The 57,671-nt window shown below is 58.6% G+C and carries 46 protein-coding genes; 25 read left to right on the top strand and 21 right to left on the bottom strand.

The window, feature by feature from the left end; all coding sequences use genetic code 11:
* The first annotated feature begins 170 nt into the window (after positions 1-170).
* Entirely contained in the window at positions 171-413 is a 243-nt protein-coding gene (locus tag EPD60_RS05835) for a hypothetical protein (protein WP_131447789.1), read from the top strand.
* Between the two features lie 455 nt (positions 414-868).
* On the opposite strand, the gene EPD60_RS05830 is transcribed toward EPD60_RS05835, so the two are convergent.
* Entirely contained in the window at positions 869-3,502 is a 2,634-nt protein-coding gene (locus EPD60_RS05830; protein WP_131447787.1) for a TonB-dependent receptor, read from the bottom strand.
* A gap of 170 nt (positions 3,503-3,672) precedes the next feature.
* The gene (locus tag EPD60_RS05825) at positions 3,673-4,497 is read right to left on the bottom strand and encodes a GLPGLI family protein (RefSeq protein WP_131447785.1); all 825 of its coding nucleotides are present in this window, start codon (positions 4,495-4,497) and stop codon (positions 3,673-3,675) included.
* 320 nt (positions 4,498-4,817) lie between these two features.
* Between EPD60_RS05825 and EPD60_RS05820 the strand changes: the two genes are divergently transcribed.
* Positions 4,818-5,303 carry a hypothetical protein gene (locus tag EPD60_RS05820; protein ID WP_131447783.1) on the top strand — a complete coding sequence of 162 codons (486 nt, stop codon included), beginning with the start codon at positions 4,818-4,820 and terminating at the stop codon, positions 5,301-5,303.
* A gap of 329 nt (positions 5,304-5,632) precedes the next feature.
* On the opposite strand, the gene EPD60_RS05815 is transcribed toward EPD60_RS05820, so the two are convergent.
* Positions 5,633-8,869 carry a T9SS type B sorting domain-containing protein gene (locus EPD60_RS05815; protein ID WP_131447781.1) on the bottom strand — a complete coding sequence of 1,079 codons (3,237 nt, stop codon included), beginning with the start codon at positions 8,867-8,869 and terminating at the stop codon, positions 5,633-5,635.
* A 177-nt stretch (positions 8,870-9,046) separates the two neighbouring features.
* Between EPD60_RS05815 and EPD60_RS05810 the strand changes: the two genes are divergently transcribed.
* Positions 9,047-9,538: a gluconokinase gene (locus EPD60_RS05810; RefSeq protein WP_131447779.1), complete on the top strand. Its 492-nt coding sequence runs from the start codon at positions 9,047-9,049 to the stop codon at positions 9,536-9,538.
* Between the two features lie 537 nt (positions 9,539-10,075).
* Here the strand turns inward: EPD60_RS05810 and EPD60_RS05805 are convergent.
* Positions 10,076-10,462, bottom strand: coding sequence for a response regulator (locus EPD60_RS05805; RefSeq protein WP_131447777.1), 387 nt, complete (start codon positions 10,460-10,462; stop codon positions 10,076-10,078).
* A gap of 15 nt (positions 10,463-10,477) precedes the next feature.
* Entirely contained in the window at positions 10,478-10,729 is a 252-nt protein-coding gene (locus tag EPD60_RS16855) for a hypothetical protein (protein WP_165871425.1), read from the bottom strand.
* Between EPD60_RS16855 and EPD60_RS05800 the strand changes: the two genes are divergently transcribed.
* Entirely contained in the window at positions 10,724-11,323 is a 600-nt protein-coding gene (locus tag EPD60_RS05800) for a phosphatase PAP2 family protein (protein WP_165871424.1), read from the top strand. The genes EPD60_RS16855 and EPD60_RS05800 overlap by 6 nt on opposite strands.
* A 285-nt stretch (positions 11,324-11,608) precedes the next feature.
* Here the strand turns inward: EPD60_RS05800 and EPD60_RS05795 are convergent, their stop codons facing one another.
* Complete coding sequence (locus tag EPD60_RS05795; protein ID WP_131447773.1) at positions 11,609-12,028, bottom strand: response regulator; 420 nt, start codon at positions 12,026-12,028, stop codon at positions 11,609-11,611.
* 227 nt (positions 12,029-12,255) lie between these two features.
* Positions 12,256-13,311 carry a LacI family DNA-binding transcriptional regulator gene (locus EPD60_RS05790; RefSeq protein ID WP_131447771.1) on the bottom strand — a complete coding sequence of 352 codons (1,056 nt, stop codon included), beginning with the start codon at positions 13,309-13,311 and terminating at the stop codon, positions 12,256-12,258.
* Positions 13,312-13,428: 117 nt separating this feature from the next.
* Here EPD60_RS05790 and EPD60_RS05785 point away from each other — a divergent pair, with 117 nt between their 5' ends.
* The 6 genes from EPD60_RS05785 to EPD60_RS05760 are packed head-to-tail and all read left to right on the top strand — an operon-like array spanning position 13,429 to position 22,719.
* On the top strand, positions 13,429-15,615 hold the full coding sequence (locus EPD60_RS05785) for a heparinase II/III domain-containing protein (RefSeq protein WP_131447769.1): 2,187 nt from the start codon (positions 13,429-13,431) through the stop codon (positions 15,613-15,615).
* A 25-nt stretch (positions 15,616-15,640) separates the two neighbouring features.
* On the top strand, positions 15,641-15,988 hold the full coding sequence (locus EPD60_RS05780; protein WP_131447767.1) for a cupin domain-containing protein: 348 nt from the start codon (positions 15,641-15,643) through the stop codon (positions 15,986-15,988).
* Between the two features lie 16 nt (positions 15,989-16,004).
* Positions 16,005-17,042, top strand: a complete 1,038-nt coding sequence (locus EPD60_RS05775) for a chondroitinase-B domain-containing protein (RefSeq protein WP_165871423.1) — start codon at positions 16,005-16,007, stop codon at positions 17,040-17,042.
* 9 nt (positions 17,043-17,051) lie between these two features.
* Positions 17,052-18,374 carry an MFS transporter gene (locus tag EPD60_RS05770; protein WP_131447763.1) on the top strand — a complete coding sequence of 441 codons (1,323 nt, stop codon included), beginning with the start codon at positions 17,052-17,054 and terminating at the stop codon, positions 18,372-18,374.
* 10 nt (positions 18,375-18,384) lie between these two features.
* Positions 18,385-21,804, top strand: coding sequence for an MBG domain-containing protein (locus EPD60_RS05765; RefSeq protein ID WP_131447761.1), 3,420 nt, complete (start codon positions 18,385-18,387; stop codon positions 21,802-21,804).
* Between the two features lie 9 nt (positions 21,805-21,813).
* Positions 21,814-22,719 (top strand): alpha/beta hydrolase, encoded by a 906-nt coding sequence (locus tag EPD60_RS05760; protein ID WP_131447759.1) that lies wholly within the window; start codon positions 21,814-21,816, stop codon positions 22,717-22,719.
* 243 nt (positions 22,720-22,962) lie between these two features.
* Here EPD60_RS05760 and EPD60_RS05755 read toward each other — a convergent pair whose 3' ends face one another.
* The 4 genes from EPD60_RS05755 to EPD60_RS05740 are packed head-to-tail and all read right to left on the bottom strand — an operon-like array spanning position 22,963 to position 27,959.
* A complete protein-coding gene (locus tag EPD60_RS05755) occupies positions 22,963-24,171 on the bottom strand; it encodes an alginate lyase family protein (RefSeq protein WP_131447757.1) in 1,209 nt (402 codons plus the stop codon).
* 17 nt (positions 24,172-24,188) lie between these two features.
* The gene (locus EPD60_RS05750) at positions 24,189-24,941 is read right to left on the bottom strand and encodes an SDR family NAD(P)-dependent oxidoreductase (RefSeq protein WP_131447755.1); all 753 of its coding nucleotides are present in this window, start codon (positions 24,939-24,941) and stop codon (positions 24,189-24,191) included.
* A gap of 18 nt (positions 24,942-24,959) precedes the next feature.
* The gene (locus tag EPD60_RS05745) at positions 24,960-27,230 is read right to left on the bottom strand and encodes a polysaccharide lyase 6 family protein (protein ID WP_131447753.1); all 2,271 of its coding nucleotides are present in this window, start codon (positions 27,228-27,230) and stop codon (positions 24,960-24,962) included.
* 15 nt (positions 27,231-27,245) lie between these two features.
* Positions 27,246-27,959, bottom strand: coding sequence for a FadR/GntR family transcriptional regulator (locus EPD60_RS05740; protein ID WP_131447751.1), 714 nt, complete (start codon positions 27,957-27,959; stop codon positions 27,246-27,248).
* 250 nt (positions 27,960-28,209) lie between these two features.
* Between EPD60_RS05740 and EPD60_RS05735 the strand changes: the two genes are divergently transcribed.
* The 6 genes from EPD60_RS05735 to EPD60_RS05710 all read left to right on the top strand — a co-directional run bounded on the left by EPD60_RS05735 (position 28,210) and on the right by EPD60_RS05710 (position 36,697).
* Positions 28,210-31,404: a SusC/RagA family TonB-linked outer membrane protein gene (locus EPD60_RS05735; RefSeq protein WP_131447749.1), complete on the top strand. Its 3,195-nt coding sequence runs from the start codon at positions 28,210-28,212 to the stop codon at positions 31,402-31,404.
* 18 nt (positions 31,405-31,422) lie between these two features.
* Positions 31,423-32,982: a RagB/SusD family nutrient uptake outer membrane protein gene (locus EPD60_RS05730; RefSeq protein ID WP_131447747.1), complete on the top strand. Its 1,560-nt coding sequence runs from the start codon at positions 31,423-31,425 to the stop codon at positions 32,980-32,982.
* Positions 32,983-33,044: 62 nt separating this feature from the next.
* A complete protein-coding gene (locus tag EPD60_RS05725; RefSeq protein WP_131447745.1) occupies positions 33,045-33,815 on the top strand; it encodes an SDR family NAD(P)-dependent oxidoreductase in 771 nt (256 codons plus the stop codon).
* A 32-nt stretch (positions 33,816-33,847) separates the two neighbouring features.
* Complete coding sequence (gene kduI, locus EPD60_RS05720; protein ID WP_131447743.1) at positions 33,848-34,678, top strand: 5-dehydro-4-deoxy-D-glucuronate isomerase; 831 nt, start codon at positions 33,848-33,850, stop codon at positions 34,676-34,678.
* Positions 34,679-34,694: 16 nt separating this feature from the next.
* The gene (locus EPD60_RS05715; RefSeq protein ID WP_243647766.1) at positions 34,695-35,903 is read left to right on the top strand and encodes a glycoside hydrolase family 88 protein; all 1,209 of its coding nucleotides are present in this window, start codon (positions 34,695-34,697) and stop codon (positions 35,901-35,903) included.
* 89 nt (positions 35,904-35,992) lie between these two features.
* Positions 35,993-36,697 carry an SDR family oxidoreductase gene (locus EPD60_RS05710; RefSeq protein ID WP_131447741.1) on the top strand — a complete coding sequence of 235 codons (705 nt, stop codon included), beginning with the start codon at positions 35,993-35,995 and terminating at the stop codon, positions 36,695-36,697.
* 198 nt (positions 36,698-36,895) lie between these two features.
* Here the strand turns inward: EPD60_RS05710 and EPD60_RS05705 are convergent, their stop codons facing one another.
* From EPD60_RS05705 to EPD60_RS05680, 6 genes are all read right to left on the bottom strand, one after another.
* The gene (locus tag EPD60_RS05705; RefSeq protein ID WP_131447739.1) at positions 36,896-37,108 is read right to left on the bottom strand and encodes a VF530 family protein; all 213 of its coding nucleotides are present in this window, start codon (positions 37,106-37,108) and stop codon (positions 36,896-36,898) included.
* A 3-nt stretch (positions 37,109-37,111) separates the two neighbouring features.
* Positions 37,112-38,443: a DEAD/DEAH box helicase gene (locus EPD60_RS05700; RefSeq protein WP_131447737.1), complete on the bottom strand. Its 1,332-nt coding sequence runs from the start codon at positions 38,441-38,443 to the stop codon at positions 37,112-37,114.
* A gap of 126 nt (positions 38,444-38,569) precedes the next feature.
* The gene (locus tag EPD60_RS05695; protein WP_131447735.1) at positions 38,570-39,508 is read right to left on the bottom strand and encodes an SRPBCC family protein; all 939 of its coding nucleotides are present in this window, start codon (positions 39,506-39,508) and stop codon (positions 38,570-38,572) included.
* A 295-nt stretch (positions 39,509-39,803) separates the two neighbouring features.
* The gene (locus tag EPD60_RS05690) at positions 39,804-41,027 is read right to left on the bottom strand and encodes a pyridoxal phosphate-dependent aminotransferase (RefSeq protein WP_131447733.1); all 1,224 of its coding nucleotides are present in this window, start codon (positions 41,025-41,027) and stop codon (positions 39,804-39,806) included.
* A 251-nt stretch (positions 41,028-41,278) separates the two neighbouring features.
* Positions 41,279-41,752, bottom strand: a complete 474-nt coding sequence (locus EPD60_RS05685; protein WP_131447731.1) for a DUF1573 domain-containing protein — start codon at positions 41,750-41,752, stop codon at positions 41,279-41,281.
* Between the two features lie 4 nt (positions 41,753-41,756).
* Positions 41,757-42,197 (bottom strand): DUF1573 domain-containing protein, encoded by a 441-nt coding sequence (locus tag EPD60_RS05680; protein ID WP_131447729.1) that lies wholly within the window; start codon positions 42,195-42,197, stop codon positions 41,757-41,759.
* Between the two features lie 109 nt (positions 42,198-42,306).
* Here EPD60_RS05680 and EPD60_RS05675 point away from each other — a divergent pair, with 109 nt between their 5' ends.
* The 3 genes from EPD60_RS05675 to EPD60_RS05665 all read left to right on the top strand — a co-directional run bounded on the left by EPD60_RS05675 (position 42,307) and on the right by EPD60_RS05665 (position 47,365).
* Positions 42,307-44,688, top strand: coding sequence for an alpha-ketoacid dehydrogenase subunit alpha/beta (locus EPD60_RS05675; protein ID WP_131447727.1), 2,382 nt, complete (start codon positions 42,307-42,309; stop codon positions 44,686-44,688).
* A 331-nt stretch (positions 44,689-45,019) separates the two neighbouring features.
* On the top strand, positions 45,020-45,652 hold the full coding sequence (locus EPD60_RS05670; protein ID WP_131447725.1) for a trimeric intracellular cation channel family protein: 633 nt from the start codon (positions 45,020-45,022) through the stop codon (positions 45,650-45,652).
* Positions 45,653-46,558: 906 nt separating this feature from the next.
* Positions 46,559-47,365, top strand: coding sequence for a PhzF family phenazine biosynthesis protein (locus EPD60_RS05665; protein ID WP_131447723.1), 807 nt, complete (start codon positions 46,559-46,561; stop codon positions 47,363-47,365).
* Between the two features lie 191 nt (positions 47,366-47,556).
* Here the strand turns inward: EPD60_RS05665 and EPD60_RS05660 are convergent, their stop codons facing one another.
* The 3 genes from EPD60_RS05660 to EPD60_RS05650 form a co-directional block, all read right to left on the bottom strand.
* Positions 47,557-47,955 (bottom strand): thiol-disulfide oxidoreductase DCC family protein, encoded by a 399-nt coding sequence (locus EPD60_RS05660; RefSeq protein ID WP_131447721.1) that lies wholly within the window; start codon positions 47,953-47,955, stop codon positions 47,557-47,559.
* 132 nt (positions 47,956-48,087) lie between these two features.
* Positions 48,088-48,810 (bottom strand): YebC/PmpR family DNA-binding transcriptional regulator, encoded by a 723-nt coding sequence (locus EPD60_RS05655; RefSeq protein ID WP_131447719.1) that lies wholly within the window; start codon positions 48,808-48,810, stop codon positions 48,088-48,090.
* A gap of 180 nt (positions 48,811-48,990) precedes the next feature.
* The gene (locus EPD60_RS05650) at positions 48,991-50,547 is read right to left on the bottom strand and encodes an amino acid permease (RefSeq protein WP_131447717.1); all 1,557 of its coding nucleotides are present in this window, start codon (positions 50,545-50,547) and stop codon (positions 48,991-48,993) included.
* Between the two features lie 156 nt (positions 50,548-50,703).
* Here EPD60_RS05650 and EPD60_RS05645 point away from each other — a divergent pair, with 156 nt between their 5' ends.
* From EPD60_RS05645 to EPD60_RS05620, 6 genes are all read left to right on the top strand, one after another.
* A complete protein-coding gene (locus EPD60_RS05645; protein WP_131447715.1) occupies positions 50,704-51,963 on the top strand; it encodes a dicarboxylate/amino acid:cation symporter in 1,260 nt (419 codons plus the stop codon).
* Positions 51,964-52,010: 47 nt separating this feature from the next.
* Positions 52,011-52,688 (top strand): DedA family protein, encoded by a 678-nt coding sequence (locus tag EPD60_RS05640; protein ID WP_131447713.1) that lies wholly within the window; start codon positions 52,011-52,013, stop codon positions 52,686-52,688.
* The gene (locus EPD60_RS05635) at positions 52,660-53,934 is read left to right on the top strand and encodes an MFS transporter (protein ID WP_131447711.1); all 1,275 of its coding nucleotides are present in this window, start codon (positions 52,660-52,662) and stop codon (positions 53,932-53,934) included. Before EPD60_RS05640 ends, EPD60_RS05635 begins: the two co-directional genes overlap by 29 nt.
* Before the next feature lie 154 nt (positions 53,935-54,088).
* On the top strand, positions 54,089-54,697 hold the full coding sequence (locus EPD60_RS05630; protein ID WP_131447709.1) for a DUF4254 domain-containing protein: 609 nt from the start codon (positions 54,089-54,091) through the stop codon (positions 54,695-54,697).
* A 1-nt stretch (position 54,698) separates the two neighbouring features.
* Complete coding sequence (locus EPD60_RS05625; protein WP_131447707.1) at positions 54,699-55,733, top strand: glycosyltransferase family 9 protein; 1,035 nt, start codon at positions 54,699-54,701, stop codon at positions 55,731-55,733.
* Positions 55,730-56,743, top strand: coding sequence for a glycosyltransferase family 9 protein (locus tag EPD60_RS05620; protein WP_131447705.1), 1,014 nt, complete (start codon positions 55,730-55,732; stop codon positions 56,741-56,743). The genes EPD60_RS05625 and EPD60_RS05620 overlap by 4 nt, the downstream gene beginning before the upstream one ends.
* Before the next feature lie 159 nt (positions 56,744-56,902).
* Here EPD60_RS05620 and EPD60_RS05615 read toward each other — a convergent pair whose 3' ends face one another.
* Positions 56,903-57,535 carry an MgtC/SapB family protein gene (locus EPD60_RS05615; protein WP_165871422.1) on the bottom strand — a complete coding sequence of 211 codons (633 nt, stop codon included), beginning with the start codon at positions 57,533-57,535 and terminating at the stop codon, positions 56,903-56,905.
* Positions 57,536-57,671: the final 136 nt, after the last annotated feature.

Genomic DNA, 57,671 nt, shown 5'->3' with positions numbered 1-57,671 from the left:
CCGGTTCGTTGTAGTCGCCCTGGATCAGTTTGGCGCGTATTGCTTGCAAGTGGGCTGCTTTGGCGACGTCGCGAACGTGTATGGAGATTTTGTTCAGGGATCACTCTTTTTCTTGTTGTCCAATAATAGATTTGTAAAGACGCCGTACAAAAAAGGTTTAAATCATTATCATGAAATATAGGGTAGAGAAATTAAACTCAAGCATATGCTCGATAAAGCTGGTTCCAGAAAGTGCTGCAGAGGAAAGGCTGCTCACGCAACCGGAAAAGGAAAGCACGTTTCTTCTGCACTACCAGCAGGCACTATCGAAATACGTTCACAAGGATGCTGCTTTCCTGGAAATCGTCAGCGCTGATCATTACCCCTCCCACGTTCTTGTTCGTTTTCAGCTCGCAAGTGGTATTGGAGCCTAGTGTTCGTGTCTCCACCCGCAGTTTGACCATGTTAAATAGGTTAAATCCGGGCAGCCACTAGGTCATGCAGGATAAGGTGCGAACCGCGTAACATCGGATTTGAATAGAAGCTCATTTTAGCCCAGCTAGCCGAATTAGATTACTCAGCAAGTCAGCTATTTGTCTCTTTCCCGGTACCTCACAGAGCCCTCCATTGGAGGGCTTTTTGTGCATTGGATTCATATCCGCCAGCCGGCGGATGGCCCTTCAAACCGGCTCCTCTGAATCGGTTCAAGCCGCGGATGAAAGTCCACGGCTTTTTCGTTCCGGTACCCAACGAGCCATCGATCGGGAAAAGCCGGGGGCAGTTGTTTTACGGTGGGTGGCCTGGCCGAAATAATAAGTGCGATCGTCGCCTGGCGGCGGTTGCGGCCGAAACTTCTTCCGGAAATGAAAGTACGGGCACCCGGCGCCGGTTAGAAAGTGAATGCGTATTTCAGCAGCACCTGGAAAGGGCGCGTTTCATAGCGCCGGAACAACGACAGGTATTCGAAGGAAGACGCCCAGGTATAGGATCGCGTATCCAGGATATTGGTGGTGCTCAGCTCCAGTTCCGACTTGTTTTTCAGGAAATACCGCAGCGATAAATCCGTGAAGTTTGCCGGCTGCCGCTCCGTCGCGGTGCCGCTGATGACATAATATTCGGAAGTGACGCGCAGGATCAGCTTGCGAACCGGCGCATAGTTGACGGAGGCGACGTGCCGGGTTTGGGTGGCCTCGAAAAAGTTCTTTTCCTGATCTAAGCGCGACCGGTTCCTGGATATCACCAGCCGGTAATTCAGCGACAACTTCTCGCTGAGGCCGGATGAAACGCCGGCGCTGAAGTTGAGGACGTTCGTCCGGGAACGGACCATACTGTTTTCGAAGAATTGGGGTGCTGAGCTGACACCATAATCCATCGCGATGTTGGTCGCGGTTTTCAGCTCCCAGATGTATTTGCCCACCGACACCGCGACGCTATTGTTGCTGGTGGTGTTGCGAACCGCTTCCGCCGATCGGTCCTGCAGCTGGCCGTTAAAGCGGGTCCGGTCGATGAGGCCGCTCGTGATCTGCGACCGGGTATGCGAAACCGACCACGAAAGCCCCTTCACCGGGTTGTTGTACGAGAGTCCGAGGGTTGCGGAAAGCAAATCCTGCTTGTCCACGAGGGCATTATTCCGCGTTGCATTGCGATACGTGTTGAAAATATATCCCCGGTAGGTAGAAAGGATGTCGGTGAAATTCTGGCTGTACGCTATCGAGCCGTCGAGTGTCATCTTTTTTAGGACCCTCATCGAACCCGAAAGGAAAGGATTGACGATGACCCGCTTGCGGCTGTCGCCGAAGGAGTGCAGCGAATCGCCGTAGGACAGGAAATTGATCCCCCAGGGTAGCTTCAGCTTTGCAGAAAAGACCTCGTCCTTATAGCTCCATTCGCTCTCCTGGTACAGGAAGAGGTTGGCTGAATTCAGGTCATTGGCGAAGCTGTCGGGCGCATATTTGGATTCGTCGGCGTACCGGAACCGGAGGTCGGAACCAACCGATGCCAGCTGGCCGGAAACCCCGACCTTGTATTGCTTCTGCACCCGTTTACCGAACCCGCGGACCGCGAAATAACTTTCGGCATATTTCAATTCGTAAATGCCCGTTTGTGAAAAGCCGTCGTACCCGGGTGCGGTATTGAAAATTGCGGGATAAAGCCCCGGCAACACTTCGAGGCGCTGCGCGTTGCGGTAGTACCCTGCTACGGAATACAGCTCCTGCGCCAGCTTACGATTGGCCCGGATAAGCCGGGAACTGAAGCGGAGGTCGAAGAAAGGGTTCGTCAGCGTCTGCCCGATGAAGCTCGCGCCGTTGTAGGTATCCGATACGTCTTTTGCGTTCCAGAGTTTTACCCGGACACTATGCGCGGCATATTGCTTTTTCTGGTTCTTCTCCAGTGCTAGGTCGGCTTCGAAGCGCTCCATATCGGTGCGCATTCCAACCCGTTCGTCGATACCAATCGTTGCGGTCGGCGTTTTATACACGGATGCCTGTTCCATTGTTTTCCGTATCCTGTCGTTCACATAGCTCGCATGCAGCCGCAGGGTTGCCTCTTTGCGCAGCGGGAACAGGTAATTGCCGGAAACTACCGACTGGCGGTTCAGCAGGTAACGGCTTTTGTTGATATCCGGGGTGCCCGGGTTGGGAATTGCAAGCAGGTCGCGCTTTGCAGTCCGGTTCCGGGTGAAGCCGGTATTCTCGTTGCCATTGAGCGATGCGAGGTCCTGGGAATTGTCGGCGCCGGTATTGTTGAACTTCGCCACATTCAGGAACTGGAGGTTCCGCCTGAGCCGGATGGCGACAACCTGGTCTTCGGAAAGCAGCGGCGTGGCACCCAGGCCGAGTTCCGCCCGCCCGATAAGCCGCATCCGGACATTGTTTTTCAGTTTGATGTTGATAGCCGCCCGGTTGGAAAGGGCAAAGCTGTCGAGCGCGCGTATGGGCTGGTGATTTTCCAGGATCTGAACCTTGTCGACATATTCCGACGGCAGGTTGCGGTTGGCAAGGCTATAGCGGTCATCGAGCAGGTCCACGCCCTCGATATAGTATTTGATAATCGGGCGCCCGTTGTACAAGATCTGGCCGTTGGGACGCACTTCAATGCCCGGAAAACGGGCAATAACATCGCCGATGGCTTTGTCGCCCAGCTGCCGGAACTGGCCGGCCTGGTATACGATCGTATCCCTGCCGGCTACCACCGGGCCTGTCTTTACGTTGAATTCCGGCAGCTCGATCGGTTTGGGCGCGAGCACGATCCGGAGGCTGCTCTGCGCGCTGCGCGCCAGATGCAGCAATTTCGGGCCGTATCCGATCAATGAAAAGGTCAGCTCCAGCGAATCCGAAGGGCGTGGCGGGTAACGGAGCTCGAATAGTCCGTCGTTGCCCGAAAACGCGTATGCGATGATGGCTTTGGATTTCGGGTCGGTGGCGGTTACCGACACGCCGCTGAGCGGGAGGCTTTCCGGGTCGGTGACGCTGCCCGCCAGGCGGACCTCTCCCTGTGAAAAGGCCTGGTCACCGGCCAGCATCAGAATAAGAACCGCTGGCGGCAGCCCATGGCTATGGTCCTGCTGCTTTTGCGGGCAGCGGGCTTCAATGGCGTGAAGCTGCCGTTCATGTACCTGTTGATTGCATTTTCATCGGGAATAGGGTCACCTGTAACTTTTTCTTTGCCACGCAGCCGGGATTCATGGGTCCTTTATTCGAGCTCCAGCGGCATGTATTTGCGTTTTGGCGGCGGCGGCGGATTGGTCTGGCCGTCTACGCTTTTGGTGTGGTACGTGATTCCCTGGCTGGCCGAAAAGCCGTCCGGGTCCTCGATCATAAAACGGGTGAGGCGCCGGTGCTCCTTCCGCGAAATGAACGAAAAGTTGGATTGGGTAATGAAGACCGGCGCCGGCTGCTTAAGTACCCGCAAAGCGCTGACCTGGTAATCAAACAGCTTCTCGGAGTCGCAGATGCGGAGAATAAGCCCGGGCAGGCCGAAAAACTTATGGGGACCGGCAGAAACAGGGATCTGCGGCGTGAACCAGGCTTCGTAGTTGCGGCCGCGAAAAGAAGTAGTGGCCCTGATACAGTGGTAGCCGAAGATATTCAGGGTGTCGGTAAGGATCTGCCACGCAACCTGTTTCAGTGTGTCGATATAGCGGTAGTTGTAAAAACCAAGCTTGTCGGCAACGGTGAAAACATTGGTGCGGGTGCTGCGCAACATCACCACCGTAGAACCGGAGACGGGCGCGTTTCGGAGGTCAATCTTGTAGGATCCGCTCTCGTCATTTTTCTGGCGGTTGAATTGTTCGGTCAGCATCGAGTCGATGATCATCCGGTTGGCGCTCAGGAATTTCGTGTACCGTTTCCCTACATCAAGCACGAAAACATCGTTCAGGTATGGCGTTTTTGTCGTGTCGGACCGGAAATAAAAATTATAGTGTACCCTCAGGAAGGCACTGTCGTATACCTGGGCACCGGCGCGTTGCGGAGATGCCGCGAGGAGGAGCAGGATGATCGAAAGCAGGAGTTTCATGCTGGTTGGTATTAAGTCACGGTTTCATGGATACGAAAATCAATTTACCGAAAAAGTAAAAAAGGTGGCGCACGGGCCGCCACCTTTTTAATTGCGTTACTGGGCGGGTTGAGCTGCCCTTTGAATTGTCCGTTCGCACATTGCCGAAGCGGTTACCATGACAGGGACAAGCATCGGAATCAGCGGCCTTTTTCTAACCAGTCAGATTCAACAAGCCTCAGATGTGCTGGAAGCTCAGGCTAAAAGCATAATACGGAATTAACGCTCTTGGCATCCCCTTTGGTCGACAGTCCGAAAAGTTCATGACCATAACAGATTCTATGAAGCGCGGTGCAATTGGTTTATCCTCGTTGGGTCTCATGCAGGAGCTTATCCATGCGGTTGAGAAAAAGTCGGGCCGCAAGCTGATGCCTGCGGTATCAGGTAATCACCATCATAAAGGCAAAGGAAAGATGAGCCACACACAGAACGTGGAGTTCGCCCTTGAGCTTTTGACGGCGGCTATTGCTTTTGGCCTGATCGATGCCAGTAATAAGAAAGACACGCTGCTCTGGGGAGGAATTATTGGTGGGGCGCTTGGACTGGGTACCCTTTGGTGGCACCGCCGTCAGGGAGATAGCGACCTGGGGGCATTGGAACCGTGGGAGCGGGAGGAGCGATCAAAACCGGTAACCGGAGGCAGCTTCTGGGGCGACGTTCTTTCCGTGGGTTTGTACACGGCCAGCGGTCTGCTGGCGGGCGCCTATACGGCCAAGGGTAGCCGCAAGCTGCTGAAAAAGTTCAGGAAGCAGTTTAAGAAGAAATAAGGAAATAAGGTCTGCAGCTGCCCTGCAATTGGAGTAGATCCGGTTGACCGTATCTCAGGAGCGGACGCGCTATCTATAGCCGTCCGGGCAATTGCATTTAGAGCGAAAAATTGACAGCCCTGAAAGCACGACAATGTGAGCCAGGATGTTTTTGCTGATGGCACTTTGGGGACAGAACGTACTGGCCGGTTCAACCTTATCCCGCCGCCTGTTAGGAAGAAAGCCCTGCAAGACATGCAGGGCTTTTGTTACAAAACATCTGGTTATCTAGGTACCGGAGCCGGGTCGTTTTAGTTTGCTCCCGGAACAGTTGTGTATGCTGAGCGCTCCTACCGGACCAGGACAAAGGTTCCTTTTTCGGATGCCGGCGCTTCGCCTTCGAGCCAGTAAGTGCAGGTCCAGATGAAGACAGTACTTTCCAGCGGCATGCCGCCGACGGTGCCATCCCAGCCGGTTGCGGGGTCCGTGGTTTGGAAGACGACCTCGCCCCACCGGTTGTAGATGCGGAACAAATAGGCTTTCGCCGTGCCGAACAACATCCCTTTTAAACGGTCATTCTTCCCATCGCGGTTGGGAGTAAATGCCGTGGGAACATATAGTCCTTTCAGGCATTCTTTCGGAGTAACCAGCACCGTGTCGCTGCCGGAACAATTGTTTGCGTCAATAACCCGGAGCCAGTACCGCCCGGGCGCCGAGATCTTCAGAGCCGGCTCGGCGGACCCGTTGCTCCAGCTATACCGGTTAAAAGCTCCAGCCGGTCGTAAATCGAGGCTGCCGTAGGAGCAGAGCGCGGTATCGGGTGGAAGAAAGTGTGCCGGCAGCGGGTGGATGACAGCGATAGTTGTACTGTCTTCGGCCCGGCACCCGTTTGCATCCGTTACCACTACAGCATAACGACCGACCGCCCCAACCGTAATGCCGGGTGAAGTGGCACCCGTATTCCAGGCATAGCTGTCAAAGACCCCGGGCGAAAGAACGCGAACCGTTCCGGAGCATAGCCCGCTGTTCTTGTCAAGCGCCGGTACCGGCAAGGGGTACGGTGGCAAAACGAGCACCGTATCGAAACTATTGCACCCTTGCAGCGTCGTGCCCTGCACCCGGTATTCGCCGGGCGTTCGTACAATGATGACGGGCGTGACGCCTCCATTGCTCCAGCTGTATCGTGCAAACCCGGGACCCGCATCGAGCAGGGCGCTGTCACCAGCGCAAAACCGCCGGTCAGCACCCAGCGCAATCGGCGGTGAGTGAAGCACGGTGATGCGGACGGTATCATAAGCGAAACATCCGGGAGTTTTTTCGGCCCGGACATAGTAGGCGGTGTCGCGTACAGGACGCACTACAACGGACTGCGTGGTGAGTGAGCTGATCAAATAGTTGTTGCTCCAGTTGTACGATATGAAACCGGGAGTGGCTGTAAGTTGTATGGAATCCGCGTTGCACTTAGTGCGGTCCGGACCGGCACTGAAGGGAATCGGGGGCGCCGCACTGATCGTAACGGAATCGCGGGACACCCCGCCGCAGGCATCGGTAGTGACCACGTAGTAAAGCCCGGGCCCGGTGACGACGAAGGTAGAGTCAGTGGAACCATTCTGCCACGTGTAAGAAGCATAGCCGGCATGTGCGTTGAGCAAAATACTGTTGCCGGGACAGAGTTCGCGGTCGGGACCGAGGTTTAAAGAAGCCTGTGCCTGCAGCACCCGGACGGCAACGGTATCGGTGATGGGCGTGCATCCCTCCAGGTGGGCGATGATGTTGCCCGTCCATGCCCGCCGGAACCGGAAGCGCACCGTGGTATCATTGATATAGGCTGCGGACTGCACGGCACTTGTATCATAGGTAAACCGAACAAGTGCTCCGCAGGCAGCGTTCTTGCGAACCGTAACATCCAATGATTGCGACAAGCAAATGACGGGTGCCACAGGTGTCACCGAAAGGGAGTCGCAATACGACACGGTATAGCATCCCTGTAGTTTGTTGGGTGTCTCATCTGCGAGGCCGAGGGTTTTTGTACCGGACTCCTCGATCACGTTGACGGCGATGCTATCCAACCCCCAATGATAGGGCCGGTACCGGAAGTAATAGAGCGTTGTGGCATTATCGTCATAGCCCACGCAAAAGGAAGCCGTATCGGAGGGGTGCATCGTTAAAAACTCCGTCTTTGATTTGTCGGCGGCGCTATCGCCCATCATCCGCACCACCAGGTCGCCGCCGCCGGGCAGACGCAACGCAGCAGGCTGCTGCGGAAACCCTTCGCCATTGTACTGCTTTTTCCGGTTCTTGATGATCTGTCCGTTTGCCGTCTGGGTATAATACAGATCGGCGGTGTAGCCGCTGTAAAATTTCAGCATGGTGAATAAGGCCGATCCGTCGGGAAACACGCTGACCCTTGAATTGTAGCCGTTGCTTTCGATGTAATTGCGAAAGGCGTATGCTTTTACAAAGGCCAGGTTGCTATCAAGCTCCAGCACCGCTGCCTGGCAGAGCGGCGTTTGTCCATTGTACATATACTGGTATTGCCCGTAACACTTTCCACCGAGGGCATAGCCACCATTTTGCAGTTTGGCCATCGGTTCGTTACCCAAAAAGTCGAGCTTGCCTGCCAGGGAATCTGCCACCTGGAAATAGAGCGTTTGCAAAGTGTCACCGGTAACCTTGTTCAGCCGGTAGATGCTGACAATGGATTGGGTGTAACTCAGGCAGCGGCCGAAATACCGGAGCTCGTTCGGGAGGATATCGAGCCCGAGCGGTCCGTCGAAGACCGTGTAGGAAGCCATTTCGTAGCAGCGGCTCCAGAGTATTGCCCCATTCGATGCGCTCAACTTTGTGAGGCCCCGGTCGTGATCCCAAAAGGTATTGGAAATATAGATGTCGCCGGTCTGCGGATCTTCTTTGACCTCGTGGGGCACCCAATAATCGCTGCTGCCATTGCCGGCACGGGGCCACAAACGCGACTTATACAGCTTTGTCCAAATGATGTTTCCCTGCGCATCGGTTTTGGTGAAAATGATATCGTCGTTGCTGCCGGAGGTGCGATTGGTGCGCCCAACCAGGAAAAGCGAGCCGTCGCGCAGTTCGAGCACCTTCGTATAATTTATATAATTGTAGCGCTGGAGGCTTCGCAGGCTGTCGTAGGTATGCAGCCAGACCGTATTTCCCTTCTGATCGGTCTTTTGCATGAAGCCCTTATTTGTTAAGGTGCCGTTCCATTTAGAATATTGGCCGGAGAGCAGGATATGGCCGTCGCGGGTGAGGTAAGGGTCGTTGCTATAGAAGGTAATGGAGTCAGTTTGCAGAAAGACACGGCTGGAAGTGTCGGAGCAAACCGCTGCAAATCGTCCTGGTCCCGCCACGGGGGCCGCCTGCCGGAGGGCCTTGCCCCGGCGCATGCCGCCCCTGGCTGCGGTAAGCGGTGCCGGCGTATATGTACGGGGTGAAAATAGCTGGGCCAGCAGGTGCAGCGAGTCGAGCTGGCGGTGGGTGTAGGGCCCTTTGCCCGGTTGTGCAAAAACAGCGGATGATGTTATTATCAGGAAAAGGGTAAGCAGCAGTTTGGTAGGTGAGCGCATCCGCAATATTACAATTTCTTATCATGGGCAAGATTTGAACCGGGAGGTTTTGGCAGGAGCCCGGCAACGGTAGCGATCCGAACTTATACGGATAACGCCGATGCGCTGATGCCTCCGCACTTCCCGGTTCCGTGAAAGCCTTTCACCCTGGTGATGCTGTTTTTATTATCTTAAACTATGATCGTCATCGTCATGGGTGTAACGGGCAGCGGCAAGAGCACGATCGGGAAGCTGCTGGCCCGCCGTTTGTCCCTCCCGTTTTTCGATGCCGACGATTACCACAGCCCGGAAAATATCAGGAAAATGAGTCAGGGTATTCCGCTTACCGATGCAGACCGGATGCCGTGGTTGCAGCGGCTCGCGCGTTTGCTTGCCACCCGGGAGCAGGGAGGAGCGGTACTGGCCTGCTCGGCGCTGCGTGAAATTTATCGCCGGCATTTAAGACAGGATCTAAGGCAGGAGCCCATATGGATCTTGCTGGATGGCCCGGAGGCGGTGCTGCGCAGCCGCCTGAAAAGGCGGCAGGGGCATTATATGGCACCGGAGCTGCTGGCTTCGCAACTGGAGGCATTGGAGCGTCCGCCATATGCCCTTTGCATTCCGATCGGGCAGGAACCCGATGCGATTGTAAGCACAATTCTGGAACAGCTTCCGGGCAGGCCTAGATAAGTCATCTTGGTGTATTGGAAAGAGCGTTGCGACCGGGGTCGAAGGAGCGCATTTGCCAGCATAAAAAAAGCCCCTATGGAGGGGCTTCTTTTCATCGGATACTCACCTGCTGGCAGGAATGCCAAGCGGCAAGATTCCGTTGTGTTTCATTTTGAGCGTTGACCCGTGTAAATACGGTCAGGCAATAACGTAAAAAGGTGTCTTCAAGGTTAGCGGATTTATCAAAAACGAGAAACGTGCCAAAAAGGTATCCGCCGGGAGCGGGATTGCATCGTCTAAGCGGAAACCGGCAAGGCCGTAAGTACTCTCACTTACAAGCGTATCACGCCCACGAAGCAGCGATTGATTTGGCACATTATTTCCGGTGCTTGTGCGGTTTCATCAGGGGCTGACCTACGGATGGTTTTTAACCGGCTTAGGTCAGCTTTTCTATTTGGGTTATGAAAAAGGCCCCGGTTAAGACCAGGGCCGTTTCCTTAGCCACTACCAGCCGGTAGCGGACCGGGGGACTGCCCGCAAAGGCAGTCCCTTTTTTGTCTATTCACAATACTGTACCATTTTTTTCAGGCTTTCCCTGATCTCTGAAAAGGATGTCGGCTTTTTAAAGGGGACAGCACCCAGCCCCGAAGCTTCCGCATCGAGGAGCGGTGATATCGTTGTCGTGTAAAGTATGGCCGGCAACGGGTTATCGGGCAGCAATAGCCGGATCCGTTGCAGCGCTTCCCTTCCCGACAACAGCGGCATGTTGTGGTCGAGTATCACCAGGCAAACAAGGTGGGGAAATTTCAGGAGGTGTTCAATAAGGTCGGTTCCATCACCAAAGGTGTGGAGATCGTATTCCGGGTACTCCAGGAATAGCTGCTTCATGATGTCCTGGTCATCAGGATCATCATCCGCGTAAAGCACCTGCTTTCGGATATTCATGATATTTAGTAGTAGCTAAGGAGGGTCAAAAGTAGCTAACAGCAACAGAAAACAGGCCAGATAAGGGTTTTCCTTTCGGCGAAGGATTTTTTTGTTGCAGCGACCGCCCTCGAAGACGACTACCGCTGGCCCAATTATTCCATCGCCACCGGCATGGACATGCGCAACGGTTTTCTCCGGCGGTATTTCCAAAAGCTTCCCGGCCGGGTGCTGCTGCTGCTCCTGCTTTTTATTGGAGCGCTGGGCTTTTTCATTTTTATTATGCATGAGGTGCTTTGGAAAAAAGAGGTGCAGGCAGACCAGCTCGTGTTTACTTACCTCGCGCCGCGCCGCGACGATGGCCTTACGGCCTTCATGAAGGCCGTTACCTATTGCGCGTCGGGTACCTTCCTGCAGATCGCGTATAGCATCCTGGTGCTGAACTACCTGCTCCGCCGCAACTGGAAGCGTGCGGTGGAGGTTGGTGTCATCGGCATCGGTGGCTACGTGATCAACTTTTTTATGAAGGACGCTTTCCAGCGGCAGCGCCCGCCGGGCCCGCTGATCGGGCCGCTCCACAACTTCAGCTTTCCGAGCGGGCACGCCACCTCTGCCTTTATCTTCTACGGATTGCTGGTCTACCTGATCTTCAAAACAAAGATCCCACGGCCGTATAAATACGTGGCGGCCGTGCTGCTTCCGGCCTTCGCACTGCTCATCGGCTTCAGCCGGGTGTACCTCCGCGTGCATTATGCGAGCGACGTGGTGGCCGGGCTCTGTATCGGCCTTGCCTGGCTGCTGCTGGCCATCGGGCTGATGGAGCGCCTGAAGAAGCGCTCCGACCGCGAAGCCGGGCAGGCGGCTGCGCAGGGGCGGGAGTAGTTGCTGGCAGAAGGCCGCAAGCGGCCTTTATTCACAACGGCACGACGGCACGAAGACACGACGCTTTTTGTTTCAGAAACATTACTGACTGAACTCTGCTGAAAGGACAGGAACGGATCCGATCGCCTGCGATCGGGATGACAATCGGACTGCTGCTATTCAGCGGCCCGTTAATACCACGGACTTATTGTATCGGAATCAGATCGCGATAACACATTTCGTTGCGTCGTCGCGCCGTCGTGCCTTCGTGAACAAAAAGGGCCGCAGGCCCGTCCTGAATATCCGTCATGTATTGTTGATGTGGCGGCACAGCTCCCAGTAATCAAAGATGGTCCGGAACATCTTGCAGATATCGTCGACAGTGCGCGGCTTTTCGAAATAGCCCTGCACGCTGAGCGCATGCGCGTGGCGCACGGCAACCTTGCTGGCGTCGGTGGAGATGATGATAAAAGGCACTCCCTTGGAAGCCAGGAACGGATCCTCCTTGATGATGCGGCGGAATTCAAAGCCGGTCATCTCGGGCATGTTCACGTCGGAGATGACGATATAGGGCATGTCTTCGGTTTCAGAAAGGTATTGGATCGCGGCCCTAGCCCGCTCAAAGCAGCGGATGGGTATGCCCAGGTTCAGGCTTTCGATCGCGTCTACAAATACCTCCTGGTCGTCCAGGTCGTCTTCAATAATCAGAATGGGGCCTCGGGGCATTAAAAACTTGTTTTGCTTTTCTAATGAGAAAACAGGGCCAAAAAAGGAAGAGCTTTTTGTTGCGCAAAACGGGGCCGTTTCCCAAACAAATGCGGAAGTTCGGGAACGCCGCCGCCGGGAACGGGCTCAATCGGAGGGTATCCTGTAGCCGTGCGGCTACAAAATCAAAAGGAGCTGTGGGTCTTATTTTGGGTAATGCCTTCCGGAGACAAAGGGCGCCCGGGTTGTTACAATCCCTTCTTCAGCGACGAAGCCCTCACGAACAGTTTGGGCCGCAGCACGATCTCGGTGTCTTCCATATCCCCGTCGTTGTGCATCCGCTCGATAAACAGCTTGGCAGCCGTCTTGCCGAGCTCGAAGGCCGGCTGCTCCACGCTTGATATGGCCGGGGTAAGCAGGCCCATGGCCGGCTCGTTGTTAAAGCCCACCAGGCCGATGTCCTCGGGCATCCGAAGGTTCCAGTCCTTGATGGCGAGCATGGCGCCGATGGCCATGCGGTCGGAGATGGTAAAGATGGCTTCGGGGCGCTTCTTGAGGCGGAGCAGGTCGTTGGTGGCCTCAAAGGCTTTCTGCTGGTTGAAGTCGCAGTAGCGGATCATGTCCGGGTCGGGCTTGATGCGGTATTTCTTAAGTGCGGCGAGGTAGCCTTCGAGGCGCTCGTTGCCGATGCCCAGGTTGCGCGGGCCGGCGAGGATGGCGATGCGGCGGTAGCCCTGTTCGATGAGGTGCTCGGTGGCCTGGAAGCCACCGTCCTGGTTGTCGAGACGCACCCGCGGCCCGGCCATCTCGGGGCTCACCCGGTCAAAGAAGACCATGGGCATGTTCTTCTGCCGGATCTTCCGGAAGTGGTCGAAGACCTTGGTCTCGCTCGACACCGAGATGATAAAGCCGTCTACCAGCGAGTCGAGCAGGCGGCGGGTATTGACCATCTCGCGGCCGAAGGATTCGTTGCTCTGGCACACCATCACGGTATAGCCGGCCTCGAGGGCCACCTCGTCGATGCCCTTTACCATCTGCGACAGCACCCAGTCAAGGTTGGGCACGATAACGCCGATGGTATGCGTCTGCCGCTGCTGGAAGGAGAGGGCAAGGCGGCTCGGCTGATAGCTCAGCTCCTCCGAGAGGGCGAGCACGGCATTGCGCGTTTCGGCTTTGATGTCGGGGGCGTTGCGCAGCGCGCGCGACACCGTGGATACGGAAATATTGAGCGCCTTGGCAATGTCTTTAATGGTCGCCTGCTTGTTCATATCGGGAAGCTGTTCGGACAGGGAAAGGTACTTCATTTCCGAAACGAATCCCGGTAACGTTACCGGTAACGCTTCCGGCAATTTATTTGGCCGGGCGCTCCCGGCCGGTCTAATTTTAAACAGGTTTCACCCCGCAAAACCACGGATTCCGAGATGCGACTGATTGCTTTGTTCCTGCTTTTCCTGGCCGCCCAAGGGGCCGCCGCCCAGCACCCGCGGGCCTTCGCCACGCGCGCCGAGCTGGTGTCGCTCCGCGGTCAGCTGGCCCGCTACCCGCTGCTCCAGCGCTCTTACACCGACCTGAAAGGAGAGGTGGATGCGTGGCTGGGCAAGGACGTAGACGTTCCCTTTCCGAAAGATCCGGCCGGCGGCTATACCCACGACCGCCACAAGGCCAACTATACCCTCATCTTCAACGCGGGCCTGCTTTACCAGCTTACCGGCGACGCCCGCTATGCTGCCCTTGTACGCTCGGTGCTGCTCAAATACGCCGTCCTCAACCCAACGCTGAAGAATCACCCCGAGGCCACCTCGTCGTCGCCGGGCCGCATCTTCTGGCAGGCCCTCAACGACGCCAACTGGCTCGTGTATGCCGGCATGGCCTACGACCTGGTGCAGCCCGCCCTCTCCGCCGCCGACCGCAAGACGATCGCCGACGGCGCCCTCCGCCCCGAAGTGGACTTTGTTACCAAAGACCTCAAATCCTGGTTCGACCTCATTCACAACCACGGCGTGTGGGCCTGCGCCGGGGTGGGCATCGCCGGCATCGCCACCGATAACAACGACTGGGTGGAGATGGCACTCTATGGTACCGACAAAAACCGAAAGAGCGGCTTTGTGGCCCAGCTCGACGGGCTCTTTTCGCCCGACGGCTATTATACCGAAGGACCTTACTACGTTCGCTACGCCATCCTGCCTTTTTATATGTTCGCCAACGCGCTGCACAAGGCGAAGCCGGAGCTGAAAATCTTCCAGCATCGTGACCAGATTCTTCGCAAGGCGCTCGAGGCAGGGCTCCAGCAGACCAACAGCAACGGTGTGTTCCTGCCCTTCAACGACATCCTCAAGGATAAGGATTACACCTCCAGCGAGCTGGTGACCGCCATCGCCATTGCCCGCGATGTATACGGCCCGCTGCCCGGCCTTGCGGCCGTGGCCCAAAAGCAGGACCGGGTGATCCTGCACCGCGGCGGCGCGCTGATAGCCGCCGACCTGGCCGCCGTCAGGGGCACGCTGGTCTTCCCGTATAAGTCCGTATCCTATACCGACGGCGCACGGGGCGACGAAGGCGGCATCTCGCTGATGCGCTCCGGCGGCAGCAAGGACCTCACGACGGTGGTTTTCAAATACGCCAGCCACGGCCTTTCGCACGGGCACTACGACCAGCTTGGCATCTCGCTTTTCGATCGCGGATCCGAGGTGTTGCAGGACTATGGCTCGGTGCGTTTTGTTGGCGTGGAGCAGAAGTTCGGCGGCCGCTACCTGCCCGAGAACAAGAGCTGGGCGGCGCAGACCATTGCGCACAGCACGCTCGTTGTTGATGAAGCCTCGCACTTCAATGCCAATGAGACCATTGCCGGGAAGTACCATGCCGAAAAGCTTTACAGCAGCGACGGCACGCAGGTGCAGGCTGTGAGCGCAAAAGAAGACCATGCCTATGGCGATGTGAAGATGCGCCGCTCCCTTTACCTGCTGCAGCTGCCCGGCAGGCGGCGCCTGCTGGTGGATCTCTTCGGTGCGCAGTCGGCCACGCAGCATCAATACGACCTTCCGTATCAATACGGCGGGCAACTTATTCAAACCTCTTTTCCGTATAAGACCGGCGGGGCCACGCAAAAGGCGCTGGGCACAAAGAACGGCTACCAGTTTCTCTGGAAGGAAGCCGAGGCTTCGGTAAAAGACACGGTGGCGCAGTTCACGTTTCTGAACAACCGCACCTATTATACGATCTCATCGCTGGTGCGTGATTCGGCCACGATCCTGCTGGTGCGGAGCGGTGCCAACGATCCCTCGTTCAACCTGCGCCGTGAGCCGGCCTACATCCTGCGGAAGCGGGGCGGCAACGAAACCTTTTTCAATATCGTGGAGATCCACGGGCAGTACGATCCCGTTGCAGAGTTCTCCTACGGAGCTTATCCTTCCGTGCGGGAACTGCGACTGCTGCGTGACGATGCCACCTGTACGGTTGCGGCTTTCCGCTCGGGTAACGACCGGGTGCTGGTGTTGCAGAGCAATGCCGACTTCGATGCGGCTGCAAAGCATGAGACTGCCGTGGACGGACAAACGCTGGGCTGGACCGGGCCCTTTGCTGTGCTGGTTAATGGCAGGCAAATTCAGTAAATTGTTAGTGATTAAAATTCAGATAATGGAAGCAACTGGTACCAAAGTGTTTATTGAGAATGCGGACATCGCCTGGGAGCCCACGGCGCCGGGTATGCGCCGTAAAATCATGGCTTACGACGAGAGCCTGATGGTGGTGAAAGTGGAGTTTGAAAAAGGCGGTGTAGGTACCCTGCACCAGCACTATCATACGCAGATCACCCACGTGGAGCGTGGTATGTTTGAAGTGGAGATCGGCGGGGAGAAAAAGATCCTGCGGGCCGGTGATGCGTTTTATGTGCCGCCGAACGTTATTCATGGGGCGGTATGTCTTGAAGCCGGCGTGCTGATCGACACGTTCAGCCCGGTGCGCGAAGATTTTCTCAAATCCTGAGTTTCAACTCATGCAAATGAAATCGATGTTGCTTTATTACTGCGTGATGCTCCTGGCCTGCGGCAAAGGCGAGCCCATGACGCCGCCGGTAACGCCGGCACCCGTAACACCGCCGCCGGTGGTCATCCGCCCGCTGCGTACTGTGAATGTGCGCACCAGCAATGAGCTGAAGGACGCCTTGCTCAACGCCCAGCCCGGTGACGATATCGTGCTGGCTGACGGGGTGTACAGCGGCGGCTTCGTTGTTGCCGCCGACCGCGCTGGTACCGCCGCAAACCCGGTGACGCTGCGTGGCAGCCGCGCCGCCATCCTCGACGGCGGCTCAACCAGCACCGGCTACGTGCTGCACCTGCAGGCCGACTATTGGACCGTGCGTGGCATTACGCTGCGCAACGGGCTCAAGGGCATTATGGCCGACGGTATTCATGATAGCGAGATTGATTCCGTGCGGGTTGACGGCATCGGGGAGGAGGGCATCCACCTGCGCCGGCATAGTTCCCGCAATCTCATCCGCCGCTGCACGATCGTGAACACCGGCATCGAAACGCCCGACTATGGCGAAGGCGTGTATATCGGCTCTGCCAAAAGCAACTGGCCCACCTATACCAACGGGGATCCCGACCGGAGCGACTCCAACCAGGTGCTCGACAATATTATCGGCCCCGGTGTAGCGGCGGAATGCGTCGACATCAAGGAAGGCACCACCGGCGGCCTCGTGCGCGGCAACCGCTTCAACTCCGACGGCATCTCCGGCGCCAATGCTGCCGACTCCTGGATCGACGTGAAGGGCAATTACTGGCGCATCGAGAACAATGTGGGCTTCAACCCCACGGGCTCGGCCCTCCTGGACGGCTACCAGGTACACGTGGCGGTAGCCGGCTGGGGCAACTACAATGAATTCAAGACAAACGACTGCACGGTCAACGCCGCCGGCTACGGGGTGATGGTGAAGCTTACGGGCAGCGTCGGCAATGCCGTGGGCAACAAGGTGTGGGCCGATAACCAGGTAAGGGGCGCGGCCCAGGGGGTGTCGAACATCCCGCTTACCCAATAACAACGCTATATGAAACTGAACGGACTGCGCTGGTGGATCATAGCCCTGATAGGCATGGCAACGGTGATCAATTATATAGACCGGAGCGCCATCAACATCATGTGGCCGTATATATACAAGGAGTTCGGCATCGCCGATGTGGACAACAAGAGCGCGCTGGCCCTTATCACCACCTTTTTTATGATCGCTTATGCTATCGGGCAAACGGCGACGGGAAAGATGATGGATGCCATCGGCACCCGCCTCGGCATGACGCTCTCGATCCTGGCCTGGAGTGCTTCCATCGCGCTGCACGCGGTGGCCCGCTCGCTGGCTTCCTTCAACGTGTTCCGCTTTCTGCTCGGCATGAGCGAGGCCGGTAACTGGCCCGGCGCCACCAAGAGCAACGCCGAGTGGTTCCCGGCACGCGAGCGCGGCATCGCCCAGGGCATCTTCGGGGCAGGTGCCTCGCTGGGCGGGGTGGTGGCGGCACCCGCTATCGCGGCGCTGTACTCGGCCTTCGGCTGGCGCAGCACCTTCGTGGTGATCGCGCTGCTGGGCGTGGTGTGGGTCATTCCCTGGCTGCTGGTGAACAAAGCGGGCCCCGACAAACACCCCTGGCTTTCGGAGCGTGAGCGCGCGCACATCCTGGACCGTAGAAATACGACACCTGTCGCTGACGGTGAAAAGCCCCACAGCTGGCGGCAGCTCCTGAGCTTCCGGCAAACCTGGAGCATCCTGCTGGCGCGCTTCTTCGCCGACCCCGTGTGGTGGCTCTTCGTTACCTGGCTGCCCACCTTCCTGAAGGAGCAGTTCCAGTTCGACATCAAGCAGGTGGCTGCCTTTGCCTGGTTTCCCTACCTGATGGCAGCTGTTGGCGGACTGCTCGGAGGCTTCTATGCCTCTGCCCGCATGCGCCGCGGTGTGGCCGCGCCGCGTGCCCGCAAGGAAGCCATCACCATCGGCTCTGCCCTTATGCTCGGCTCGCTGGCGGCTACTGCCTTTTACCTGCAGTCGCTGCGCGAAAACATCCCGCTGGCCATCGGCCTCATCAGCACCACGCTGTTCGGGTTCCAGTTTATCATCAACAACATTCAAACCCTGCCTTCTGATTACTTCCATGGCCGCAACGTAGGCACGGTAGCGGGGATGAGCGGCACTGCTGCCGTCGTCGGCACGCTCCTGGTGACCTGGTCGGTGCCCTTTATCACGCGCAGCGGCTACAGCTCGTTCTTTATCCTGGGCGCGGTGCTGGTGCCGCTGGCCTGGGCCTGTATCACGTTTATCAGCAAGCGGCAGCCCGCAACTGCCGTAGTCGCAACCAAACCGGAATTACATTCAATCGACTCGTAAAAACTGCTATATGAAGAGAGTTCTACTTACCTGCCTGGTGCTGCTGGGCATCACCGCCGCACAGGCCCAGACCGTTTACTACTGGGTCGGTGCTACCGGCGCCTCCAACTCCAATATCAACACGGCATCCAACTGGAACACGTCGATCAACGGCGGCGGCACCACCCGTGCCTCGTCAACGGGCGCCACCGATATCCTGGTGTTCGATGGCTCCAACCTCGGTGGATCAACGCCCAACACGGGCCAGGACTCGGTAAACCTGAATGCCAGTATCACTTGCGGGCAGATCAAATTTGTGAACGGCGCCAACATCGTCTTCAACCGTCCCACGAGCGGCACCAGCACCATCACCGTCAGTGGCGGGGCTGGCGAGGACTTCGTAATTGAAAGTGGCTGCACGGTGCTGCTTGGCAACTCAACGGGCAGCATGGTGTTTGCAATCACCGGTACCGGTCGTTGCAGCGGTGCTTTCGGTATGATCACCCCGCTGCAGGCACGCATCGCCAATGGCACCGCCGGTACGCCGGGCTCCTTTATCTTCACCGCCGGCTCTAAGTTTACCACCAATATCACCGCCGCTTCGGCCGCCTATCCCTTCGGCAACAGCTCGCAGTCTTCGGAGCAATGGGTGGTTTTCGAGGCGGGTGCGCACCTCTATTATGAAGGCGGCTACAGCCCGATGGCTTCTTCGTCGACCTTTATGCCGGTGGATTTTCGTCCCGGGTCCTTTATTCATTTCAAGGCCTCAAACCCCGCAACCGGCTTCGGTGTCTTCTTCAACCGGAAATCCTTTGCCAACGTGGTGGTGGAGAACGGCGCGACCGTGACCGCCGACGGCCCGGTGAACCGCATCGATACACTTCAGATCACCCCCGGCAGCACCTTTATCACGCACAGCAGCGGTCAGACCGTGGTGCTTGGAAACATCGAAGCAAACGGCAGCCTGCAGGCACCCGCAGCTTCCACCAACGAGCTGCTGCTGGCCGGCACGGTGCCGCAAACCGTATCCGGTATCGGTTCCATCAGCGTGCCTTCGCTCATCGTTGCCGATGGCGCCGATGTAACGCTCCAGCAAGACATCACCGTATCCAACAACGCATCGGTATGGGGGCGGCTTAACTTCGGCACGGCCACGCTCAACGGCGCCGGCGGCTTTACCGCCCGTGCCCCGCTGGCAGCTTTTAACGGCACCGCAACGACAACGGCTGGTTCGTACATTCTCAAAGGCGCTACCGCCATAACCGGTCTGCAGCGCGGCATGACCATCAGCGGCCCAGGCATTGCCGCCGGCTCCCGCGTTGCCAGCGTCACCGGCTCCGGCGACTCGGTGTACCTCACCCAGCCCATGACAGCTACGGCAACGGGCACCACGCTCATCTTCAGCGGTGCCGGCGCGCACCTGCTTTCCGCCAATCCCGGCGGCTTCGGTGCCGGCGGCTCAGTATCGCTTACCGGCAACCTGGTTTACCAGGATGGCATCGACTATACCATCAACGCGGCTACCCCGGCGCCCTTTGGCATGAGCAGCGCGGCAACAGCTCCGGCAGGCATCCACAACATAACCTTCAACGCCACGGCTACCACCAACAATTCTGCCACCGTTTCAGGAATGCTCGCACTCAATGCGCCGGTAACGATCCGCGGCGGCGACGTGCTGGAACTGGGTGCAGGCGCCACGCTTGGCGGCTCGCCCGGTGCCACCAACTATTTCATCACCGCCACCAACGGCGCAGGCGCACAGGGCGTGCTGCGCCGCAACGCCCTCACGACTGCCACCATGTTCCCGGTGGGTGTTCCCGGCAATTACCTCCCGGTAATGATCACACCGGCGGCGGTGTCCGACTTCTCTGTCTCCACCTTCACCGGCATCACGAACAACGGTCTTCCCACCGGTACGCCGCTGACGCTCCAGGAGCGGCAGACGCTGGTGGATGCCGTCTGGAACATTGCGCGTAATAACGGCAGCGGCAATGCCGACCTGCAATTCCGCTGGACGCCGGCACTGGAAGGATCCGCCTTTGCAAGCTTTGCCGACTCCTCGATCGGCATCATCACCAATAACGGCACCACCTGGTCGGCGCCCTATGCTACCGGTGACAACGTGAACAACGTGATTGACACCACCTACAGCACCTTCGGCGCCTTCAGCATCGGCGCGCGTCCACCGGCGAATCCTTTCCTGTTCAACCCCATCGCCCCGAAGACCTACGGCTCCGCCGACTTCACCGCGGGTGTGCTGACACAGAATACTGCGACACCCGTTCAGTACAGCAGCAGCAACCCCGCGGTAGCAACGATCAGCAGCAGCGGGCAGATTCATATCACCGGGGTAGGATCGACGATAATCCGTGCCACGCAAACCTCTGACGGCTTTTACCCGGCTGCCGACGTTACTCAAACGCTTGTGGTGAACAAGACCCCGCTGAGCATCAAAGCCGACGACATCACACGACCCCTTGGTGATCCGAACCCGACGCTGACGGTGACCTACACCGGCTTTGTAAATGGTGAAAGCCAGGCAGTGCTTACCGCGCAGCCCCTGGCGACAACGACCGCTACGACAGCTTCGCCGGTGGGGACCTACCCGATCACCGTATCGGGCGCGGGGGCCACCAACTACGACATTACCTATATCCCGGGAACGCTGACGGTAAGCCCGCGCGCGGCACAGGCGATCACATTTAATGCCCTGCCTGCAAAGACTTACGGTGATGCCGACTTCGCTACGGGCATAACAAGCGATAACAATTCGATCCCGGTGGTGCTTACCAGCAGCAACCCCGCGGTGGCAACCATCAACACCAACGGGCAGATCCACATCGTTGGTGCGGGCACCGCTACAATCACCGCTACGCAGGCCGGCAACCAGTTCTTCTTCCCGGCCACGGCCGTGTCGCAGACGCTGACGGTAGCCAAGGCCAACCTCACGTTCCGTGCCTTCGATACCACGCGTATGGTCGGCGATCCCAATCCTGTGCTCCGCACAACGGTTACCGGCTTTAAGCGTAATGAAACCCTGGCCAATCTCACCACCGCACCGACCGTTACCACCACGGCGACGCAAAGCTCTGCTCCGGGTTATTATCCGATCACATTCACGCCGGGTGTGTCGAACAACTACAATTTCATTTACACCAATGCACGCATCACGGTGCTGCCGGCAACGGGCACTTCGGAAGACAACCTGCAGGCCTACATGATCGGCAGCGGGACGCTGCGGGTGCGTGTGTTCAGTACGGAGTCCGACCTGGGCTATGTGCTCGTGTACAATCTCTCCGGCCAGGAGGTTGCGCGCCGCAACGTGTTTATTCCGCAAAATGGCTTCGCCACCGCCGAGATCACTGTTTCCGGTATGGCGCCCGGCATGTACTTCGTGCGTGTAGTAGGTGCCAACACAGATATCAAGCGAAAAGCACTTATCATCCATTAACCGATACCTATGAACCGTTCAAGGAAGACTCTCATTATTTGCGCTGCCCTGTTGTCCGCATGCCTTTGCGGGCAACAGCTGCAGGCGCAGGAAGACAGTGCCGGCTTCAGGCCGGTAGTTACACCCGGAGGCTACAGCAGCCGGCTCAACGTTGTGTATACGAAGGTGGGCGAATGGGATGGGCGAATGGACCTTTACCTGCCGCCCGCTGGCAAGCCTGCCCCCGCGATCATCAACATACACGGCGGTGGTTGGAATAAGGGTGTGAAAGAGTCGCAGAGCGGCTTCAATACTTTCTTCAAGGCCGGCTTCGCGGTTGCGAATATCGAGTACCGCCTCACCGGCCAGGCCACGGCGCCTGCGGCGGTGGAAGACACGCGTTGCGCGCTGATCTACCTCGTAGAGCATGCTAAAGAGCTCAACATCGACCCGGAGCGAATCGTGATCATGGGCGGCTCCGCGGGCGGGCACCTCGCCCTCATGGGCGGCATGCTGGCCAACGATCATCGCTTCGATGGCAATTGCGCTACTAAGAAGAACATCAAGGTGGCGGCTATTGTCGATAAGTACGGCATCACCGATGTGTGGGACTGGGGTTATGGCAAGGACAAGACCAGCCGGTCGGCCACAGCCTGGCTCGGCACGCATGCGCAGGACAAGGGGTTCGCGGCTTCCGTGTCGCCGGTAAGCTATATCAGCAAGAATACGCCGCCCATCTTCATCGTTCACGGCGACGCTGATCCTACGGTACCCTACCAGCATTCGGTGCTGTTGCACCAGCGCCTTACCGAAGCAGGCGTAAAGACGAAATTCATCACGGTGCCGGGCGGTCAGCATGGCAAATTCGATAAGGATAAGAACAGCGAGATCAACCAGGAGATCATCGCCTTCCTGAAAGAGGTTGGCGTCATATAGAACAAGCACCTATGAAACGACAAAGGGGCAACGGCAATCGTTGCCCTTTTCATTTGTGCCATGCAGTCTTTTTCACAACGGCGCTACGGCACGAAGGCACGACGTTTACGTTTTAAATAATAAATGATTCTTCGTCGTGTCGTTGCGCCGTCGTGCCGTTGTGCAAGCGCAGGGCCGCAGGCCCGGAGCGCAAAAAAATGCCGGCCAACGGCCGGCATTTCAGAGTATGTTATAAGCGATTCCTTAGAACAGCAGCTTCTCGCGAAGCTTCGGTGCTTCATTACCCGCCAACGCATCCACTTCGGAAGGGCAGCTGCCGCAGCCGTATTTCTTCGCCGCCCAGAGCAAGATCGGGTAGGCTTCCTCAAAATCAAATGGCTTGATCTGCTGGCCCGTCCATTCCTTCTTTTTGCTCAGGTAGGGGTGGAGGAAGTCGAAGCCTTTCTGCAGCGATTTGCCGCTGGGTGTAGCCTGGTGCCAGAAGTCGATGCCCAGCTTTTCGGCCATGGACGCGATCATGAAAAATGCGTCGAGGTCGAAAGTGTTGTAGTGCAGGGCGATGGTACGCTCCATTTCCTTCGGGAACTTACCTTCTTCATCCATCTGGTAGTCGAGGCGGTTCTGCGCGCTGGCCACCACGCGGCGGGCGAGGTCGGTGCTGTCCACATAGAGCGCCATCGAAAGGCGGAGCGCATCGTAATAGGTGCCGTGGTTGTTCTTCGCGGCGAGCTCGTCGCGGCCGGTGGGGCTCGTCTGCATCCAGTTTAGAAAGTCGGCAAACCAGCGCTGCATGCTTTTTTCATCGGCGGCATTCCAGTATTTCGAACCCTTGATGAGGCCGAGGCCGTCGATCACTTTCATAAAGTGCCGCACGTCAATCAGGCCGGCACCACGGCCCGTGTTCTGTCCCTTGATGGCCTGCCCGAAGTTGAGGTTGGGATTCATCTTCGTATCCGGATTCAGAAACCAGGTCTTTACCAACAGGGCGGCATGTGCGGCATAGCGTTCGTCGCCGGAGAAATAGTAGGCCAGCGACAGCGTTTGCACCAGCGCGCACATCTGCGGCATGTACTCCTTGTCCTTATAGTCCTTCACCTCCGGGTTGGTCTGCCCGTCCTTGCGGATATAGGGCAGCCCATCCTTCTTCGTAGGGTCGGGCCAGAAGTAGGGCGCCAGGCTCATATAATCGTGCCGGTCGCCGCTTGGCGGGTCGTTCTTTTTGTCCATCACCGTGAAGGGCCCCTCTTTGAGGGCCTTGTCGGCCTCCCGCAGCAACTGCTTATAGGCCGGCTGGAGGGCAGCGTCGCGGGCGGCAATGCGGGCCCTGTTGGCCTTGAGCGCGTCGCCATTGAGCACAAACACCTGCGGTGCCGTGGGCGGGTTGGAAGCCTTCAGGCCCGCGCAGCCGGCGAGGGTCAGGGCCATGAATCCAATACGGATGATCGCTTTCATGTGCGCTTGTTTTGCCGTTAAGAGAAGTAGGTGCCGCCGTTGATGTCGACGTTGGTGCCGGTGAGGAAGGCCGATTCGTTGGAGGCGAGGTATACCACGAGGTCGGCTACATCGGCCGCGTCGCCCTGGCGGCGCAGGGGTGTGGACGCGGCTACATTGGCGCGGATCTCGGGCTTGGTGAAGCGGTCATGGAAGGAGGTGGCGATCATGCCGGGGGCAACCGAGTTAACACGGATGCCTTTGGGACCGAGCTCCTTTGCCATGGCGCGCGTGTAGGTCATCACCGCGCCTTTTGCCGTGGCATACAGGGAAGCACCGCCGCCGCCGCCGTCGCGGGCTGCCTGCGAGCTGAAGTTGATGATGGTGCTGCCGGCCGGCATGTTCGGGGCAACGGCCTTGGTGGTGAAGAACACGCTCTTCATATTCACGTTCATCACGAGGTCGTACCAGGCTTCATCCTGCTCGTCAACTGTTTTCCGACCAAAGAGGCCGCCCACTACGTTGGCAAGGATGTGGATCTCGTTGCCAAATGCCGCGCGGGTTTTCTCTACCAGTGCCTGCACTTCGTCCCACTTGGTCATGTCGCCCTGCACCAGCAGGCAGGTGCCGCCGGCGGCTTCGATCATGGATTTCGTTTCCCGGGCCTCGGCCTCAGAGCCAAAATAATTCAGCACCACGCGGGCTCCCTGCTGGGCGAGCTTCAGCGATACCTCGCGGCCGATGTCGCGGGCGCCGCCGGTTACAATTGCTACTTTTCCGTTCAGTTTCATCTTTCGTTGATTATGGAGTTAGGGAAGCAGCCCGATGGGGCCGCCGTCGGTGGCCTTGCCGGCCAGCGACGTTCCTTTTGTTAAATGAAAATCATATTGTGTCGCCGCGCGGTACTGCGGCTTCGCGGTGAACATCGGCCCGGTAACGGCCTTGCCCCAGAACGACGACACACGCCCCGAGTTGTAGAGCGCGCAGTTGCTGATGGCGATCTTGTCCCAGTTGGTTTCGTCGAGGCGGATGGCCGCGCCGCCGCGGCCGGTGTTGGCAAATAGGGTGTTGCGCACGGTGATGTTTTGCACACCCAGCAGCCGAAGCCCGGCGCCACGCTCGCGGTTGTTCACGTCTTCGAGCACGCAGTGGTCCACGATGATGGTGGGACCGGTGGTGCTCTCGTCGGAGCCGCCCCGGTACAGGTCTACCGCGCTGCCCAGCACCTTGTAGAAGGCGCAGTTCCGTATTTCTACATACTCGGCGCTGTATCGCCCCGCGTCGTCTTTTTCCGCGGCGAGGTAGATGGCGTCGCCCGACATGTCGCGGAAAAGGCAGTTGGTGAAGCGGAGCGTATCGGCCATCGTGTTGCGCGCCGCCCTGAAGGCACTCATCGAGCCTTCGGTGTAATTGTAAAATTCGCAGTCGTCGATCCAGGCACTGTAGGTGCCCTTCATTTGCAGGGCGGGACCTACGGCTGCCGTGGCCGATGCCAGTCCGTCGAATGCATCATTATCGAATGCCAGGTGGCGCAGCTCAAGGGCGCCCGCGTCATCAGCAATGGTAAACAGCGTCGTCTTCCCGCTCCGGCCGTTGTAGCGGATCTTCGGGCGCTGCACAGTGCCCCCTTCGATGCGCAGGTAAGCGTGCAGGAATACACCCGCGTCGAGCAGGTACGTGCCGGTGTCGGTAAGCCGGAGCACATCGCCCCAGTTAGCGCTGGTAACGGCTTTCAGGACGGTGTTCTGTCCTGCCGGTACGTTGATCACCTTTCCCGAGAGTTGCCTTTTACGCTCAGCCACGGGACGGTACCAGGAGGCACCGCAAAGTCCGCGCGCAACGGCGCCGGTGCGGTTTTGGGGCTTCGGCATTTTGGTTTCAGTAAAACCAGCCACTGCAAAGCGTCCCGTGCGGGTGCTCACCTTATTGTTTTCGAAACGGAAGCCGGTAGGTTTCTCATAGGCAACGAATACGGTATCGGAAGACTTGTTGTAAAAGGTATTGCCCGAAAGCGTCACGTTCTCCGGCGCGAGCGTACGCTCATTGTCCTTGCCTACGTTGAACTGGATATGATCGCAGTCCACCCAGGTATTGTTGGAGATGGTCACGTCCTTCACCTGGTGGTAGCGGTTGGGCAGCGAATTGGGCACGGCATTCATAATGGCCAGGGCTGCGAAGAAGCGGTCGCCGGTAAGCCCCGAGAAGTAGTTGTTGCGGATGGTATGACCTTCATTGATTACCCGCACGCCACCCGTGTTGGGCTTGCGGTTTCCGATGAAAGCATTGCCCTCAACCAGGTTGCGGTGACCGTGGCGCAGGGCCAGCACGCCGGCACTTTCAAAGAAGGTATTGTTGCGGATCACGTTGTCGCACGACTTGATGGAGATCACTTCCACCTCGCCGTCGCAGGCTTCGAAGAAATTTTCGACGATCTGCGTGCGCGATGAAGAGAGCGAAGACTGCGAAGTGCCGACGCGGATCGTTTCCCCACCATTGGAGCCCAGGTTGGGCCGCGGCCCGAACCAGTTGTGATCGATGCTGTGGTTGTTTTGCTGGTTGCGCTCCTCGTCGAGAATGACCGCGAAGGTGACCCCGAGGTTGCGCTTGCCCGAAATGCTGTTGTGGTCGAAGCGGTTGTTGCGGCCATAGAGCAGGATCCACGATGATTCGGTCTCGCGGGCCGGCGGGTTATAGTCCACGATGGCGCACTGCGTGATGCGGCAGCCGTTGGCAACCTCCTTGCCGCTGCGGAATTCGATGACGGCGCCGCCGGGTGAATAGCCCGAGGTAAAATAGAGGCCCTGGACCTCGATGCCCGTGCCGCCGACGCGGAGGGTGGAGGTGCCGGTAAGACGCACGCCGCCCGGGCTTGCCGCCCGCACCACGATGGGTTTTGCGGCATCACCGCGGGCAAGGAAATTGAGCGACACGTCGCGGTAGGTGCCGTCGGCGATCACCAGGGTGTCGCCGGGACGGGCCGTACGCACGGCCTTGTTGAGCGAATCGATCGGCATTTGCGCGGAGGCCGCGGCGGGCAGGAGCAGGAGGGAGGCAAGCAGTTTGCGGATGGCAGGGTTCATGGTGAGGACGGGGCTTTATTGAACAAGCGAGCGGGCAAAATTCATCACACCCTGCAGGTGCTCCTTCATGAGGGCGGCACCGCGCACACCGTCTCCGGCACGGATGGCCTCGAAGAGGGCCTCGTGCTCGGCGAGGGCTTTGTTGGTAACGGTGTCGCACACCTTGAAAAGCGAGTAGTTGGCGATGATATCGGGTATGATGATGAGCAGGAGCGACTTGAGCGCGCGGTTCTTGCTGGCGTCGGCGATGGCGAGGTGAAACATAAGGTCTTCCTCCACCGCTTTTACGCCGAGGCGCGCGCGCCCGAGGTAGCTTTCGAGCGACTGGCGCAGGCGTCCCAGGTCGTCGTCGGTGCGGCGTTCGCAGGCGAGCTCCACGGAAGCCACTTCGAGCAGCACCCGTGTTTCTACAAGCGATACGAAAGAGGGCGCCTCGATCTGCAACACATCGGAGATGAGGTTTTCAAGGGCGCTGATGCCAATGCTGGCCACGAAAGTGCCGCTCTGGGGGCGCGTGCGCAGGATCCCGTAGAACTCCAGGCGGCGCAGGGCCTCGCGCACATGCGTGCGGCCAACGCCGAGCTGCTCGGAGAGCTTGCGCTCCGGGGGCAGTTTGTCGCCCGGCTGGAGCGCGCCGGATACCAGCAGCTCCTTGATCTGGCGGATGATCACATCCACCGGTTTTTCGATGGAGATCTCCCGGAAGGTCGACAGCACGTCTTCTTTCATAAGCAGGTCGATTGGGCAACAAGGTTACGCAAAAAAAACGCGTAAAAAAATTGGTCGACCAATCAAGAAATTTCCGGTAGCGTTACCGGAAATTGTAACATGTTTATTTTCAATCGGGTAGAAATTTCATTTTGCGGCATATGTCGCACCGGGCGGGTGGCGGCCCAATTGGTCAACCAATTTTATCTCTACTTTTAGTCCGCACAGGGGCTCCCTGTGCCATCGATTGTACCAATACAAACTTGCTATTATGAAATTGAGAAAGCTCCTGCTGACAGCCGTGCTGCAACTCCTGGTCCTGCTGGGTGTGCAGGCCCAGCAAAAAGAAGTCAGCGGCAAGGTGCTCGACGCGGCAACCGGCGAAGCACTCTCGGGTGTCAGCATCCTCTCCGACAAAAAAGCATCCCCGGCCGTTTCCGCTGCCGACGGCACCTTCAAATTGCAGGTGGTCCCGGGTGCCAAAACCATCATCGTTTCTTACGTGGGTTACACCACACAAACCATTGCCATCGGCAGCCAGTCCACCATCGAGGTACGCCTCCAGCGCAACACGAAGGCAATGGATGAAGTGGTGGTGATCGGCTACGGCACGCAGCGCAAGTCGCACCTGACGGGCGCCGTTTCGAAGTACCAGAACGAAAAGCTCGATGAAGCGCCTGTGTCGCGCGTGGACCAGGCCCTGCAGGGCCGCATTGCCGGCGTGCAGGTGCAGAATATTTCATCGGAGGCAGGCTCCGACACCAAGATCCGCGTGCGGGGACAAACCTCCATCAACGCCAACTCCGAGCCCCTCGTGGTGGTGGACGGCCACCCCGTTGACGGCTTTTCCTTTGTCAACCCCGCCGACGTACAGTCGATTGAAGTGCTGAAAGACGCGGCTTCGGCGGCCATCTACGGCTCGCGTGGCTCGGCCGGTGTAATCCTCATCACCACCAAGGCGGGCAAGGCCGGCAAGACGAAGTACAATGTCAAGTTTTCCACCGGTGTGAAGCAGGCCTACAAGACTTACGACGTGATGACGAGTACCGAGTACGCCAACCTGCTTTATTATGAAGCATCGCTCCGCTCGAAGGACCCGCTGTGGACCGGTAATACAAACCTCATCGCCAACAACGAGCGCGCCGCTTATGTGCTCGAGAACGAGATCGTGGGCTTTTCTACGGACTGGCAGCAGGAAGCCCTGCGCAATGCCAACGTGACCAACGTGCAGCTCAATGTATCGGGCGGCAGCAATGCGGTACGCTATTTCCTCTCCGGCGGCTTCCAGCGCGACCAGGGACTCATGTACCACAGCGAGTACGACAAGTATAACGTTCGTGCCCGCATGGATGCTGATCTGAGCAAGCGGGTGAAGGTGAGCCTCAACCTCAATCCTTCGTATATCCGCCGCGAGCAGCCTTCGGTGAACTTCATGGATTTTGTGCGTTTCTACTCGTACCTGCCGGTGATCCATAACGACCGGACGGCGGCCTTTGCCAACGGGCTGCCGCAGTGGGCGAACGTGAAGCCGGGCGATTTTGTCCAGGCCCGTCACTTTAACGGCCGCCCCTACAGCGGCACCATGCCCGACGGCACGTTCTGGAGCACCACGAGCAACATCGATCCCTTCAGCACGTCGAACAACACGCCGAAGTCGATCATGGAAAACGCGACCGACATCACCAGTAATTACCGGATGCTGACTTCTGCCGACCTGACGGTGAACATTATCCCGGGACTCGATTTCAAAACATCGGGAAGCGTTTATGTGAACTACGTGAACCGCGTCCGCTACGACAACCGTGGTGCGCGCGCCGAAGGCTCTACCAACCGGGGCGTGTTCAATGACAACACGGTCGTGGACCTTCTTTCCGAAAATACACTGTCGTACAACCGTCGCTTCGGCAAACACAGCATCAACGCGGTTGCCGGCTTCACCACCGAGCGCAATACGTCCAATATTCGCCAGATCACGGGCAGCGATTTCCCGAATGACAAAATTCCTTCCATCGCATCGGCTACCGTCATCGACCGCACGGCCACCTTCGATGCCAAAGACCGCTGGGGCCTTAACTCCGTGCTGGGCCGCGTAAGCTATAGCTTTAAAGACCGGTACCTCGCTTCCGTCAGCCTCCGCAGCGACGGCAGCTCCTTTTTCGCACCGGGCCGCAAGTGGGGTACCTTTCCTGCTGTATCGCTGGGCTGGGTGGCCAGCCAGGAGAAGTTCATGGAAAACCTGCGCGCTGTCAGCAACCTGAAGTTCCGCGGGAGCTATGGCGCCACCGGTAACAACCGGATCGTTCCCTTCGCTTATCTCGATCTGCTGGTTCCAACGAGCTACCCGCTCGGTGCCGGTACCGGTACTGTCAATCCCGGCCAGATCGCCACTCCCGGCGTTCTCGCTAACCCCGACATCACCTGGGAACGCACGTTCTCTTTTAACGGTGGTATGGACCTCGGGCTGTTTGCAAACCGGGTGACCCTGTCGCTGGATATGTACCAGTCGAAGACCGAAAGCCTGCTCCTGAAGCAGTCGACCCTGGGCATTACCGGTGCTACCCAGGTATGGAACAACGTAGGACGCCTGCAGAATACCGGTATCGAGGCGGAGCTCTCCGTGGGCATCATCAACCGCAAAGGCATCCGCTGGACCGCCACGGGAAATATCGCGCGCAACCGCAACAAGCTCCTGGAGCTGGATGGCCAGCCCTTCTTTGCCAGCGTTGGTGAGCGCGATGACAACTACCGCAACATCATCGGCTCGCCGCTGGTGCAGTACTGGGGCTACAAGACCGACGGCGTTTTCCGCTCGCAGGCCGAGGCCGATTCCCTCAAGGCCGCCGGTTACAGCACGCAGCTGTCCACGTCTTATTTCTCGGCAGGAGGTATCAAGATCGCCGACATCAACGGCGATAAGAAGATCGATGCCAATGACCGCACCGTGATCGGTAATCCTTACCCGGACTTCAACTGGGGCCTGCAGAACAACATCACCTTCGGTAATTTCGATGTGAGCTTCCTCCTCCAGGGCTCGCAGGGCGGGCAGCTGGTGAACGGCGATGCCGGCTACAACGAAACGAAGCGTACCAACCGGGCTTACACCGCAAACCGCTGGATCAGCCCGGGCAACCCCGGTGACGGTAAGACGCCTTATTTCACCAACGGCAACATCAGCTGGGTGGCTACCGACATCATGGTGGAGGATGCTTCGTTCTGGGCGGTGCGCGAGCTGATCGTCGGCTATACCCTGCCTTCGAAGCTGACAAAGGCCATCAAGCTTAGCTCGGCGCGTTTCTACTTTACCGCGCAGAATATGTACTATCACTTCGCATCCGGCTATCGCGGCATCAACCCCGAGGCCCGCACTACCGGCGGCACCTACGACACGCCGCTCATCGACGGCTACCAGCGCGGCGGCTTCCCCCTGCCGAAAACTTTCCTCTTTGGTGTGGATGTGAACTTCTAATACTCTAAAAGCGAACTAATGAACTCCAGATATTATTTCCTCGGACTGTCGTTGCTGGCACTCGTGTCCTGCCGCAAAAACATCGAAACGGTTCCGCAGAACAACCTGAGCTCGGCTACCTATTACAGCAACCTGCCGGAACTGAAGTCGGCCCTCACCGGCGTATACAACGGCATGCAGGCGCCGCTCACCACCGAGTGGCGGCTCACGGAGCTGCGTACCGACAATTCCAAGCAGGGTGTCACCAACAGCTCCAGCTCCGACAACCTCGATCTCAATAAGCTCGATATGTTTTCGGTGCCGCCAACACACGACAACGTGCTGCAGTACTGGCTGGCCACCTATGCCAATATCCGCAACGCCAACCTGCTGTTGCAAAAGATCGGGGTAAAGTACGACCCGGCCGCGGGCGCTACCTCCTTCACCGGTGTTTCCCTGCCGGTAGCTGAAGCCGACCTGAAGCAGGTTGGGGGAGAAGCGCTCTTTATCCGCGCCTACCACTACTTCAACCTTGTTCGCCTGTACGGCGGCGTGTTCCTGGTGCACGAGCCGATCGGTCCCAACGCGGCTTTTTCCATCGGTCGCTCAAGCGTTGCCGATATGTACCGGTTTATTGAGGCCGACCTGAAGACCGCCATCGCTTCGATGAGCACCGCCCGCTTCGGGCAGCAGGCACCGGCCGACATCGGCCGCGCCACCAGCTGGGCCGCCAAAGGAATGCTGGCCAAGGTTTACCTCACCCAGGGCCGGAAGGCGGAAGCGATCACGCTGCTCCAGGATGTGATCGCCAACAGTGGCTACGGGCTGGCCCCCACCTACGCGGAGATCTTCGCGCCGGGCACGGAGATGGGCAAAGAGATCCTTTTCGCCGTGCGCTTCAAATCCGGTGGTCTTGGGCTTGGCTCGCCCTTTGCCAATGACTTCGCCGCACTCAACGGCGGCATCGTCAGCGGACAGAACCGCGGCTGGAACCACCCTACCTATGACATCGACTCCGTTGCCGGGAAGGTGGATACCGCCACCAACGGCACCGCCCGCAAAGTGACGCTGATCGCCGCTTACGGCGCCGGCCCTAACCCGGATCTTTACGTGAAGAAATACATCTCGCCGGTAACGGTGACCGGTGACGCGGAAAACGACTGGCCGGTGCTGCGTTTTGCCGACATCCTGCTGATGCTTGCCGAAGCGCAGGGCAACACGCCGGCAAGCGTCGGCCTGATCAGCCAGGTGCACCAGCGCGCAGGCAACGGGGCGATCAACCCTGCTGCCATCACTTCGGTGGCCGACTTTGAAAAGCTGCTGGCCGACGAGCGCCGGGTGGAATTCGCATTTGAAAACCAGCGCTGGTTCGATCTGGTGCGCTACAACACCACGTTCAGCACCATTACGGCCGAGGCAGTGCTGAAGGCCCATTTTGCCATTGAGTATTCGCGCCACTACGCCCAGTACCAGAATCCAACGCCGCCGCTGGCCGAACTGCAGGGCGCCGTCACCCGCGATCACCTCCTGCTGCCCATCCCGCAGCGTGAGATCGATACCAACACGCAAATGCCGATACCGCAAAACCCCGGATACTAACTAATTTGCAGGCCCCGCCCGGGGCCTTTTTTATATGTAACGGAATTGATCAATTGTAAATCATGAACAACAGAACTTCCCTATTCGACCTCACCGGGAAAAAAGCGCTCGTCACGGGCTGCAGCCGCGGCATCGGGGCTGCCATGGCCCTCGGTCTTGCTGAAGCCGGCGCCGACATCATCGGTGTATCGGCAAGCCTGCAGCCCGGCAGCGACACCGAGCGCTCCGTGCAGGCGGCCGGACGTCGCTTCTGGTCTTATTCTGCCGATATGGGTAACCGCGATGCGCTCTACGCCTTCATCAAACAGGTGCTGGCGGATCATCCCGATATCGATATTCTAGTAAACAACGCCGGCACCATCCTGCGCGCCCCCGCGGCCGAGCATTCCGACGACTACTGGGACCGCGTGCTGGCCATTAACCTCGACTCCGTCTTTATCCTTACCCGCGAAGTGGGCAAGACGATGCTCGCGCGGGGTGGCGGCAAGATCATCTGCACCTGCTCGCTGCTGTCTTTCCAGGGCGGCATCAATGTGCCGGGCTATGCCGCCAGCAAAGGCGCGCTTGCCTCGCTCATCAAAGCCTTCGCCAACGAGTGGGCCGGGAAAGGGATCAATGTCAACGGCATCGCGCCGGGCTATATCTCCACCGACAACACCGAAGCACTCCGTGCCGACCCGGAGCGCAGCGCGTCCATCCTGGGGCGGATCCCCGCCGGGCGATGGGGCGATCCGGAAGACTTTGTCGGGCCGACTGTTTTCCTCGCTTCAGAGGCGTCCGCTTACGTGCACGGCACCATTCTCACCGTTGACGGCGGCTGGATGGGCCGCTGACCCTTTTATTAAAACCGACTTTTAAGAATACAATGGAAATACGTTTTGAAAACGGCCGCGCCGAAACCGCAGCCATGGACACTGATACACTCCGCCGGAACTTTCTCGTGGAAGGTCTGATGACACCCGGTCAACTGAAGCTGGTATATACGCACTACGACCGGATGGTGGTGGGCGGCGCCATGCCGGCGGGAGACGCACTTACGCTCGGAACACATACCGAACTGAAAGCAAATTTTTTCCTCGAGCGCCGCGAGCTCGGCATCATCAATGTAGGTGGCGCGGGCACGGTTACGGCCGGTTCAGAATCTTATGAACTCGGTAAACTCGAATGTCTTTACGTAGGTCGCGGGACCGAAACGGTCACCTTCCGCAGTACCGACCCCACGCAGCCGGCCGTGTTTTACCTGCTGTCGGCACCCGCGCATACAACGCATCCCACCCGGAAGTTCACCCGCGATGAAGCCGCCCCGGTGACAGTCGGCGACGCGGCTACCAGCAACCACCGCACCATTTACAAGTATATTCATGCCGATGGCATTCAGAGCTGCCAGCTCGTGATGGGGCTCACCATCCTCGAGCCCGGATCGGTGTGGAATACAATGCCGGCCCACCTGCACTCGCGCCGGATGGAGGCATACTTTTATTTCAACCTGCCGGAAGATCAGCGCGTGTTTCACTTCATGGGTGAGCCGCAGCAAACGCGTCACCTGGTAGTAGCCAACCACGATGCGATCATTTCGCCGCCCTGGTCGATCCACTCCGGTTGCGGCACTTCCAATTACGGCTTTATCTGGGGCATGGCCGGCGAGAACCGCGATTATACCGACGTTGATCCCGTGCCGCTGGTGTCGATGCGCTAAACGTCATTCTTTACTGATGTATATCGGTCGAACGCTATTTGCAATGCTGCTTGGTGGCTGCCTGCTGGCAGGATGTTCGCCTGCGCGCCGCAACGCGAAGCAGCAGTTGCTGCCGGCTTCGGACAGCGTGCTGCAGCAAAGTGCCGCGCAGTACAAAATGTTGCTGCGCGGGCTGCCTGCCGGCAAGCTGCCCCGCAACTGGGACCCGAAGACGGGCCAGCTCACCACCAGCGGCTCCGGCTGGTGGTGCAGCGGCTTTTACCCGGGCACGCTGCTCTGCCTGTTTGAGGCAACAAAGGATTCGGCACTCTACCGCGAAGCGGTGCGTGTGTTGCCCCTGCTGGAAAAAGAACAGTACAACACTTCCACGCACGACCTGGGCTTCATGATGTATTGCAGCTACGGCAATGCCCTGCGCATTGATCCGAAGCCGGAATATCGTTCCGTATTACTACAGTCGGCGCGCTCGCTTGCCACGCGCTTCAATGCAAAAGTCGGGGCCATCCGTTCCTGGAATGCAAAGCCGGGTGAGTTCCTGGTGATCATTGACAACATGATGAACCTGGAGTTGCTTTTCTGGGCAAGCCGGGAGAGTGGTGACCCCTCATTCCGCAATATTGCGCTGAAGCATGCGGAGACGACGCTGGCGAATCATTTCCGTCCCGACTACAGTTCGTACCACGTGGTCAATTACGACAGCGCTACGGGTGCCGTGCTGCAGAAGCGTACGGCGCAGGGCTATGCGGATGCATCCGCATGGGCACGCGGACAGGCCTGGGGGCTTTACGGATATACACTCATGTACCGCGAAACCCGCGACCCGCGCTTCATGGAGCAGGCGCAGGGCATCGCTGGCTTCCTGCTGGAGCACCCGCGCCTGCCGGCGGATAAGATCCCTTTCTGGGATTTCGATCCGCCGGGTATTCCCGATGCCCCGCGCGACGCGTCGGCAGCGGCCATCATCGCGTCGGCACTGCTTGAGTTGCAGGGATACAGTGATGCGAAAATGAGTAAACGTTATACAGCGGCCGCAACCACAATACTGCATACACTGATGAGTGCCGGCTACCGGGCGACGCCGGGCACCAATGGCGGCTTCCTGCTGCGACACAGTGTAGGGCACCTGCCCGCGGGCTCCGAGGTGGATGTAGCGCTGACTTATGCGGATTATTATTTCGTGGAAGCGCTGTTGCGCTACCGCGCATTGAACGCCGCGCGTAACTGATAAGGGCGGGAGTAACGTGGCGGCATACTGCACCGTTGTGTGGCATCTGGCCGGCACCTAGATTCGCTTTCTAAAAAGAAAGAAATCTTATGCAGGATAAAGTAGCCTATATCACCGGTGGCTCGAAAGGCATCGGGTTCGGAGTTGCGAAAGCCTTACTGGAACAGGGAATGCGCGTAGCCATCACGAGCCGCCACGAGGACGCCGCGCTGGCGGCCGCCAGGGAATTGAGCGGCGACCCGTCGCGGGTGCTGGGCATCGCCTCGCAGGTGGCCGACGCTGCCTCGGAGCAAAAGGCCATTGAAGCCGTGCTGGAGCATTTTGGCCAGCTCGACCTCGTACTCGCCAATGCGGGTGTGGGCCATTTCGCACCGATCGATCAGCTCAGCTACGAGCAGTGGCGCGAAACGATCGACACCAACCTTACCGGTGTGTTCAACACCGTGAAAGCCTCTATCGACGCACTGAAGGCCTCGAAGGGATACCTCATCACGCTGGCTTCGCTGGCGGGCACCAATTTCTTCGAGAACGCCTCTGCCTATAACGCCAGCAAGTTCGGCCTCGTGGGCTTTACCCAGGCCGTCATGCTCGACCTGCGGAAGTACGGCATCAAGGTCACCACCATCATGCCCGGCTCGGTAGCCACGCATTTCAACAATCATACACCGAACGAAGCCGATGCCTGGAAGATCCAGCCGGAGGATATCGGCCAGATCGTGGTAGACCTGCTGCGGATGCACCCGCGCACCCTGCCGAGCAAGATCGAAGTGCGGCCAAGCCAACCCGGCAAATAGTTTCAACGAGGGCCTTGCGGCCCTCTTTTTTTGCACGAAGGCGCTACGGCACCACGGCGCGATCAAAAATATGCCTGTACGCAACACCCATTGCGGGTGCGATTGCCAGCTCATTGGAACTATTGGAGCGTATAATAAAACAACGTCGTGCCTTCGTGCTGTTGTGTTGTTGTGGACGAGGCCGCTCGCGGCCGAATCTTAATGATCGAGTGAACTGATATACAGGTCTTCCACCTTTTTGCGCGCCCACGGTGTTTTGCGCAGAAAAGTGAGACTTGATTTGATGCTGGGATCATTCCGGAAGCAGTTCACCGGGATGCGCGCGGCGAGTCCGTCCCAGCCATATCGCGCCAGGAGTGTTTCGAGAATTACCGCCAGGGTCTTTCCGTGCAACGGGTCGTTGTGCGTCATGGGTTATTTTTTGCGGCCGCTGCGCTTGATGGGCTTGCCGTATTTTTTCATCATGCGCTCCTTGCGGCTGATCACCGTGTTAACTTTTTTGTTTTTCGCCTTCTTTTCGTGGAAGGCCCCGCCGCCCTCGTATTTCTTCGGTGGTGCGGCTTCCTCGATAAACTCCTTCGGGATTTCGTCTTTGGTCAGCTGGGTGGAGATTTCCAGGTCGTCCGGTAATTCCCGCACCGGGATGGCGAATCCCATGAGCGCTTCGATGGCTTCACGCGCTGCTTCATCTTTCGGCAGCAGGAAGGAGATGGCGCTGCCTTTCTGGTCGGCGCGGCCGGTGCGCCCGATGCGGTGAATATACTGCGCGGATTCTTCAGGCAGATCGAAGTTGATGACATGGCTGACGCCGGAAATGTCGATGCCGCGCGCCACGATATCGGTGGCGATGAGCACCCGCAGCGTGCCTTCGGCGAAGCGGCGCACCGTAGCAATACGGTAATTCTGCTCTTTGTTGGAATGGATCAATCCCACCATCTCGGGGTCATCTTGCGCCAGCAGCTCGTGGATGTCGTTGGCGAGCGACTTGGTAGCGGCAAACACGATCACCCGGCTCAGGTCGGGGTCGCGCAGCAGGAGGCGCAGCAGGTTGATCTTGGTATGGAAGTTCGGCACTTCGTAGGCCCATTGCGAAATGCTTTCCACCGGTGTGCCGGCGGGGGCCGCCTCCACGCGTTGCAGGTCCTGGAAGTATTCATCAACAAAGGTTTCCACCTCGGGAATCATCGTTGCCGAAAAGAGCAGGTTTTGCCGCCGCTGCGGCAGCAGCTCGAGGATGTTGCGCAGCTGCGCGCGGAAGCCGAGGTTGAGCATTTCATCCACTTCGTCGAGCACCAGCTTGCGCACGCTCCGCACCTTGAAGCCGCCGGTGACGGCCAGGTCGTAAAAGCGGCCGGGCGTAGCCACGATCAGGTCGGCGCCCGTCGACTGCAGTTGCAGGCGCTGTGTGTTGATGTTGACCCCACCATAAATGCCGACGATGGTGGTACCCATCTTTTCGGTGAGCCGCTGCGCCGTTTCCACAACCTGGATTACCAGCTCGCGGGTGGGCACCAGCACTACCATCGTTGGCTCCTTGGCCTTGTCGTACTTCCAGCTGTTGAGCAGGGGCAGGAGGTAGGCCAGGGTTTTGCCGGTGCCGGTCTGCGCGATACCGCATACATCGGCGCCGCTCATGGCGAGGGAGAACACATTTTCCTGGATGGGCGTAGCCTGCTCGTAGCCGCCTTCGGCGAGGGCGGTCAGCAGGCGTTTTTCGATCTTGAAGTCGGTAAATAACGTGCGCATAGCAGCGGTGAAGATAGGAAGGCGCCCGCTGCCCTGCGTTGCGAAAGGCCGGAGGGCGGTGCGGGACAAAAGCAAAAGCCTCCCGCGGATGCACGGAAGGCTTTTTATTTTCCTGGTCTTTGTTGTTTAATGTGCCTGGTAGCCGGGGTTGTCGTTGCTGGCACTGTTACCCGGGTTGGCATGCATGGAGGGTGTGCTGCCTGTATTACCGGGGGCGTTGCCGCTCGCGGGCTGTGAGCCCTGCGGCGTGTTGCCGTAAGCCGCTCCCGAGCCGGTGCCACCGGCGGCCGCGCCTGAAGACGAGCCGGGGGCTGCACCCGCGGAGGAAGATGCCCCCGGGCCGCCGTTGTGCTTTGTTTCGATGTACTCCTTGAAGTTCATCACGTCCTGGCGGATGATGCGCTCAAATACCGGGTTGAGTGCCTTGGCGATGCCCGCGCCGAGCTCACCGGCAGGTGCATGGTAGGAGATCACCACTTCGAGCTCCGTACCCTGCCCGCCGAGGGCATCGTGGAAGACCACCTTGCCGGCGTTGGAAATCGTGGCGTTGGGGATCGACTGCCAGCCGATCATATAGCCTTCTTCTTCCTTAACGATCTCGGCGTTCCACTTGATACGGCCGATGCCGCCGGGGATCATGGCTTCCCAGTGGGAATGCTTTTCATCGATCTCGGTAACCGCAGCGAGGTGCTTCATGAAAAGGGGCAGGTTTTCGAGCTTGCGCCAGAAGCGGTACACTTCATCCTTCGGCTTGTTCACGATCAGGTTCGTGCGGATGTTGATGGCGTCGGTACGCTCCACGCCGGCCTGCTTGCCGAGGGCGCTGTACAGGGGACAATTGCCCGAGGTGCCGCGGTACAGCAGGAAGCCGCCGATGGCCGTCTTCACCAGTCCGTTGATGGGATGCTTGAACAGGTTGCCCAGTCCGGAGGAAAGCAGGAAGGCGCCCATCGCGGTGCTGAAGAGACGCTCCGTTTGCCCGACGTTGACGATGCCGGTCTTGCCTTCATTGGGCTGGAATTCATTGTCGGCATGCCAGCTGCCGTAGTTTTCACTATGTGCCATAGAGGGGGTGAGTTTTAGATGAAGTGATGAAAGCGATTATGCAAATGCTGTGCCTCCGCGGATGAGCTGGCCCCACCCCCGGCCCGTCCCCGGGTGGGGAGGGGTGACTCTCGGGTAGTTTACTATTGTTTCAACCAGTTTTCTGTTCGGTGCTACTAATACAAAGAGCGGATACCTACGGCATCCGCTCTTTGTAGTATTGCGTCAAATTGAAGACTGTTCCAAACACTGTAACACTTCCCGAGACGCCCCCTTCCCTTTGGGAAGGGCTGGGGATGGGTTTTACGCGTGCGGTCTATACCGTCGCTGCCGCAGTTTCATTGCTGAGCACCCGACCCGGGTACACTTTCAGCGCTGCCTCCAGGCAATCCATGGCCTCGCTGAGGTCGGTGCGGTTGAGCACGTAGGCAAGGCGCACCTCGTTCCTGCCGAGGCCGGGCGTGCCATAGAAGCCGGTTGCGGGCGCCAGCATGACGGTTTTGCCATCGAGCTCAAAGGACTCGAGCAGCCATTGGCAAAAGGCATCGGAGTCGTCGATGGGGAGGCGGGCGATGGCGTAAAAGGCGCCGCCCGGGTTGGGGCAGAACACGCCTTCCATGGCATTGAGGCGGCTCACCAATAGGTCGCGGCGGGCCTGGTATTCAGCCTTGGGTGCGTCGAAATACGAATCGGGCAGGTCTACCGCCGCTTCACCCATGATCTGGGCTAGGCCGGGAGGGGAGAGGCGGGCCTGGGCGAACTTCATCGCCGCTGCCAGCACTTCCTTGTTCTTGGTAACGAAAGCCCCGAGGCGGGCACCGCAGGCGCTGTAGCGCTTGCTCACGGTGTCCATCAGCACCACGTGCTGGTCCATACCCTCGAGGTGCAGGGCGCTGATATAGGCGCCGTCATAGCAAAACTCGCGGTAGGCTTCGTCGGAAAACAGGTACAGGTCGTGCTTAAGACAAATCTCCTTCAGCGCTTCCATCTCGGCGCGGCTGTAGAGGTAACCGGTGGGGTTATTGGGATTGCACACGATGATGGCGCGCGTTTTCGGCGTGATCACCTTTTCGAAGTCGGCGATCGGCGGCAGGGCAAAGCCGTTTTCGATGCGGGCCGTGATGGGTACCACGGTAACGCCCGCCGCCACGGCGAAGCCGTTGTAGTTGGCATAATAGGGCTCGGGCACGATCACCTCGTCGCCGGGGTTGAGGCAGGTGAAGAAGCCGAACTGGATGGCCTCGGAGCCGCCCGTGGTGACGATGATCTCTTCCGGCGTTACGTTGATGCCTACCTTTTTATAATAGCCGGTGAGCTTGCGGCGGTAGCTTTCGTTTCCGGCGCTGTGACTGTACTCGAGCACCTTGATGTCGGCATGACGCACCGCATCCAGGATGGCGGGCGGCGTTTCCACGTCGGGCTGGCCGATATTGAGGTGATAAACATGCATGCCGCGCTTCTTGGCGGCTTCGGCGAAAGGTACAAGCTTCCGGATAGGAGAGGGCGGCATCTGCTGGCCGCGCTGGGAGATCTGCAGCATGAGGCAAAGGTAATGGGGTAATGGCGTAATGTGGCAATGGGGTAATCTGCAAAACGTTGGACAGGTCAGCGACGGAAGGAGATGAAAATATTCAATAATCAATGTTCAATGTACAACTCTCAAGTGGAGCTATCCGCCTTGAAAATTGAAAATTGAGCATTGAATATTGAGCATTAAATGCAAAAGCCCCGACGCAGGTCGGGGCTTTTTACTTCGATATTCGATTTTCTCTGATCGATATTCGTTATTCCTCAGGCTTTCACCTTGGTCTTCTCTTTGGTACCGCCGTTCTTCACCTTGGTCTTGGTGTCAACGGGCTTTTCAGCCTGGTACTTAGTGTAAGCAGCTTCGTCGAGGGTCTCGCCGGTGATGGTGAGTACCTTGGGCTCGGTGATGCCGGCGAACTTCACGGTAACGGTCTTGTTGAACACACCCATAGCGGCGGCGTTGTAGTTAACGGGCAGCTTGGCGGTGGCGCCGGGAGCGATGGGCTCTTTGGGAACCGTGGGGGTGGTGCAGCCGCAGGAGCCGGTAGCGCTTTCGATCACGAGGGGCTTGTCGGAGATGTTCTTGATCTCAAAGGCCGTGTTTACCGGAACGCCCTGCTTGATCTTACCGAAGTCGTAGCGCTCGGTGCTGATCTTAACGGCGTTGTCAACTTTTTCCTGGGCTTGGGCAGCCAGGCCGCCAACGAGGAGGGCGGCGGCGAGGAGGAGCTTTCTCATTGTCTTACTGTATTTGTTGTTTTAAGAATTGAACAGATTGGTTAACAGGGGCCGGGCCGGCAGGAGCCTGCCATACCTCACCCTTTATCTTGATGACTTTCGTTCCGGAACCGTTGTATGTGATCGTAATAATTTTTTCAAACGGTCCGTTGGCGGCGGCATTATAGCCCACCTTGATCTCACCCTTGCTGCCCGCGGCGATCGGGTGCTCGCGGTCCCACTCCGGCGTGGTGCAGCCGCAGGAAGCCTGCACATTGCTCAGCACCAGCGGCCCGACGCCGCCGTTCACCACCTCGAAGCGGTGGAATACCGGCTTGCCCTGGGGGATCTTGCCGAAGTCGAACTCCAGCTCGGGCAGGCGCAGCGCGCTGGTGTCGGCAGCCGACTGGGCATGGCCGGAAAAGGCTGCGAAAAAGAGGGCGGAGGCGATCAGGAAACGCTTCATTTTGATGGGGTTGCCTCCAAAATTACGCCTTTACGTTAAATCACGGCACCTCCGCCGACGAAGCGGCAATTTTTAACGGTACCGAGCCCGAAGCGCTTATTTTTGCCCCATGGAACACATGAACGAGTCTGCGGAGGTGCTGTCCTTCGACAAATTCCGGGAAGAAGTGCTGCAGGATTACCGCTGGGTGGTGCTCAGTCGTGAAACCAGCCTGCTGGGACGTAAGGAAGTACTCACCGGGAAGGCCAAGTTCGGCATCTTCGGCGACGGCAAGGAAGTGGCCCAGGTGGCCATGGCCAAGTTCTTCCAGCCCGGCGACTTCCGCTCGGGCTACTACCGCGACCAGACCTTCATGTTTGCCTCCGGCCTCGCCACCGTCGACCAGTTCTTCGCCCAGCTGTATGCCGACCCGAGCCTCGAGCGCGAGCCCTTCTCGGCCGGCCGCCAGATGAACGGCCACTTTGCCACCCGCTGGGTAGACGATGCCGGCAACTGGCTCCCCCTCACCGAGCGCAAGAACGTCTCCTCCGATATCGCCCCCACCGCCGGCCAGATGGTGCGCGGCCTCGGCCTCGCCTTCGCCTCGCGCTGCTTCCGCAACATCAAAGGACTAGAGGACGAAACGGACCTCTCCCGCAACGGCAACGAGGTGTGCTTCACCACCATCGGCGACGCCTCCACCTCCGAAGGCCAATTCTGGGAAACCATCAACGCCGCCGGCGTGCTCCAGGTGCCCCTGGCCGTGTTCGTGTGGGACGATGGCTACGGCATCTCGGTTCCGAAGAAATACCAGACCACCAAAGCCTCTATTTCCGAAGTGCTGAAAGGCTTCCAGAAGGAAGACGGCACCAACGGCTTCCAGATCTATAAAGTAAAAGGCTGGGACTATGCCTCCCTCTGCGAAACCTTCGAGGAAGGCATCCGCATCGCCCGCGAAACGCATACCCCCGTGCTTTTCCACGTAGAGGAGATCACCCAGCCCCAGGGCCACTCCACCTCCGGCTCGCACGAGCGCTACAAAGGCACCGAGCGCCTCGAGTGGGAGCGCCAGTGGGACGGCCTCGTGAAGATGCGCGAGTGGATCGTTGAAAATGCCCTCGCTTCGGTAGAAGAACTCGACGAGATCGACGTTGCCGTACGTGAAGAAGTGCGCGCCTCCAGGCAGGCCGCCTGGGATGGCTACCTCGCGCCCATCAAGGCCCAGGTGAACCGCGCCGCCGACCTGCTGCAGGACGTGGCCGCCAAGCTGCCCGCCGCCGCGGATAAGCTCAACGCATTAACCAAAGAACTCACCGGCCAGCGCGAGCCCCTGCGCCGCGACGTGCTCCGCACCCTCAACGCGGCCCTGCTCGCCACCGGCAACAACGAAGCCGCCTACTGGCTGCGCGATTACTACAACGACCTGCGCACCGAAAACAAGGAGCTGTACAACACCTATTTATACAACGAAGGCCCGAAGAGCGCGCTCAAGGTACCTGTGGTGAAGGCGGAATTTGCCGCCGATGCCGCCAACGTCAACGGCTTCGAGGTGCTCAATAATTATTTCGACCAGCTCTTTGCGGCCAACAAAAAGGTGGTTGCCTTTGGTGAAGACCTTGGATACATCGGCGACGTGAACCAGGGCTTCGCGGGCCTGCAGGCCAAGTACGGCGAGGAGCGCATCTTCGACACCGGCATCCGCGAGCTCACCATCATGGGCCAGGGCATCGGCCTTGCCATGCGCGGCCTGCGTCCCATCGCTGAAATTCAATACCTCGACTACCTGCTTTATGGCCTCCAGCCCCTGAGCGACGACGTAGCCACCCTGCACTACCGCACCAAGGGCCAGCAAAGCTGCCCCATCATCGTGCGCACCCGCGGTCACCGCCTCGAAGGCATCTGGCACAGCGGCTCGCCCATGGGCATGGTGCTCAACGCCCTCCGCGGCATGCACGTATGCGTGCCCCGCAACATGACGCAGGCCGTGGGTATGTACAACACCCTGCTCCGCGCCAACGATCCCGGCATCGTGGTGGAATGCCTCAACGGCTACCGCCTGAAGGAGCAGCTGCCGGCCAACCTGCTCGACTACACCGTGCCCCTGGGCATCCCCGAAGTGGTACGCGAAGGCGCCGACATCACCCTCGTCACCTACGGCTCCACGCTGCGCGTGGTGCTGGAGGCCGCGCAGCTGCTGGAGCAGCAGGGCGTGAGCTGCGAGGTGGTGGACGTACAAACGCTGCTGCCCTTCGATAGCAACCACAGCATCCTCGACTCGCTGAAGAAGACCAACCGCATCGCCTTCATCGACGAAGACGTGCCCGGTGGCGCCGCCGCCTTTATGTTTACCAAGGTGATGGAAGAGCAGGGCGGCTACCGCTGGCTCGACGTAGCGCCGCGCACCATCACGGCCAAGGCCCACCGCCCCGCCTACGGCTCCGACGGCGACTACTTCTCCAAGCCCAACGCCGAAGAGATCCAGGACGTGGTGCTGGAGATGATGGCCGAGTAAGTTGGTGAATGGTCAATAGTCAATGGTGAATAGATTAGCCGTGAAGTATTTGCTTCACGGCTTTTTTTGGGATATTCGGTTATCCTTCGGGTTTGCGAAGCCGACGGGCATAGCCCGTCATTGCGAGCGAAGCGAAGCAAACTCCAGCATTACGCAGGGTGATTGAAACCGGAAGATTTACGAAAAAAGCTTTTCCGGATACGGTCATTCCTAAGGTCAGGGAGTTTGCTTCGCTTCGCTCGCAATGACGCCGCCGGTATCGCGAAGCGATACCGGCGGCGTACAAACCGCGCCGCGCGCATTCACGATTCACGATAGACGATTGACGCCCATGCACTACTCCCAGTTCCTCCACCTGATCGACATCTTCGGCACGGCCGCCTTCGCCATTGCGGGCGCCTTTTCGGCCATGGAGCGCCGCCTCGATCCCTTCGGGGTGCTGATCATCGCCTTTGTGACCGCCATCGGCGGCGGCACCCTGCGCGACATCCTGGTGGGCAACCTGCCGGTTAGCTGGCTCAATAACAGCACGGCCATCATCGTCATCATGTCGTCGGCGCTGGCCACCATGTTCTTCGGCACCTACCTGAAGCACCTGCAAACGGCGCTCTTTCTTTTCGACGCGCTGGGCATCGGGCTCTTTACCATCATCGGGCTGGAGATAGCGGTGCAGAAAGAGTTCAGCGCCATCGTGTGCGTGGCCCTTGGCACCATGTCGGCCTGCTTTGGCGGCGTGCTCCGCGACGTGCTGCTCAACAAAGTACCCCTCATCTTCCGCCGCGAGATCTATGCCCTCGCCTGCATCGCCGGCGGCACGGCCTACTACTTCCTCCGCCGCTCTGCCCTCGACGAAGACGTGTCCAAGATCCTCTGTATCGGCCTCATCTTCCTCATCCGCTGGCTGGCCGTACGCTACAAGCTGGTGCTGCCCCGTTTTTACAAGCAGCCGGAACTCAATGGCTGACGGGACGGGAAAAGCCGAATTCATTGATTTTCAATAATGTGTTCACTTCCAAATCCTTTTTGCAGGGGCCGAACAACACTATGTTGAAACCGCATTTCAACGTTGCGGAAGCGATCAACAGGCTGTTGAAGGGCCAAAACAAGTTTGCGGAAGCGATCAACAGGCTGTTAAGTGCCCAAAACAAATTTGCGGAGGCCTTCAACACCTTGTCAAAGGGGCAAAACAGGTTTGCGGGAGGGGATCAACATCCTGTTGGAGGGTCAAAACAAGTTTGCAAGGAGGATCGATACGGGTGATGGTGTCGTAAAATTCTTTTATAAAACAGCATTAGAGGCTGTCTGAAACTGTCTTGGTAGCGTACCGCCCCGGAGGGGCGGCGGCTTTATAGCCCCGGGCGTAAGCCCGGGGTAAGCAGGCGTTAATTGAAAACCGCACCCCGGAGGGGTGCCGGAATGAAGAGCGGGCGATAGCATCAGATCCCGATCGCAAGCGATCGGGATGACAGGGCCTGAAGAAGACAACCGGGCGGCCCGTGGTGCGGCTCCCGGCCTTGCAACTGCCACCCGGGCCGCCCGCAATATCCTCTTGGCTTCCTGTCATCCTGATGCGCAGCATCAGGATCTTGATCCGCGGTTAAACACCACCTCGAACCTGTCGTTCTGCACGGAGGCATTAATAATCGGCAGCATTCGTGTAACCGGCTGACCACGAGTGGTCAGGTGCACAACGGCACGACGGCACGAAGGCACGACGAAAAAACAAATGTGCGTACGCCAAATAAACGTCGTGCCGTTGCGCCGTCGTGCCTTCGTGAACAAAACGCGCCCGCGCGTTTCCCTACTGTTCGAAGAAACAAGCCCGTAACTGTACCGTTTCGCCAAGGCCACCGCGGTTTATTTTTAGCGCATGAAACTTCCCATCTACCAGGTAGACGCTTTTGCCGAAAGCGTTTTTAAAGGAAACCCCGCCGCCGTCATCCCGCTCGAAGGCTGGCTCGACGATGCGCTGATGCAACAGATCGCCATGGAGAACAACCTGAGCGAGACGGTCTTCTTCGTGAAGAATGAAGACGACCAGGCCGGGCTCGAAGGCTCGTATCATATCCGCTGGTTCACGCCCGAATACGAGATCGATCTCTGCGGCCACGCCACGCTTGCCTCCACCTACGTGATCAAGAATTTCCTCGAGCCGCACGTGCAGGACATTCACTTCACCACGCAGAAGGTGGGCCCGTTGAAGGCTTCGGCAAAAGACGGCCTCTATACGCTCGACTTCCCCGCCCGCATGCCCGAAGCCTGCGACGTGCCGGAGCAGCTGCTGCCTTCGCTGGGTATCAGCAATGCCGTGGAGATCCTGCGCTCGCGCGACTACTTCGTGGTGCTGCCCGATGAAGACGCGGTGCTGGCCGTGGAGCCGGATTACACCATCATGAAAGACCTCGACACCATCGGCGTTATCGTCACCGCCAAAGGCCGCTCCGCCGACGTGGTGTCGCGCTGCTTTTACCCCGGTGCCGGTATTCCCGAAGATCCCGTCACGGGCTCGGCGCACTGCAACATAGTGCCCTACTGGGCGCAGAAGCTCGGCACGCAAAAGCTGCACTGCCGCCAGCAGTCACCCCGCGGCGGCGACCTCTGGTGCGCCCTCGACGGCGACCGCGTGCTCATGAGCGGCAAATGTGCGCTATTTATGCAGGGGGAGATCAGTCTTTGATGGAGGAATGGGAGAGAAAGAACGCTCCTTTAATGCCGTCATTGCGAGGAGACGACTGGAAGGAGACGACGAAGCAATCCCCACAGCTATGGCACTGCCCTATTCCCGAAGTAAAGCAGCAGTGCCATAGATAGGGGGATTGCTTCGCTGCGCTCGCAATGACGGCTCTATAGGAGATCAGCGTTCTTTCTCTATTTCAGGAAGCGCGCCCGCTGCTCCGCCGTCGGCACCATACAGGCTTCTTTCCTGCCAAACCACTTGTAGCGGTTGCGGGCGATGGTATCATAGATGGCATCGCGGAAGGGGCGGGGCACGATCCAAAGCAGGCGTACTTCCTGCAGCCACCAGGGCAGGTGGTGGGCGATGCGCAGCGAGGCGTCCGACTTCACAAAGGCTTTCCCATGCTCGATCAGCACCACCGAGTCGGGCGCTTGTGGCCCCAGGCCATGCTGCTGCAACAGTTGCTGGCCGGTGGCCGACTGCAGCGTTGCAAAGCGAAAGACGCCCTTGCGATCGATCCGCATCACCCAATTAACGATCGCATTGCAGTAATTGCACACACCGTCGAAGAGAATGATGGGATGCTCCATAGTGCAAAGCTATCTCAGATCTCAGATGTCAGATCTCAGATTTTGCGTCAATAAAAAACGGATCGCGTAGCGATCCGTTTTTTATAATCTGGAATCTGATAATCTGGAATCTGAGATCTGACATCTGCGATCTCACTGCAGGTTGTGAAACACCTTCTGCACATCCTCATCCTGCTCCAGCTTGTCTACGAGCTTGAGCACGTCCTGGGCCTGCTCTTCACTGAGCTCCACGGTGGTGGTAGGGATCCATTCGATCTCGGCGCTGAGCGGGTTGATGCCTTTTTCCTCGAGGCCCTTCTGCAGGTTGCCGAAGTCGGGGAAGGCGCAGCGCAGCACGAGTACTTCCTCGCCGTTTTCGCCGGTGCCTTCGCCGAGCTCTTCGAGGCCGAAGTCAATGAGTTCGAGCTCCAGGTCTTCCTGGCTGAGGCCTTCGGGCTTCAGCTTGAATACACCCATCTTCTTGAACTGGAAGGCCACGGAGCCGCTGTTGCCCAGCGTGCCGCCGCCCTTGTTGAAGATCGACTTCACGTTGGCCACGGTGCGCACGTGGTTGTCGGTGGCGGTCTCCACGAGTACGGCCACGCCGTGGGGCGCGTAGCCTTCATAGAGGATCTCGTCGTAGTTGATCAGTTCCTTGCCCTGGGCGCGCTTGATGGCGGCCTCCACGCGGTCTTTGGGCATGCCCACGCTGCGGGCGTTCTGGAAGCAGCGGCGGAGGGCGGCGTTGGTGCCGGGGTCGGGGCCGCCGGCCTTCACGGCGATGATGATCTCCTTGCCGATACGGGTAAAGTTCTTGGCCATCTTGTCCCAGCGGGCAAACATGGCGGATTTGCGTACTTCGAATATGCGACCCATAATAGAATAGGGTTTTGGGGTTTTGTGGTTTTGAGGTTGTCCTTCGGCTACGCTCAGGACGACAATGCCCTTGTCCGTCTCTGTATTACCTGTCACCCTGAGCGCAGCCGAAGGGGGCAGGCCGGCAAATTTATGAAAAAAGCCGCTCGGGGAGCGGCTTTTCTATTGGAAGTAGTTGCGTTACGGGCGGGTGCGCTCGAAGTCGGATGCCGTGGGCAGCACGTCGGCATGCGCGCGGAGGGCGCTGCGGTTCTTGCTGTAGGCAAAGTAAACGACGAGGCCGATGATCATCCAGATAAAGGCCACGAGCAGCGTGCGCGTGTCGATGGCTACGATCATACCGGTGCAGATAACGGCGCCGAGGATCGACACCACGGGTGCGGCCGGCGTGCGGAAGGGACGAACCATATCGGGCTCCTTGCGGCGGAGGATCAGTACGCCGAGGCTTACCAGCACAAAGGCGAACAGGGTACCGAAGGAGGTGAGGTCGCCGGCAACGGAGCCCGGAACGAAGGCGGCAAAGAGGCCTACGAACACGAACAGGATCCAGTTGGCCTTGTAGGGCGTCTTGTACTTGGGATGCAGGTCGCCGAATGCTTTCGGGAGCAGGCCGTCGTTCGACATCGTGTAGAAGATGCGGCTCTGGCCCATCAGCATCACGAGGATCACCGAGGAGAAGCCGGCGAGGATGGCCACCGTAACGGCGGTGGAGAGCCAGCCGTAGCCGTGCATGTATTGCGAGATGGCATAGGCAACGGAAGCCTCGGCGCCCTTGGTGGGGTCAACGAAATCTTTCCAGGGAGCAACGCCGGTAAGCACGTGGCCGAAGAGGATGTAGAGGATGGTGCAGACAACCAGCGAGCCGAGGATGCCGATGGGCATGTCGCGCTTCGGGTTCTTGGCTTCCTGTGCCGCGGTAGACACGGCGTCGAAGCCGATGAAGGCGAAGAACACGATGGCCGCGCCGCCGAGAACGCCGCCCCAGCCATGCTTGAACACACCGTCGTAGCTATGGAGCACCTTGCCCGATGCATCGACAACGGGAGCGGTGCCGGCAGGGATCATATAAGGCGTGTGGTTTTCGGGGCGGATGAACTGCCAGCCGATGGCGATGAAGAGAATCACGATGGCAACCTTGATGAAAACGATGATGGCGTTCACCATGGCGCTTTCCTGGGTGCCGCGGATCAGCAGCAGCGTGAGGAGCAGCAGGATGACGAGGGCCGGTGCGTTGATGATGCCGTGGTGCAGTACCCCGTCGATGGTCATGCTTTCAAAGGGTGAGTGCGACCATTCATATGGAACCCCATTCCCTTTTCCCATTAGGATCTCCAATAGCTTATTCAGGTATTCACTCCAGGCGATGGATACCGTGGCGGCACCAAGCGCGTATTCCATGATAAGGGCCCAGCCGATGATCCAGGCGATGAGCTCGCCCATGGTCACATACGAATAGGCGTAGGCGGAGCCGGCGATGGGGATCATCGAGGCGAACTCGGCGTAGCAAAGACCGGCGAAGGCGCAGCCGATGGCGGCGATGATGAAGGAAAGCGTTACGGCCGGACCGGCAGCCTGGCCGGCGGCGGCGGCGGTGCGAACGAACAGACCGGCGCCGATGATGGCTCCGATACCCAGCGCAACGAGGTTACCGGCACCGAGCGTACGCTTCAGGCCTTTTTCGTTGTCGGCCGCCTGCGCCATGATCTGGGCCAGGGGCTTCTTGATGAACAGACTCATAAACAATTAGTTGTTTGATCGGATAATAAGGTCGTAAAATAAAGCAATAATGTAATACGGGGGAATGTTGTTTTATACAGGCGGAAGCCCGCGCTGCAATTAAGTTTCGCGCCACAAGCTATTTTTTCCGATTTTCGGCCCTCCGAATGCGTGTATATGAATAAAGGAACAAGGCTTACCGTTTATATCCTGGTTGCCATGGTGCTCGGCTTTCTGGTGGGGCTCTATGTATTTAATAATGGAAGCACGCAATTCCGTACCGACTTCGGCAAGAATATCAAGCTGCTGAGCACCATCTTCATCCGCCTCGTGCAGATGATCATCGCGCCGCTGGTTTTCTCCACCCTCGTGGTGGGCATCGCCAAGCTCGGCGACCTCAAAGTGGTGGGCCGCGTGGGCGGCAAGGCGATCCTCTGGTTTATCACCGCTTCGCTGGCCTCGCTGCTGCTCGGGATGTTGCTCGTGAATTATTTCCAGCCGGGACAGTACATCAACCTGTCGAAGGGTGATGCCGCCGGTCTGGCCGACCTGGCCACGAAGGGCAAAAGCTTTTCGCTGCAAAACTTCGTGGAGCACGTGGTGCCCAAAAGCTTCGTGGAAGCGATGGCCGCCAACGAGATCCTCCAGATCGTGGTGTTCTCGATCTTCTTCGGTGTCGGCGCGGCCGCTATCGGCGACTATGCCAGGCCCGTGGTGGTGGCGCTCGAGCGCGTATCGCACATCGTGCTGAAGATCGTCAACTACGTCATGAACTTCGCGCCGCTTGGCGTTTTCGGGGCCATCGCCGGCGTCATCGCCACCAACGGCACCGAGATCCTCGGCTTTTACTGGCGCTATTACCTGCTCTTCCTCTTTGGCATCCTGTTGCTGTGGGTGCTGCTGCTCACGGCCGGCGGTCTCATCCTCAAGGGCCGCATCTTCGAGCTGCTCCGCCGCATCGGCTCGCCGCTGCTGGTGGCGTTCAGCACCACAAGTTCGGAGGCCGTCTTCCCGAAACTGACCGAGGAGCTCGAGCGCTTCGGCTGCCGCGACCGCATCGTGGCCTTCGTGCTGCCGCTGGGCTATTCGTTCAACCTCGACGGCTCAATGATGTATATGACTTTCGCCTCGCTGGCCATCGCGCAGGCCTATGGCATTCACATGCCGATCGGCGAGCAGCTGACGATGCTGCTGGTGCTGATGCTCACCTCCAAGGGGATCGCCGGCGTGCCGCGCGCTTCGCTGGTGGTGGTGCTGGCCACCTGCGCCATGTTCAAGATCCCTCCCGAGGGAGTGGCCCTCATCCTGCCCATCGATCACTTTTGCGATATGTTCCGTACCGCCACCAACGTGGTGGGCAACTCCATCGCCACCAGCGTGGTGAGCAAGTGGGAAGGCGAACTCGAAAACGCCGGCCCGGTGTCGCAGGCCGCATAAACCCAACCTCAGAACCCTAGAACCTCAGAACCCTAGAACCTTTCTTAATGCTGAATAACCTGATTCATTGGATCATCGAGAACGGCGGCTTGTATATCCTGCTGTTCGTCATTTTTGCCGAGACCGGTTTGTTTGTCGGCTTTTTTCTCCCGGGCGACTCGCTGCTGTTTGCGGCCGGTATGTATATCGTCAAATTCTGTGAGCATATTGGTGACGGTGAATTTGCCGGCTGGAAGGTGGCGCTGATTCTTTCCCTGGTGATGATTGCTTCGGTTATCGGGAACCTCGTTGGCTACTGGTTCGGAAATAAAACGGGCCCACTGATCTATGAGCGGAAGGAAACCTGGCTGTTTCGCAAGAAGCACCTGCTCCGGGCGCAGGAATTTTACAACAAGAATGGCAAGGGAACGATCTTCCTGGCGAAATTTCTCCCGGTGATCCGGACGTTTGCACCGATCATTGCAGGCATCGTACGGATGCCCTTCGGCGTTTTTCTCCTGTACAATATTCTCGGCTCCATCGCCTGGGTGTCATCGATGATGCTGGGTGGGTACTTCCTGCGCGATTGGGTGTGGGAAAGGTTTCATATCAAGCTGGAAGATCACATCGAGGCTGTTGTACTCATCATCATCGGAGTAACCACCCTGCCCGTTCTCTGGAAACTGTTCTTTGCTAAAAAGCACGTTGTTCCTACCGATGAAAAAGACCGCAACGCTGTCCTCTGATACCGCACTTAAAGGGCAATCCCTTTTCAGCCTGGCGCTCATCGTGGCCGCCCTGGGCTATTTCGTCGACATCTACGACCTGCTGCTGTTCACCATCGTGCGCGAGCCTTCGCTGCGCAGTATCGGGGTGAATATGGGCGATGCCAAAGCGGTGCTGGCAGCTTCCACCCATATCATCAACTGGCAGATGGTCGGCCTCCTGATCGGCGGCATCGGCTGGGGCATTATGGGCGATAAGAAAGGCCGCCTCAGCGTGCTTTTCGGCTCCATCCTGCTTTATTCGGTGGCCAACTTTCTCACCGGCTACGTGCAAACCGTGGAGCAGTACGCGATGGCGCGCTTCGCGGCGGGTATCGGCCTTGCCGGCGAGCTTGGCGCGGGCATCACGCTGGTGAGCGAGCTGCTTCCGAAGGAGAAGCGCGGCGTCGGCACCTCGCTCGTAGCCGGCATCGGGCTCTTCGGCGCGGTGGCTGCCTTCTATACCTTCCAGCTTACCGATGAAAACTGGCGGCTTTGCTACAAGATCGGCGGCGGCCTCGGCGTGGCCCTCCTGCTGCTCCGCATCCGCGTCGCCGAGAGCGGCATGTTTCATGAGGTCCGGGCATCCGACGCGCCGCGCGGAAACGTGCTGATGTTCTTCAACAACGGCCGGCGCTTTCGCAAATATTTCCTCGCCATCCTCATCGGCCTGCCCACCTGGTACGTGATCGGGGTGCTGGTGAACCTGAGCAACCGCTTTGCCGGCGGCCTTTACGGCGACAACGCCGTCGTGAGCGGGAAAGCCATCATGTATGCCTATATCGGCATCGCCATCGGCGATATCCTCATCGGCTTTGTGAGCCAGGCCTTCCGCAGCCGCAAGAAAGCCCTGTTCCTGTTCTACGGGCTTTGTGCCATCGGCATCGCTCTTTTCTTCAGCAGCTGGAACAACAGCGACGCCCGCATGTACGGCATCTGCGCCTTCCTGGGCTTCAGCACCGGCTTCTGGGCCATCTTCGTTACGATGGGCGCCGAGCAGTTCGGCACCAACCTGCGCGCCACCGCCGCCACCACCATTCCCAACCTCGTTCGCGGCGGGCTGGTGCTGATCAACATGATGTTCAAGGAGCTTTTCCAGGACAGCTGGGGCTGGTCGCTGCTGAAGGCGGGCCTGATCACGGGCATCGTGGTGATGGTAGTGACGGTGGTGGCTGCAGTCTTTACGGAAGAGACGTTCCATAAGGATCTCAACTATACCGAGAGCTGAGAAAGAACACTGATTCCGCCAGCGGAATACGCAGATCGGTTATGATTTGAGCGGATGTTGGTACCGATATCTACGCGCATCATAATAGATCATAAAAAATCTGCGTTCTTTCTCTCAAGGCGCCGCAGGCGCCACTTTATCTATATTTGCAGCTATGATTTCCGATACCTGCAACCGGATCTTCCGGCAAAGCATCGCCGACTACCACGTGCACGATCATGTGGATACGCCGGTGAACAATCCGTATGCGGCCGGCTCGCTGGAGCACCTGCTTTACGTGAAAAACTGGATCGACACCGTGCAGTGGCACCTCGAGGATATCATCCGCGACCCGAATATCGACCCGGTGGGTGCCCTCGCCATCAAGCGACGCATCGACTCCTCCAACCAGGAGCGCACCGATATGGTGGAATATATCGACAGCTATTTCCTGCAGCAGTACAAGGACGTGCGGCCGCTTACCGGCGCCACCATCAATACCGAGAGCCCGGCCTGGGCCATCGATCGCCTGTCCATCCTGGCGCTCAAGATCTACCACATGCAGGTGGAGGCGGAGCGTACCGATGCTTCCGACGAGCACCGCGCGAAGGCAGGGGAGAAGCTGGCCGTATTATTACAACAGCGCGAAGACCTTTCGGGTGCCATCGATGCGCTGCTGGAAGACATCGCCGCCGGCCGCAAATACATGAAGGTGTATAAGCAGATGAAGATGTACAACGACGAATCGCTCAACCCGGTTCTTTACCAGAAATCCGCACAATAACGTGGCGCGCGCGCACCTGCTCGTCTTCCGCTTCTCCTCGCTCGGCGATGTGGCCATGACCGTGCCCGTGCTGCGCCTGGCGCTCGCCCAAAACCCGGAGCTCGAGGTTACCTATGTGTCTACCGCCTTTGTGCGCCCGCTCTTCGACGGCATACCCCGCCTGCGTTTTGTAGCGGCCGATCTCAAAGGCCGGCATAAGGGCGTGCCGGGTCTTTACCGCCTCTTCCGCGAGCTGCGGTCCCAGGAACGCTATACCGGCATCGCCGACCTGCACAACGTGCTCCGCACCAAGATACTTCGTGCCTACTTCCGCTTTACCGGCATACCGGCCGCGGCGCTCGACAAGGGCCGCGCCGAGAAGAAGGAACTCACCCGTGCCGAGAACAAGCAGCTGCGCCCGCTGAAGCCGATGCACCGGCGCTATGCGGAGGTGTTTGGCGCGCTGGGCTGCGCCGTTGAACTTTCGGCGCCCTATGCGTTCCCGGAGGCCAACGTTCCTCCGGATATGCGCCAGGGCACTGCTGCCGGCATCCGCTTTATCGGTATAGCGCCGTTTGCGGCCTTTCGTGAAAAGACCTACCCGCCGGAGCTGATGGCCGAAGCCATCCGCCACATCTGCCGGGATGAGCAAAACCGTGTTTTCCTTTTTGGCGGAAAGGGCGACGCAGCCCAGTTTGATGCGTGGCAGCAGGAGATCCCGCGGGTGCGCAACCTCGCCGGCAAGATGTCCTTCGGAGAAGAGCTCGATCATATCGGCGGCCTCGACGTGATGATCAGCATGGACTCCGCCAATATGCACCTCGCTTCGCTTTACGGCGTGCCGGTAGTATCTGTGTGGGGCGGCACGCATCCCTGGCTGGGATTCTACGGCTGGCGCCAGGATCCCGCCAACGCGGTGCAGATCGAGCTGGCCTGCCGGCCTTCGTCGGTGTTCGGCAACAAAGACTGTCCCAACGACCGGGCCTGCATGCGCGGTATTGCACCGCTGCTGATTGCCGGTAAAGTGTTTAAAATACTTCAAAAAGGGCGCTCATGAAGATCCTGGTTATCCTGTTCGGCGGCACCGGCAACCTGGTGCAGGCAACACCGGTGTTCCGCTGCCTGAAGCGGGCGGGGCATACCGTGCACCTCCTGGCCGTGCGCGCATACCGCGACGCGCTCGGGACCAATCCCAATATCGATGCGTATTTCGATTACGATGTGAGCCCGGTGCTCAACGAAAAGCTGCTGGCGGAAGCGTACGACCACATCATCGACCTGCAGAACAACACAACGTCGCACTACCTGATGAAGGTGCTCGAAACCCGGTCGCTCCGCGCCCCGCGTCACCGCTGGACCGATCACCTGATGGAGTTCAGGCACCGCCCCGGGCCTCCGCGCGAGCATACGGTTGACCGCTACTTCGAGGCCCTGCGTCCGCTCGGTATTGGAAACGATGGCGCCGGTCTCGACTATTTCATCCCGGCGTCGGAAGAGGTGCCTTATTCCGACATCCCTACATCGCACCAGCTGGGATTCCTGGCGCTGGTGATCAGCGGCGCGCCCACGAACCGGCTGCCCATGGAGCAGCTGGCGATCTTCTGTACGCAGCTCGGGCATCCCATCATTGTGCTGGGAGACCCCGCCGATGCTGCAAACGGCGACACGCTGCAACACCTCGACCCGGGCAAGATCTACAATGCCTGTGGCAAGTTTTCCTTCCACGAGCAGGCCGACCTGCTGCGCAAGGCCAAGCTGGTGGTGACGCACGACCACGACCTGATGCAGGTGGCCGCGGCACTCAAGCGCCCCGTGATCGCCGTCTGGGGCAGTACCGTTCCGGCGCAGGGCAATGGTCCTTATTATGGCGAAGCCCACCAACGTCGGAACCCGGTTGATTCCGTAGATATACAGGTGGAAAAAATGTGGTGCCGCCCCTGCACCGACACCGGCCGCGACCGCTGCCCGCTGGGTCATTTCAAATGCATGAAAAAGATCGATATCGGCAACCTCGTGAAAGCGGCTGAAGCGAGGCTGTGGAAGCCTGCGGGAGAGAAGGAACGCTGATTCCGCGGGCGGAATACGCAGATCAGTTGTGATTTTTTATGATTGGCTGACGCACGCATGGTTCGGCAAGCTCACCATGACATTGTCAGCCTGAGCATAGTCGAAGGCTGCGCAAATCAAATCAATCAAAAAAATCTGCGTTCTTTCTCTTTATCCCTCCTAGAACTCGAACTCGCGCACCGAGGGATGGTGCATCAGCTGCTTTGTAAACTTGTTGTGGTTCTTCTCGGTGCCCTGCGCATACCACATCCCGATGATGCTGTCGCCGCGCTTGGTACGCTTGAGCCGCTTATAACTCAGGTTGCATTCATCGAACAGCTGCTCATATTCTTTCAGCAGGTTTTCCTTGTAATCGGCTACGATGCGGTAGGTGTGCGACTGGTTGACCCGGTCCATGACCCGCTCGAGCGTTGTAAGCATCCAGAGCACGAGCAATACCACGGCCGTGGAGCAGAGCACCAGCGCGTAGGCGCCGTCGGCGATGCCCATGCCGAGGGCGGCCGCCACCCAGATGGTCGCCGCGGTGGTGATGCCGTTGATGCGGTTGTCGGATTTGAAGATGACTCCGGCGCCGAGAAAGCCGATACCCGTTACGATATTCGAGGCAATACGGTCGTCGGTGGTATGCGAGATGGTCATCGACAGCGATGTGAAGACCCAGGAGCCGAGACAGATCAGGATCATGGTGCGGAATCCGGCCGACTTGCTGCGAAACTCGCGCTCGGCACCGATCAGCCCGCCCACAAGCAGGACGAGGCCAAGCTGCTTCAGTATTTCTTCAATCGGGAGCATGGGGTGAAGATACGACCTCACCCCCTTCCCCTCTCCGAAGCGGAGAGGGGTGCCTCTGTTTGACATTCATTACTGTTTGAATCTTTACTCGGATTGAGCATCAAAAGCAAAGAGCGGATGCCGCAGGCATCCGCTC

Source organism: Flaviaestuariibacter flavus (assembly GCF_004337505.1).
Lineage (GTDB): Bacteria > Bacteroidota > Bacteroidia > Chitinophagales > Chitinophagaceae > Flavisolibacter > Flavisolibacter flavus.
This window is presented reverse-complemented; position numbering and strand designations above follow the sequence as displayed.

Excerpts from the sequence above, each read along its gene's own strand:
- EPD60_RS05835 (WP_131447789.1), top strand. The coding sequence starts at position 171 with ATGAAATATAGGGTAGAGAAATTAAACTCAAGCATATGCTCGATAAAG.
- EPD60_RS05830 (WP_131447787.1), bottom strand. The coding sequence starts at position 3,502 with ATGCTGGCCGGTGACCAGGCCTTTTCACAGGGAGAGGTCCGCCTGGCG.
- EPD60_RS05825 (WP_131447785.1), bottom strand. The coding sequence starts at position 4,497 with ATGAAACTCCTGCTTTCGATCATCCTGCTCCTCCTCGCGGCATCTCCG.
- EPD60_RS05820 (WP_131447783.1), top strand. The coding sequence starts at position 4,818 with ATGAAGCGCGGTGCAATTGGTTTATCCTCGTTGGGTCTCATGCAGGAG.
- EPD60_RS05815 (WP_131447781.1), bottom strand. The coding sequence starts at position 8,869 with ATGCGCTCACCTACCAAACTGCTGCTTACCCTTTTCCTGATAATAACA.
- EPD60_RS05810 (WP_131447779.1), top strand. The coding sequence starts at position 9,047 with ATGATCGTCATCGTCATGGGTGTAACGGGCAGCGGCAAGAGCACGATC.
- EPD60_RS05805 (WP_131447777.1), bottom strand. The coding sequence starts at position 10,462 with ATGAATATCCGAAAGCAGGTGCTTTACGCGGATGATGATCCTGATGAC.
- EPD60_RS05800 (WP_165871424.1), top strand. The coding sequence starts at position 10,724 with ATGCATGAGGTGCTTTGGAAAAAAGAGGTGCAGGCAGACCAGCTCGTG.
- EPD60_RS16855 (WP_165871425.1), bottom strand. The coding sequence starts at position 10,729 with ATGCATAATAAAAATGAAAAAGCCCAGCGCTCCAATAAAAAGCAGGAG.
- EPD60_RS05795 (WP_131447773.1), bottom strand. The coding sequence starts at position 12,028 with ATGCCCCGAGGCCCCATTCTGATTATTGAAGACGACCTGGACGACCAG.
- EPD60_RS05790 (WP_131447771.1), bottom strand. The coding sequence starts at position 13,311 with ATGAAGTACCTTTCCCTGTCCGAACAGCTTCCCGATATGAACAAGCAG.
- EPD60_RS05785 (WP_131447769.1), top strand. The coding sequence starts at position 13,429 with ATGCGACTGATTGCTTTGTTCCTGCTTTTCCTGGCCGCCCAAGGGGCC.
- EPD60_RS05780 (WP_131447767.1), top strand. The coding sequence starts at position 15,641 with ATGGAAGCAACTGGTACCAAAGTGTTTATTGAGAATGCGGACATCGCC.
- EPD60_RS05775 (WP_165871423.1), top strand. The coding sequence starts at position 16,005 with ATGAAATCGATGTTGCTTTATTACTGCGTGATGCTCCTGGCCTGCGGC.
- EPD60_RS05770 (WP_131447763.1), top strand. The coding sequence starts at position 17,052 with ATGAAACTGAACGGACTGCGCTGGTGGATCATAGCCCTGATAGGCATG.
- EPD60_RS05765 (WP_131447761.1), top strand. The coding sequence starts at position 18,385 with ATGAAGAGAGTTCTACTTACCTGCCTGGTGCTGCTGGGCATCACCGCC.
- EPD60_RS05760 (WP_131447759.1), top strand. The coding sequence starts at position 21,814 with ATGAACCGTTCAAGGAAGACTCTCATTATTTGCGCTGCCCTGTTGTCC.
- EPD60_RS05755 (WP_131447757.1), bottom strand. The coding sequence starts at position 24,171 with ATGAAAGCGATCATCCGTATTGGATTCATGGCCCTGACCCTCGCCGGC.
- EPD60_RS05750 (WP_131447755.1), bottom strand. The coding sequence starts at position 24,941 with ATGAAACTGAACGGAAAAGTAGCAATTGTAACCGGCGGCGCCCGCGAC.
- EPD60_RS05745 (WP_131447753.1), bottom strand. The coding sequence starts at position 27,230 with ATGAACCCTGCCATCCGCAAACTGCTTGCCTCCCTCCTGCTCCTGCCC.
- EPD60_RS05740 (WP_131447751.1), bottom strand. The coding sequence starts at position 27,959 with ATGAAAGAAGACGTGCTGTCGACCTTCCGGGAGATCTCCATCGAAAAA.
- EPD60_RS05735 (WP_131447749.1), top strand. The coding sequence starts at position 28,210 with ATGAAATTGAGAAAGCTCCTGCTGACAGCCGTGCTGCAACTCCTGGTC.
- EPD60_RS05730 (WP_131447747.1), top strand. The coding sequence starts at position 31,423 with ATGAACTCCAGATATTATTTCCTCGGACTGTCGTTGCTGGCACTCGTG.
- EPD60_RS05725 (WP_131447745.1), top strand. The coding sequence starts at position 33,045 with ATGAACAACAGAACTTCCCTATTCGACCTCACCGGGAAAAAAGCGCTC.
- kduI (WP_131447743.1), top strand. The coding sequence starts at position 33,848 with ATGGAAATACGTTTTGAAAACGGCCGCGCCGAAACCGCAGCCATGGAC.
- EPD60_RS05715 (WP_243647766.1), top strand. The coding sequence starts at position 34,695 with ATGTATATCGGTCGAACGCTATTTGCAATGCTGCTTGGTGGCTGCCTG.
- EPD60_RS05710 (WP_131447741.1), top strand. The coding sequence starts at position 35,993 with ATGCAGGATAAAGTAGCCTATATCACCGGTGGCTCGAAAGGCATCGGG.
- EPD60_RS05705 (WP_131447739.1), bottom strand. The coding sequence starts at position 37,108 with ATGACGCACAACGACCCGTTGCACGGAAAGACCCTGGCGGTAATTCTC.
- EPD60_RS05700 (WP_131447737.1), bottom strand. The coding sequence starts at position 38,443 with ATGCGCACGTTATTTACCGACTTCAAGATCGAAAAACGCCTGCTGACC.
- EPD60_RS05695 (WP_131447735.1), bottom strand. The coding sequence starts at position 39,508 with ATGGCACATAGTGAAAACTACGGCAGCTGGCATGCCGACAATGAATTC.
- EPD60_RS05690 (WP_131447733.1), bottom strand. The coding sequence starts at position 41,027 with ATGCTGCAGATCTCCCAGCGCGGCCAGCAGATGCCGCCCTCTCCTATC.
- EPD60_RS05685 (WP_131447731.1), bottom strand. The coding sequence starts at position 41,752 with ATGAGAAAGCTCCTCCTCGCCGCCGCCCTCCTCGTTGGCGGCCTGGCT.
- EPD60_RS05680 (WP_131447729.1), bottom strand. The coding sequence starts at position 42,197 with ATGAAGCGTTTCCTGATCGCCTCCGCCCTCTTTTTCGCAGCCTTTTCC.
- EPD60_RS05675 (WP_131447727.1), top strand. The coding sequence starts at position 42,307 with ATGGAACACATGAACGAGTCTGCGGAGGTGCTGTCCTTCGACAAATTC.
- EPD60_RS05670 (WP_131447725.1), top strand. The coding sequence starts at position 45,020 with ATGCACTACTCCCAGTTCCTCCACCTGATCGACATCTTCGGCACGGCC.
- EPD60_RS05665 (WP_131447723.1), top strand. The coding sequence starts at position 46,559 with ATGAAACTTCCCATCTACCAGGTAGACGCTTTTGCCGAAAGCGTTTTT.
- EPD60_RS05660 (WP_131447721.1), bottom strand. The coding sequence starts at position 47,955 with ATGGAGCATCCCATCATTCTCTTCGACGGTGTGTGCAATTACTGCAAT.
- EPD60_RS05655 (WP_131447719.1), bottom strand. The coding sequence starts at position 48,810 with ATGGGTCGCATATTCGAAGTACGCAAATCCGCCATGTTTGCCCGCTGG.
- EPD60_RS05650 (WP_131447717.1), bottom strand. The coding sequence starts at position 50,547 with ATGAGTCTGTTCATCAAGAAGCCCCTGGCCCAGATCATGGCGCAGGCG.
- EPD60_RS05645 (WP_131447715.1), top strand. The coding sequence starts at position 50,704 with ATGAATAAAGGAACAAGGCTTACCGTTTATATCCTGGTTGCCATGGTG.
- EPD60_RS05640 (WP_131447713.1), top strand. The coding sequence starts at position 52,011 with ATGCTGAATAACCTGATTCATTGGATCATCGAGAACGGCGGCTTGTAT.
- EPD60_RS05635 (WP_131447711.1), top strand. The coding sequence starts at position 52,660 with ATGAAAAAGACCGCAACGCTGTCCTCTGATACCGCACTTAAAGGGCAA.
- EPD60_RS05630 (WP_131447709.1), top strand. The coding sequence starts at position 54,089 with ATGATTTCCGATACCTGCAACCGGATCTTCCGGCAAAGCATCGCCGAC.
- EPD60_RS05620 (WP_131447705.1), top strand. The coding sequence starts at position 55,730 with ATGAAGATCCTGGTTATCCTGTTCGGCGGCACCGGCAACCTGGTGCAG.
- EPD60_RS05615 (WP_165871422.1), bottom strand. The coding sequence starts at position 57,535 with ATGCTCCCGATTGAAGAAATACTGAAGCAGCTTGGCCTCGTCCTGCTT.